The organism is Spiroplasma kunkelii CR2-3x (assembly GCF_001274875.1).
GTDB lineage: Bacteria > Bacillota_I > Bacilli_A > Mycoplasmatales > Mycoplasmataceae > Spiroplasma > Spiroplasma kunkelii.
This window is the reverse complement of sequence record NZ_CP010899.1, coordinates 346028-403698: the sequence shown is the minus strand read 5'-3', so window position 1 is coordinate 403698 and position 57671 is coordinate 346028. Positions and strand designations below refer to the sequence as shown.

55 protein-coding genes, 1 other RNA gene and 10 pseudogenes (1 of these 66 cut by a window edge) are annotated in these 57671 nt (G+C 24.9%); 9 read left to right on the top strand and 57 right to left on the bottom strand.

Features of this window, described 5'->3' with window-relative positions; genetic code table 4:
• Positions 1-84 precede the first annotated feature (84 nt).
• Positions 85-441: pseudogene (locus SKUN_RS11730) on the bottom strand (transposase); the annotation flags it as partial.
• Between the two features lie 30 nt (positions 442-471).
• Positions 472-723, bottom strand: a pseudogene (locus SKUN_RS11725) (IS30 family transposase); the annotation flags it as partial.
• Positions 724-770: 47 nt separating this feature from the next.
• Between SKUN_RS11725 and SKUN_RS02140 the strand changes: the two are divergent.
• Positions 771-1211 (top strand): UPF0236 family transposase-like protein, encoded by a 441-nt coding sequence (locus SKUN_RS02140; protein WP_053390670.1) that lies wholly within the window; start codon positions 771-773, stop codon positions 1209-1211.
• Positions 1195-1776, top strand: a pseudogene (locus tag SKUN_RS02135) (spiroplasma phage ORF1-like family protein); the annotation flags it as partial. The gene SKUN_RS02140 and the pseudogene SKUN_RS02135, both read left to right, overlap by 17 nt.
• A 240-nt stretch (positions 1777-2016) precedes the next feature.
• Here the strand turns inward: SKUN_RS02135 and SKUN_RS02130 are convergent.
• The 5 genes from SKUN_RS02130 to SKUN_RS02115 all read right to left on the bottom strand — a co-directional run bounded on the left by SKUN_RS02130 (position 2017) and on the right by SKUN_RS02115 (position 10352).
• The gene (locus SKUN_RS02130) at positions 2017-6369 is read right to left on the bottom strand and encodes an ABC transporter permease (protein WP_158500742.1); all 4353 of its coding nucleotides are present in this window, start codon (positions 6367-6369) and stop codon (positions 2017-2019) included.
• A gap of 34 nt (positions 6370-6403) precedes the next feature.
• A complete protein-coding gene (locus tag SKUN_RS02125) occupies positions 6404-8596 on the bottom strand; it encodes a hypothetical protein (protein ID WP_053390667.1) in 2193 nt (730 codons plus the stop codon).
• Positions 8597-8682: 86 nt separating this feature from the next.
• Positions 8683-9585: a hypothetical protein gene (locus SKUN_RS02120; protein WP_053390666.1), complete on the bottom strand. Its 903-nt coding sequence runs from the start codon at positions 9583-9585 to the stop codon at positions 8683-8685.
• 117 nt (positions 9586-9702) lie between these two features.
• Positions 9703-9858, bottom strand: a complete 156-nt coding sequence (locus SKUN_RS08225; RefSeq protein WP_235511283.1) for a hypothetical protein — start codon at positions 9856-9858, stop codon at positions 9703-9705.
• 98 nt (positions 9859-9956) lie between these two features.
• On the bottom strand, positions 9957-10352 hold the full coding sequence (locus SKUN_RS02115) for a hypothetical protein (protein ID WP_053390665.1): 396 nt from the start codon (positions 10350-10352) through the stop codon (positions 9957-9959).
• A 292-nt stretch (positions 10353-10644) separates the two neighbouring features.
• On the opposite strand from SKUN_RS02115, the gene SKUN_RS02110 reads away from it, so the two are divergent.
• Positions 10645-11163 carry a lipoprotein gene (locus tag SKUN_RS02110; protein WP_053390664.1) on the top strand — a complete coding sequence of 173 codons (519 nt, stop codon included), beginning with the start codon at positions 10645-10647 and terminating at the stop codon, positions 11161-11163.
• Positions 11164-11190: 27 nt separating this feature from the next.
• Here the strand turns inward: SKUN_RS02110 and SKUN_RS02105 are convergent, their stop codons facing one another.
• Complete coding sequence (locus tag SKUN_RS02105; RefSeq protein WP_053390663.1) at positions 11191-13392, bottom strand: hypothetical protein; 2202 nt, start codon at positions 13390-13392, stop codon at positions 11191-11193.
• Between the two features lie 114 nt (positions 13393-13506).
• Positions 13507-14844: a hypothetical protein gene (locus SKUN_RS02100; RefSeq protein ID WP_053390662.1), complete on the bottom strand. Its 1338-nt coding sequence runs from the start codon at positions 14842-14844 to the stop codon at positions 13507-13509.
• A gap of 315 nt (positions 14845-15159) precedes the next feature.
• Between SKUN_RS02100 and SKUN_RS02095 the strand changes: the two are divergent.
• Positions 15160-16144: pseudogene (locus SKUN_RS02095) on the top strand (IS30 family transposase).
• Between the two features lie 252 nt (positions 16145-16396).
• Here SKUN_RS02095 and SKUN_RS02090 read toward each other — a convergent pair.
• From SKUN_RS02090 to SKUN_RS02080, 4 genes are all read right to left on the bottom strand, one after another.
• Complete coding sequence (locus SKUN_RS02090) at positions 16397-18304, bottom strand: ABC transporter ATP-binding protein (RefSeq protein ID WP_053390661.1); 1908 nt, start codon at positions 18302-18304, stop codon at positions 16397-16399.
• Between the two features lie 102 nt (positions 18305-18406).
• Entirely contained in the window at positions 18407-19333 is a 927-nt protein-coding gene (locus SKUN_RS02085; protein ID WP_053390660.1) for a hypothetical protein, read from the bottom strand.
• A 145-nt stretch (positions 19334-19478) separates the two neighbouring features.
• Positions 19479-19847, bottom strand: an RNA gene (rnpB, locus tag SKUN_RS08220) — RNase P RNA component class B.
• A gap of 48 nt (positions 19848-19895) precedes the next feature.
• Positions 19896-20222, bottom strand: a complete 327-nt coding sequence (locus SKUN_RS02080) for a DivIVA domain-containing protein (protein WP_053390659.1) — start codon at positions 20220-20222, stop codon at positions 19896-19898.
• Between the two features lie 69 nt (positions 20223-20291).
• On the opposite strand from SKUN_RS02080, the pseudogene SKUN_RS02075 reads away from it, so the two are divergent.
• Positions 20292-20789 (top strand): annotated as a pseudogene (locus tag SKUN_RS02075) (Holliday junction resolvase RecU).
• On the opposite strand, the gene SKUN_RS02070 reads toward SKUN_RS02075, so the two are convergent.
• From SKUN_RS02070 to SKUN_RS02005, 15 genes and pseudogenes are all read right to left on the bottom strand, one after another.
• Positions 20764-21324: a DnaD family protein gene (locus SKUN_RS02070; RefSeq protein ID WP_053390658.1), complete on the bottom strand. Its 561-nt coding sequence runs from the start codon at positions 21322-21324 to the stop codon at positions 20764-20766. The pseudogene SKUN_RS02075 and the gene SKUN_RS02070 overlap by 26 nt on opposite strands.
• A gap of 23 nt (positions 21325-21347) precedes the next feature.
• Entirely contained in the window at positions 21348-21632 is a 285-nt protein-coding gene (locus SKUN_RS02065) for an HU family DNA-binding protein (protein ID WP_053390657.1), read from the bottom strand.
• A 783-nt stretch (positions 21633-22415) separates the two neighbouring features.
• Positions 22416-22901: a hypothetical protein gene (locus tag SKUN_RS02060; protein WP_053390656.1), complete on the bottom strand. Its 486-nt coding sequence runs from the start codon at positions 22899-22901 to the stop codon at positions 22416-22418.
• Between the two features lie 327 nt (positions 22902-23228).
• A complete protein-coding gene (locus SKUN_RS02055) occupies positions 23229-23453 on the bottom strand; it encodes a hypothetical protein (protein WP_053390655.1) in 225 nt (74 codons plus the stop codon).
• Positions 23454-23536: 83 nt separating this feature from the next.
• Positions 23537-23830 carry a hypothetical protein gene (locus SKUN_RS02050; protein WP_053390654.1) on the bottom strand — a complete coding sequence of 98 codons (294 nt, stop codon included), beginning with the start codon at positions 23828-23830 and terminating at the stop codon, positions 23537-23539.
• A gap of 1 nt (position 23831) precedes the next feature.
• Entirely contained in the window at positions 23832-24077 is a 246-nt protein-coding gene (locus SKUN_RS02045; RefSeq protein WP_053390653.1) for a hypothetical protein, read from the bottom strand.
• Positions 24078-24082: 5 nt separating this feature from the next.
• Positions 24083-24256, bottom strand: a complete 174-nt coding sequence (locus SKUN_RS09105) for a hypothetical protein (protein WP_158500741.1) — start codon at positions 24254-24256, stop codon at positions 24083-24085.
• Between the two features lie 13 nt (positions 24257-24269).
• Complete coding sequence (locus tag SKUN_RS09100) at positions 24270-24413, bottom strand: hypothetical protein (RefSeq protein ID WP_158500740.1); 144 nt, start codon at positions 24411-24413, stop codon at positions 24270-24272.
• A gap of 649 nt (positions 24414-25062) precedes the next feature.
• Positions 25063-25632 (bottom strand): hypothetical protein, encoded by a 570-nt coding sequence (locus SKUN_RS02040; protein WP_053390652.1) that lies wholly within the window; start codon positions 25630-25632, stop codon positions 25063-25065.
• Positions 25610-26365 carry an RsmE family RNA methyltransferase gene (locus SKUN_RS02035; protein WP_053390651.1) on the bottom strand — a complete coding sequence of 252 codons (756 nt, stop codon included), beginning with the start codon at positions 26363-26365 and terminating at the stop codon, positions 25610-25612. The genes SKUN_RS02040 and SKUN_RS02035 overlap by 23 nt, the downstream gene beginning before the upstream one ends.
• Positions 26365-26940: a dephospho-CoA kinase gene (gene coaE / locus SKUN_RS02030; RefSeq protein WP_053390650.1), complete on the bottom strand. Its 576-nt coding sequence runs from the start codon at positions 26938-26940 to the stop codon at positions 26365-26367. Before coaE ends, SKUN_RS02035 begins: the two co-directional genes overlap by 1 nt.
• A gap of 133 nt (positions 26941-27073) precedes the next feature.
• Positions 27074-27445 carry an SGNH/GDSL hydrolase family protein gene (locus SKUN_RS10280; protein WP_235511282.1) on the bottom strand — a complete coding sequence of 124 codons (372 nt, stop codon included), beginning with the start codon at positions 27443-27445 and terminating at the stop codon, positions 27074-27076.
• 696 nt (positions 27446-28141) lie between these two features.
• Entirely contained in the window at positions 28142-28798 is a 657-nt protein-coding gene (locus tag SKUN_RS02020; RefSeq protein WP_053390649.1) for a hypothetical protein, read from the bottom strand.
• A 38-nt stretch (positions 28799-28836) separates the two neighbouring features.
• On the bottom strand, positions 28837-29424 hold the full coding sequence (hpt, locus tag SKUN_RS02015; protein ID WP_053390648.1) for a hypoxanthine phosphoribosyltransferase: 588 nt from the start codon (positions 29422-29424) through the stop codon (positions 28837-28839).
• Between the two features lie 476 nt (positions 29425-29900).
• A pseudogene (locus tag SKUN_RS02005) lies at positions 29901-30692 on the bottom strand (transposase).
• 119 nt (positions 30693-30811) lie between these two features.
• Here SKUN_RS02005 and SKUN_RS02000 point away from each other — a divergent pair.
• The gene (locus tag SKUN_RS02000; RefSeq protein ID WP_053390645.1) at positions 30812-31243 is read left to right on the top strand and encodes a lipoprotein; all 432 of its coding nucleotides are present in this window, start codon (positions 30812-30814) and stop codon (positions 31241-31243) included.
• A gap of 29 nt (positions 31244-31272) precedes the next feature.
• Here the strand turns inward: SKUN_RS02000 and SKUN_RS01995 are convergent.
• Together SKUN_RS01995 and eno are read right to left on the bottom strand one after the other, a co-directional pair.
• Positions 31273-32179 (bottom strand): annotated as a pseudogene (locus SKUN_RS01995) (spiroplasma phage ORF1-like family protein); the annotation flags it as partial.
• A gap of 610 nt (positions 32180-32789) precedes the next feature.
• Positions 32790-34166 (bottom strand): phosphopyruvate hydratase, encoded by a 1377-nt coding sequence (gene eno / locus SKUN_RS01990; RefSeq protein ID WP_053390644.1) that lies wholly within the window; start codon positions 34164-34166, stop codon positions 32790-32792.
• Positions 34167-34348: 182 nt separating this feature from the next.
• On the opposite strand from eno, the gene trpS reads away from it, so the two are divergent.
• Positions 34349-35371 carry a tryptophan--tRNA ligase gene (gene trpS / locus SKUN_RS01985; protein WP_053390643.1) on the top strand — a complete coding sequence of 341 codons (1023 nt, stop codon included), beginning with the start codon at positions 34349-34351 and terminating at the stop codon, positions 35369-35371.
• A gap of 215 nt (positions 35372-35586) precedes the next feature.
• Here trpS and SKUN_RS01980 read toward each other — a convergent pair whose 3' ends face one another.
• The 5 genes and pseudogenes from SKUN_RS01980 to SKUN_RS01970 form a co-directional block, all read right to left on the bottom strand.
• Positions 35587-35853 (bottom strand): hypothetical protein, encoded by a 267-nt coding sequence (locus tag SKUN_RS01980; protein WP_053390642.1) that lies wholly within the window; start codon positions 35851-35853, stop codon positions 35587-35589.
• A gap of 75 nt (positions 35854-35928) precedes the next feature.
• Positions 35929-36087, bottom strand: a complete 159-nt coding sequence (locus SKUN_RS09095) for a hypothetical protein (protein ID WP_158500739.1) — start codon at positions 36085-36087, stop codon at positions 35929-35931.
• A gap of 52 nt (positions 36088-36139) precedes the next feature.
• Positions 36140-36271 (bottom strand): hypothetical protein, encoded by a 132-nt coding sequence (locus SKUN_RS11210; RefSeq protein ID WP_268794860.1) that lies wholly within the window; start codon positions 36269-36271, stop codon positions 36140-36142.
• A 95-nt stretch (positions 36272-36366) separates the two neighbouring features.
• A pseudogene (locus SKUN_RS11555) lies at positions 36367-36735 on the bottom strand (aldo/keto reductase).
• A 412-nt stretch (positions 36736-37147) separates the two neighbouring features.
• A complete protein-coding gene (locus SKUN_RS01970) occupies positions 37148-38236 on the bottom strand; it encodes an IS481 family transposase (protein ID WP_053390640.1) in 1089 nt (362 codons plus the stop codon).
• 117 nt (positions 38237-38353) lie between these two features.
• On the opposite strand from SKUN_RS01970, the gene SKUN_RS01965 reads away from it, so the two are divergent.
• The gene (locus tag SKUN_RS01965) at positions 38354-38770 is read left to right on the top strand and encodes a lipoprotein (protein WP_053390639.1); all 417 of its coding nucleotides are present in this window, start codon (positions 38354-38356) and stop codon (positions 38768-38770) included.
• 11 nt (positions 38771-38781) lie between these two features.
• Here the strand turns inward: SKUN_RS01965 and SKUN_RS01960 are convergent, their stop codons facing one another.
• The 13 genes and pseudogenes from SKUN_RS01960 to SKUN_RS01910 form a co-directional block, all read right to left on the bottom strand.
• Positions 38782-40896, bottom strand: a complete 2115-nt coding sequence (locus SKUN_RS01960) for a spiroplasma phage ORF1-like family protein (RefSeq protein WP_053390638.1) — start codon at positions 40894-40896, stop codon at positions 38782-38784.
• 11 nt (positions 40897-40907) lie between these two features.
• Positions 40908-41144 carry a hypothetical protein gene (locus SKUN_RS01955; RefSeq protein ID WP_053390637.1) on the bottom strand — a complete coding sequence of 79 codons (237 nt, stop codon included), beginning with the start codon at positions 41142-41144 and terminating at the stop codon, positions 40908-40910.
• Complete coding sequence (locus SKUN_RS01950) at positions 41144-41548, bottom strand: hypothetical protein (protein WP_053390636.1); 405 nt, start codon at positions 41546-41548, stop codon at positions 41144-41146. The genes SKUN_RS01955 and SKUN_RS01950 overlap by 1 nt, the downstream gene beginning before the upstream one ends.
• Positions 41541-42554 carry a hypothetical protein gene (locus SKUN_RS01945; protein ID WP_053390635.1) on the bottom strand — a complete coding sequence of 338 codons (1014 nt, stop codon included), beginning with the start codon at positions 42552-42554 and terminating at the stop codon, positions 41541-41543. The genes SKUN_RS01950 and SKUN_RS01945 overlap by 8 nt, the downstream gene beginning before the upstream one ends.
• Before the next feature lie 349 nt (positions 42555-42903).
• The gene (locus tag SKUN_RS01940) at positions 42904-43107 is read right to left on the bottom strand and encodes a DUF2649 family protein (RefSeq protein WP_015988088.1); all 204 of its coding nucleotides are present in this window, start codon (positions 43105-43107) and stop codon (positions 42904-42906) included.
• A 2-nt stretch (positions 43108-43109) separates the two neighbouring features.
• The gene (locus SKUN_RS09090) at positions 43110-43259 is read right to left on the bottom strand and encodes a hypothetical protein (protein ID WP_015967972.1); all 150 of its coding nucleotides are present in this window, start codon (positions 43257-43259) and stop codon (positions 43110-43112) included.
• Complete coding sequence (locus SKUN_RS01935; RefSeq protein WP_083436085.1) at positions 43260-43700, bottom strand: DUF3627 domain-containing protein; 441 nt, start codon at positions 43698-43700, stop codon at positions 43260-43262.
• Positions 43701-44354: 654 nt separating this feature from the next.
• A complete protein-coding gene (locus SKUN_RS01925) occupies positions 44355-44603 on the bottom strand; it encodes a hypothetical protein (RefSeq protein WP_053390632.1) in 249 nt (82 codons plus the stop codon).
• The gene (locus tag SKUN_RS08205) at positions 44603-44752 is read right to left on the bottom strand and encodes a hypothetical protein (RefSeq protein WP_083436084.1); all 150 of its coding nucleotides are present in this window, start codon (positions 44750-44752) and stop codon (positions 44603-44605) included. The genes SKUN_RS01925 and SKUN_RS08205 overlap by 1 nt, the downstream gene beginning before the upstream one ends.
• 331 nt (positions 44753-45083) lie before the next feature.
• Positions 45084-45296: pseudogene (locus SKUN_RS09085) on the bottom strand (aldo/keto reductase); the annotation flags it as partial.
• 159 nt (positions 45297-45455) lie between these two features.
• Entirely contained in the window at positions 45456-46619 is a 1164-nt protein-coding gene (locus SKUN_RS01920; protein WP_053390631.1) for a DNA recombination protein RmuC, read from the bottom strand.
• Positions 46620-46729: 110 nt separating this feature from the next.
• On the bottom strand, positions 46730-47869 hold the full coding sequence (locus SKUN_RS01915) for a hypothetical protein (RefSeq protein ID WP_053390630.1): 1140 nt from the start codon (positions 47867-47869) through the stop codon (positions 46730-46732).
• A 77-nt stretch (positions 47870-47946) separates the two neighbouring features.
• Complete coding sequence (locus SKUN_RS01910) at positions 47947-48687, bottom strand: hypothetical protein (protein WP_053390629.1); 741 nt, start codon at positions 48685-48687, stop codon at positions 47947-47949.
• Positions 48688-48903: 216 nt separating this feature from the next.
• Here SKUN_RS01910 and SKUN_RS01905 point away from each other — a divergent pair, with 216 nt between their 5' ends.
• A complete protein-coding gene (locus tag SKUN_RS01905) occupies positions 48904-50034 on the top strand; it encodes a phosphatase PAP2 family protein (protein ID WP_053390628.1) in 1131 nt (376 codons plus the stop codon).
• 89 nt (positions 50035-50123) lie between these two features.
• Here the strand turns inward: SKUN_RS01905 and SKUN_RS01900 are convergent, their stop codons facing one another.
• The 9 genes and pseudogenes from SKUN_RS01900 to SKUN_RS01870 form a co-directional block, all read right to left on the bottom strand.
• Positions 50124-51314: an acetate kinase gene (locus tag SKUN_RS01900; protein WP_053390627.1), complete on the bottom strand. Its 1191-nt coding sequence runs from the start codon at positions 51312-51314 to the stop codon at positions 50124-50126.
• A gap of 170 nt (positions 51315-51484) precedes the next feature.
• A complete protein-coding gene (locus tag SKUN_RS11205; protein WP_268794884.1) occupies positions 51485-51634 on the bottom strand; it encodes a phosphate acyltransferase in 150 nt (49 codons plus the stop codon).
• Positions 51570-52246, bottom strand: a pseudogene (locus SKUN_RS11200) (phosphate acyltransferase). The gene SKUN_RS11205 and the pseudogene SKUN_RS11200 overlap by 65 nt, the downstream one beginning before the upstream one ends.
• 67 nt (positions 52247-52313) lie before the next feature.
• Positions 52314-52505 (bottom strand): hypothetical protein, encoded by a 192-nt coding sequence (locus tag SKUN_RS10270; protein WP_235511280.1) that lies wholly within the window; start codon positions 52503-52505, stop codon positions 52314-52316.
• Between the two features lie 45 nt (positions 52506-52550).
• Positions 52551-52952, bottom strand: coding sequence for a copper homeostasis protein CutC (locus SKUN_RS10265; RefSeq protein ID WP_268794883.1), 402 nt, complete (start codon positions 52950-52952; stop codon positions 52551-52553).
• Positions 52953-52969: 17 nt separating this feature from the next.
• On the bottom strand, positions 52970-56014 hold the full coding sequence (locus SKUN_RS01885; RefSeq protein WP_235511279.1) for a DNA polymerase III subunit alpha: 3045 nt from the start codon (positions 56012-56014) through the stop codon (positions 52970-52972).
• Between the two features lie 88 nt (positions 56015-56102).
• Positions 56103-56291, bottom strand: coding sequence for a hypothetical protein (locus SKUN_RS01880; RefSeq protein WP_053390625.1), 189 nt, complete (start codon positions 56289-56291; stop codon positions 56103-56105).
• Positions 56275-57474: a tRNA uracil 4-sulfurtransferase ThiI gene (gene thiI / locus SKUN_RS01875; RefSeq protein WP_053390624.1), complete on the bottom strand. Its 1200-nt coding sequence runs from the start codon at positions 57472-57474 to the stop codon at positions 56275-56277. Before thiI ends, SKUN_RS01880 begins: the two co-directional genes overlap by 17 nt.
• A 15-nt stretch (positions 57475-57489) precedes the next feature.
• A protein-coding gene (locus tag SKUN_RS01870) for a septation ring formation regulator EzrA (protein WP_053390623.1) crosses the window boundary here: on the bottom strand, positions 57490-57671 show its final stretch. Its footprint extends 1534 nt past the window's final position; only the last 182 of its 1716 coding nucleotides appear in the window; its start codon lies off the right edge, out of view; it ends in the stop codon at positions 57490-57492.

Below are 57671 nucleotides of genomic sequence, written 5' to 3'. Positions count from 1 at the left end.
TTAATGACATATTTAATAATTTATCAAATTGTAATTTATCATTAATGTTCTCACTCAATAAAATATTATTAAAGTTTTGTAATTTTAACGCAAAAAAATTTCTTTAGCACTTATTCAAGTTAAACACGGTCGGAGTTTATCATTTATAACATTAACTACTTAATTTATTTTTTGTTAACTAACATTATTAAAATCAGTTCCAGAAGGAAATCATTTTCTAAATTCACGGTTAATTCTTTCAATTAATGGTTTTTGTTGTGGTGAACCAGCATCACAAAAATATATTTGTGTTTCAACAAATATTTCCATTTATCGTCATTTGCTAAATTCTTTCCCTCTATCTGTTATTATTCCTTTTATTTTTGCAATTAAATTATTATTTATAACAATATCTTTAAAATTTTCAAAAACTTTATTAGCAGTATGATTTTCTAATTTTAATCCCAATTCACCCAAACAAATTCATTTATACAATGTTTTAACAGAAACCGGAAATTTAACTCCAAATTTCAAAAAATAACGATAAATTAATTGCTCAGGTATATCACATCAGGTATATCACAATATTTATTAAGTCTAATTTTCATAAAATTAATCTGTTCTTCCGTAAATTTACATCTTTTATTATTCTTTTTTTCTTTTCTTATAATACATTTTATATGACTTATAAGCACTATATTCTTTAATAGTTTTAAATCTCTTAATTTCTCGTAAATAAGTATTATTAATATTATATTAAAAATATTTTTTAAAGATAGGGAAAAAAGAAAATGGAGTTAAACCAAAATTTGTTAGGAAATTATAAAGAAAATAAAAAATTAGAAACAAAAAATAAAATTACAAATTTATTAATTGAAAAATATAATGATATATTTAGATTATATCAACAAGGGAAAATATTACAAGAATATAAGGTAGTAACAAAATTACCCAAAACAATTAAAACAGAATACGGAGATATTCCTATAAAAAGAAGATTATATGTTAAATATGATAAAAATAAAAAAGAAAATATTAATTATTACCCATTAGATGAAGAATTGGGTTTAAAAAAATATGAAATAATTGAAAAAAATTTAAAAGATAAATGTATATCTTTTATGGGTGATGGAAAAAGATATAGAGATATTTTGCATACAACAGAAAATGCTAACATTAGTGAAAAAACAATATCTAATATTTTTAAAAATGCTGATACAATTAGATATTAAATTATATTCAGCATTTAAAAATCGTTTTTATACCATTAATAATTATGGTAGTGTTTTTAATTATGATTTTTCGGTTTCTAATGATTATAATATTAAGTTAAATTCTGGTTATGTTTTTGGTGGTGATTTACAAAATAAATATGGTTTGCAATATAAAAAAATTGAAGAACAAAAAATCGGTTATAATGTTTTTGAATTGCAAGCTCAAAAAGAGAATGATATGTACCGATATTATGATTTTAATTTTGGGATTTATAATTGACAAGAGATAAATAGTGGTGGTTTATTCCCTGATAAGCAATGATGACAAGTACAATATGTAACGCCTGAGGGTTGATGAGATTTTGGTGCTCATATTAAAAATGCCGTAATTTGAATTGTTAATACTATTCCGGGAGTTAAACAAGTTAACGAGTTAGCGAGTGGTGTTGGTAGGGTTTTTGAGACAGTATATAGTTTTTTTAGTCAAATATTCGAAGTATGAAAATTTAATCCCGCATTGTATAGTACAATAACAAATATCTTTTTATTAATTATTTTTATGAAATTTGTGCGATTAATATAAAAAAGGAACTGTTATTTAGTTCCTTTTTGTTCTTTTCAGTCAGTAATTTCACCAGTGTTTTTGTTGATTGTTGGTGTTTCAGGTTCACCATTACCATACGCGACGTTCTCCTTTAAAAATAAATTATCTTATCTAAAATAAATCATTACTATTAACTATACGCTATTTTTACTGTTTTTAAATCCTATTAATGAATTAAAATAAAACTATGGTTCTAAACCATAGTTTTATTAAATCCTGTTAACTTTCCATCATAATAATTTCTTGAATATTTAATTGATTAATTTTTTTCATTGAAATAAAATACGAGATAACATATAAAATAATAATTCCTCCTAAGATAATTGGTAATGTAATTAGTCCTGTTCCAATTGGAACATAGAAATTAAAGAACATTAAAATCCGATAGGTAATTGTCCATGCTAAACCTCAAGTGATAAAATATCCCAGTAATCAACCAACAACAGCAAAGGAAATAAAAATTCCTAATGTTAAATTATTAATTTCTCAACGACTATAACCTTGTACTTTCATTGTTGCAATAATTTTAATAAACTTTTTAATAAAGAGATCAATTGCAAAATATAATGTAATAACAGAAACCATAATGATAATGACAATAAAAATTAAAGCAACTGATAGGGCAACAATAATAACCCGACTCATAATTTTGGCTTTAATACCAACATAATCAGCTGTCAAAACAGATGAGTTATAGGAAGTCGTAAAATTATTTAATGATAAATCACCATTTGTTGATGATAACGCATAACGATTAATTTGATCAGATGGTTGTAATTCGGTTGTATATTTTCCATTGTATCATTGCATTATATTTAAATTATTATCAATTTTATTTATTGGAAATGAATTAATTTTATTAGCATCAATGATGCTAATAAACAAGCGTGGTGTATCATAAGTTGAAATGCTTTTAACAATTTTAACTTTAACTGGCTTTTGTGTTAAAGATGGTGCTGCTTTAATAAAATTATTATCAACAGCAGCTTGGTATCATGTTGTTGGAATTCCATCAATAAAATCGCCACTATATGTTTCACCAAAACTAAAATTATATGGTTTAATAACTCAGTACTCTTTATTATCAACTCGTTCTTTTCGAATAATTTTATTTCCGTCAACTGTTAATTCTTTTAATAAAATCCGTTGAAGACCATTACTTAATGTAATTATTTTTTTACTTCAAATTGCTTCCATAGCAGAATTCGTTGGAATCCATAATTCAACATTATTTAAATTATGATATTCACTCTTCGGATCAGCAGTAACATAATATTTTGTTTGTGAACTTGTATTATAAGTAAAATAACTTTTATCTAATGAATACAAACTTTGATAATTATTTACATTTCATCCAACAGCATTACCACTTAAATTATATTTTCAATTTTGATATTTTAAATCTGTATTATTGTTAGTAAATTCTGCTCATTCATGTTGACCAGTATTATATTGCAATGTTGTTACTTCAGGAGTTAATTCAATTTCCTCTCCAACATTAAGATTTAAACTATGTAATGCAGTAACATTCGCAATTGTATTAATTACGATACCATTATTATTTTCTAAAATAGCACGATCAACGGATGATAATTTTAACATTTTTGTATTTGGATTAATTCCATAAATAGGAAATTGCTTATCATTATATGTTCCATCAAAACTAGTAAAAACATCATCAGTTTCTGGATTATAACTCATTGTTCCAATTCCTAATGCAAAATTATTTGCTCGATCCGGATTTTTATTTCAATCTTCTTTAACTGCAGCCGGGATAATCCCATTTGTTGCTTTACTAAAACATGTTCTTCATAACCCAGGATAATGTTCCTTATCAGTAAATGGTGGGTATGGAATTGCCCCAATGCCTAATGCTTTTGGTAATACGGTACATAAAATTTCTGATACTAAAGTTCGAACACTATCACCAGTTGAAGAATTTTTTACTAAATTATTTAAATAATTAAAAATTCCTAATGATAAATTAGTTCCTGATAAAGTAACAAAATTATAAGATAACATATCTTTTAAAATCCCAGCTACAGTTGGCTCTTGTTTCACCGCTTTTAATGGTTTAATTATTGCTCCTCCATCAATACTATAGTAATTTGCTAGTGGTGTTATCCCACCAATGGGATATAAATCTTGTTCAATTAAATCAGTTGACTTAGGAACATTATCAATTCCATTTCATGCATAAGTTTTATAATAAGAAAACGGATTATTACTTATGACATTACTGTATTTAACTTCACTACCATATTTAATGTTTTTATAATAATTTGTATTAAAATTTTTTGCATAGACTGGTGCTAATAATGAGACAGTCAAAGTAAATGTCACTAAGGCAAAAATTCCTAAATAAGTAAATGCTTGTTTTAGTGAAGTTGATAAAAGAACCATCCGTAAACTACCCACAAAAGTTTTAAAATGGAAACTACGTACAGTACGAGCCAAACTATTATTAACTTTTAAATCACGCATTGGATGAATTAAACTTAAAACTTCTTTTTTATTAATTGAAAAATAACAAGTAATAAAAGTAATTAATGATAATAAAATAACAAAGAACCCAATTAGGAAAAGTAAAATCATTCAGTTTCAAGTAAAACTCCAATTAATTATAAAAAACATATTAAATAATTTTACAATAAATAATTGGACGGTAATTCCAACTAATCAACCGGTTGGTACTGCAATTAAAATACTAACCATTAAAATGCTTCAATAGGAAAGTGCAATTTCATGTAAATAATAGCCAGCAGCTTTTAACATTCCAATTTGTGGTGACTCACGTTTAATCATTTCTTTAATAATAATATATGAAACAACAAATAATGTTATGGCAAAAATAATAATGAAGAATAAGCCAATATAAATGTAAACATTAATTGTTTTTGCTAATAAATCATAGCGTAGTGTTAATGAACTTGTTACTTCTTTTGGTTCAAAAGCACCAATTGAAGGATCATTGCCGAGTGGTGTTGAATTCTTGGTTAGCATTTGAACATAAAAATCTAATTGATTAGGATTATTTGCATAATATTTTTTAAAAATTTCTAAATTTTCGGTTGGTCTATTTGTTAAACTTTTTAAGAATACTCGCGAATTATCCTTTAAACTAATTAAACCTTTATTATTATCTTCTGCTAATAAAGACATTCCATAAGACGATAGATAAATGACAACATCCGTTTTAAAATCAGGAATAAAATCAGTTTCATAAATAGTTGGATAAATATTTAAAGTATCACCAGCACTTGCCCCAATTGTAAATGTTCGTTCGCCAATTTGGATATTATCACGCAAATTTTTATGATGTGCTTTTAGATAATTAGGACTAACAACAGCATAATAATTGCTAATTGTCGATTCATTTAATGATGGTCCTGACCACTCATTAACTTTATCAAAAAGCTTTAATTGTTCTTCTTTTAATAAATCATATAAACCAATTACTTTATATTTTAAATTATTAGCAATATCCCAAGTTGTAACTTCTTGTCGAATTGCAATATCAAAATTGCTAACAACGCCCAGCATTGTATAATAAGTCTGTACAAAATTAAGAAAAGAACTTCGTTCACTATAATTACCAAAAAAATTAACTTTATTAAATAAATCACCAATAACCATTCGGGCTTCATTAATTCCTGTTTGATTTAATTTATCAATATATTGCCACGGTGATTGTGCTAAATATTGAATTCGTGTTTCCTTGTTTCCACTTGTATCAATTACATTAAAACGAGTAGCAACGCCAAAACTACCACGAAGTCCTTTTTCAAATAAAGTATTTTCTGAAATATTAGTTACCACTGTTTTATTATCTTGTTTTCCCAATGTTAAAGTAATATCAGGAATATCAAATTTAGTAAAATCATTATCAACTGTTTTTAAATTATAATCTCATCGTTTAATTGCTCGTTGTTCGGAAGTTGCTTTTCCATTAATAAAATTAGCAATACTTACTTTAATTTCTTCATTCGTTGCATTACTTTGCTTTTTTAAAAAACTAGTATTAATATAGTCCGTAATAATTTCTAAAAAGTTCTTATATATTTGCGTTGTATAAAATAGTTTAAAATATTGGTCAGCTAAAAAATTATAACCCATTGCTCGTAATTTTGCTATTAATGAGTTTTGATAATTTGGCGCAGTTGTTCGTAATGTTAAATTTAATGTTAAATTACTAATTTTATCATTTGTTAATTTAAAATTAATATCAGATGGTTTTAATTCAGTAAAAACATCTGTCGCTGCTGCACCAATTGTAATTTTTGGATATGTTAATTTATTATCATTGTTTTCTACTAAAACATATTCTGTATCAAAAGCAAAACTTGGAGTAATTGTTTGCATATTTGAATTTTCAAAATCCATTGCTGAATAATGAAATGAATAATTATAATCAAAACTACCATAACCCATTTGTCGATTTGCTGATTGTAAACTAGTGACCGTTGTAAATAGACAAGAAGTAATAATTGAACAAATAAAAATCAAAATAAGCAATGAAATGAATTGCCCTTTTGCTTTAATTATTCCTAAAATCCCTTGCTTCATTAACAATATTTTTTTCATGTTTAGCCCTTATATTCGACTTTTAATCATTTTCAATTGCATCATAATAACGTTTTCATTGCCCGCTACTATCTTTTGCAAATCATTGAATATTAGAAATTACTCAATATTGATGACTATCATCACCAGGATTAATATTCATTCAAGTTACTTTATATTTATAATGCACTTTTTGGTAATTATTTCCTAGCCCATCATATTTCATAAATCAATCCAAATCATGATTACCTAATGCATTTAAATAAGCTGCATTTAAATCTTGATAAGTCTTAATGCCTGCTTTTGAAACATATCATTTTTGATGTAATTCTAAATTAGCAGCAACATCAGCATCACCTGTTCCTTGATATTCAATATCATACGATAATTTATTTTCTTCTAATTTACCATTGCTAATATTTCAATTTGCTCCTAATAATAAAGTATTTGAATAGTCATATAAAGCATTATTAATTGCTAAGAAATCTTTTCGTGTTTCTGAATTTGGATCAAAATATAATTTGTTTAATAATGCCCTTACTGGTTGCGCACTATCATTAAACCATGTAAATGCTAAATCCATAAATGAACCCTTTGCTGGTATCGATGGGTCATCACTACCTGTTAATAATTGTGCAATTTTTGTTTGATTTTGTTCTTGGTCACTTGCTTCTGATCATGGCAACTTGCTAACTTCTGTTAATGCATTAGCATTTTGTAAGATTCCTTTTGATAAAACAACAAAAAAACGATTAATATCATTAACACTTAAGGTTCCTAAACCACCTTTTGATTTTGATAACATCATTTTTGACATTGACTGTAATACTACTTTAAATCCAGGAGTAACTTTATTAGCAGCAAGTGTTAAAAAACTACTAATTGAATTATTTGCTTCTTCTTGGCGTTCTAAATCTGCTTTAGTATATAAATCATCAAGATATTTTCCAAAATCAATAAATAATTCAGCCAAAGATTTTGTTGAATCATCTTTTTTAAACAATAAATCAGCTAATTTTAAGTTTGGTGTTTTACCATTTCAAATTGCATTACGATTTTTATATTGATCTTCTGGATTAGCTAAGTTCAGTTCCGGTTTCATTGGTTTTACTGCTAATAAATCACTAAAAACTTGTGATTGTTTAGTGAAAAAATCATCAATTTTTTGTTGAAATGCTTGTCTTTCAGTATTATCTTTACATAAAAGTTGCAACGCTTTTGTTACCCCAAATTTTGCAAAAAGATAATTTTCATTTTTTTTTGTTGGGTCATTAGGTAATTTAGGAGAAGCAAAAATCTGATAATAAATAGCTCCTAAAATACTTCCCATAAATGTTCCATCACTATCTTTTGATAAAGCTAAAAATTTGTTCAATTGATTAATATATGCTTTTGATTGTGAACGGTCTGTAAACATATCCGCCATTGAAATTAACTGTAAAATTATTGCTAATTTATCTTGCTCTTCTGATTTTTGAGCTGTTTTAAATGGGCCTCCTGTCGCAAATTTTTGATTATTAATAAGGAAGCTTTGATTTGTACTTGTATCAAATGTAATATCTTTTGTTGCCAATGGATTATAATCCAATTTTAAATTATAAAAATAAGTTGCACGTGACATCTCAAACATTGCTTTATTACATGCATCAATAATGTTTTGATTAATTCTTTTATCATCACATTTAGTTGGTAAAATTTCCTTTGCAGTTGAATAACTTGACATTGGTCCGCCATCAAATCAATAATTTAACATATTACTATTTTCTGCTAAATTAGGAATTGTCGGTAACGGGTCTTTATCAGAATAATCAGGAATTTTTTTATTAGTTTGTTTTTCTGTATTATATAATTCATTATCTAATAAATTCATATAATCATAATTTGATGATAAAGTTTTTAACGGCATTCCATCATTTTTATTTAAATATTTACCCCGATAGTAATCAATATCAACAATATTACAATCCTTATCTTTATATGAATCAGGTACTCGCATTAACATTTGTAACATTGAAGGTGTATATGTATTTAAATTTTCATGTCGATTCGCAATTGTTAGTTTTGTAAATAATGTTGTTTGTAAAATTTTTGATTTTAATGGTCCATTAGGTAAATTTTCAACTGATGAATCTTTATATTTGTCTTCTACAACTTTTGTCTTAATTTTACAACTAGCAGTAAGAGCTGGCGTTGCTACTAACGTTGCTACTACTAAAATATTAAGTAACTTTCGCATTATTATTCCCTCTTTTCTTTTTATAATTAATAAATAATTAATAAATAACTAAATCATTGAATTAGTAAAATAAATTAATTCTTATTTTATTCTTGAAGGATTCATCTTCAACCATTAATTTCATTTCTTAAGAATTTATTTGGTAAATTTTCTAAACCATTTTTTTCACTAATATTAAAAAAACGAATATTATTTAACAATAATAAAAGTGAAACAAGTTGAATTGAATTATCATCATTAATTTGTCATAAATTTTTCATTGTTTTCTTGGCAGTTTTTATTAAGAAAAATAAATCTAATAAACATAAAACTTTAATTATTTTTAAAATAATTTTAAAAAACAATGAACGATCTAAAATTTTTAAGTCTGCTGAGCCATTTTCAAAATTACTAATTAAAATTAAGAAATTTAAAATTTGTGAAGCAAAATCATGTAAAAATGTTGTTTTTAAATCAAATAAATAAAAAAATGTAATAATAAAAACAATTGAAATATTTTTTATTAATCATAATGCTAAAATATGATTATTATTAATATGATAAAAACAATTTCACAATTTCTTTGTTATTAAAAATGAAAACAACAATGAGAACAAAACTAACATAACTAATTTTAAAGTATAGTTTAAAAATTGTTTATTTATTAAGAAAATAATTGCAATAAAAAATTGTATAACTAAAATAGTGCTAAGATAAATACTAGTATCTGTTTTACTTGCATAAATTTGTAAAAGAATGATTTGTAAAATTAAAATCACAATAAATTCACTAATAATAAAAGTTACATTAAAGAAATATTTTGCTGTTAAAGATTTTGCTTTATTTTTTATAGAGCGAATAGTAAAAAAATATTTTACAATCTTTAAAACAAGATAGAATAAAATAAAATTAGTAAGAAAAATTATTGCAATACGTTCCAATAACGGATTAAAGAAAAATGAAATTGAATTTAGGATATTAAAATTTGATCATTCATGTAATAAATTCATTTTTCTCTCCTCACAAATTTCAATATAATCCGATATTGCTTAATAACTATAATAAAGCAAAAAATAGAAAAAACAAGATACTGACTCTTGTTTTTTAAAAAAATAAGGTGCTTTTATTTAAATAAAAAGACTCTTATTATAAAAATTTAAAATATCTTGATAAATCTCCTTTTTAATTGGCTCATTCAAAATCTCATGACGAGCATTTAGATATAATTTAACTTTAACTTTTTTTCCTGCCTTTTTATATAAATTAACAGTCTTCATAACCATTTTTCCATATTTCCCAACTGGATCATCAGCACCTGCAATATAAACAATTTAAAAATTACATTAGTATAAAAAAAGTCTAGCATTTTTGCTAGACTTTTTTATTTAATTTCATAATTCTCATAAATTTTTATACATTCTTCTTTTGAAATAATTTTATTTTCCATTAAAATTGATAGCATTTCTGTTCTTTTTATATCATTTAAAGAATTAAAATAATTAGATTTAATATATTTATTTTTAAAATCCTCTCTTGTAATAGTTTTTGATACAAGAGGATAGTGAGATTTTCATAAATTCCATCATTGTGTCATAATTATATTTTGAAAACCATTAACATTATCATCTGTTAAAAAATATAATTCTTTTAAACTAATAAGTTTAGATTTAAGATAGTCCATACACTTAAAGCGTCATTGTGTTTTTCCATTAAGATATTCAATATATGTTTCATCTTTTTCTAATAAATTAATAAAGTCTTGTTTTAATTCATTCATTTTTCCACCCCTTTGATTAAATTAATAAAGAGGTAAAAACCTTATTATTCTTACTTGAAATTATTATTTATTGATATATAATTACTAATAAGAATGATGGGGGTCATTCTCTTTTTTTATTTAACTAAGATAATAATATCACATTATTTTACTAATACAATATATTTTGTATATAAATACTAAACTTAATATATTTCATTGCTAATATACCCCTTAAAACACGTAATAAAGGTATTTACAAACAAGTAAATTTATATATAATTTAACTAATAAATAAATAAGGAAACTACATATGAAAAGATTATTAAGTTTATTTGGTGCAATATCATTAGTGGGAGCAAGTACAACAAGTTTAGTTGCTTGTGATACACAATATACAGAAGATGAATTAAAACAATTAAAAGCAGAAAACCAAATAAATACTACTAACCAAGAAATTAAAGACAATTTAGAATGAATAGCACCACAAGAACAACCATTTAATGAAGTTGATAATAAATATTATTATGTTATTGCTAGAAATAGCATGAATAATAATTGAAAATTATTTAAATTAAAAAATTATGGTGAAAAAGGTAGCGGTTTAAAAACAGATTGAGGTGAAAGACCTGTTGGATTTATTTTTACTATAAATAATGACATTTTATTAGCAACTGGCAATTTATTAGATAATTCAACAGAATATATATGAGGTAAAGGAAAATATTATAAAAACTATATAAAATCAGTTTATCGTTGAAATGGTGAAGAACAAAATGTACCTGTTTTAGATATTGATGAAAATGGTAATATAAAAGTTAATGGTGAATAAAAAGAGATATAAAATCTCTTTTTATTTTTACCTTGGTTTAAATGTAATTTTAACAGGGTTATCACTTTTATTTCTAATACCCAAAACATTAGGATTAGATACATCTATCGTAATATTTTTATCATTACCAAGATATGTTAATTTTGAAGGTTTTAAGTCTTTACCTGATAATATTGCAAGTACTTTTTTTGAAAATCTAATTTTTAATTTTACATCATTTGTATAATATGCTTGTAAATATGTTTCTTTAATTTTATCACTAATATTATCAGATAATTTTGTTATTTGTAATAAAAATATAATATATGCTTCTTTATTATTAATTTTATATATATTTTGATAATTTCCACTTGGTAAGCCATTAGTTTCAGAAGTATCAAATGTTTGAATATCATAAGTTATATTATTTGTGTACAAAATTTTTGTATTTGGAAAATTAACATTATCAATTTGTGAACCACCACTTTCTTGTAAAGTAATATTTGCTAATGAACCTATGTTATGGTCACATTTTTGACCTTCTAATAAATTAACACTTCTATTAGGAATAAAATTCTCTATATTTGGTTGTGCACATTTAACTTGTAAATTACCTAAATTACTTATTTCTATAGTTTTATAAGAACTTTTAAATTTTTCAATACTTTGAATTGTTGGGTCAATTTGTCTTAAATCAATTTCAGTTTCATAATAAGCATATTCAAAATCACCAGAAAATAAAGTTGGTGGATATTCAATTAAATTTTTGCATTGTGCTGGTGCTGTTATTTTAGTTTTTAATGGTAGTATTACATCAGAAGGCATAATATTTTTGGTATAAACTTGATACTTATATGGTACTGGTGGTAATACATATTGTGGGTAATTAAAAGTTGGTAGTTCATAATCATGGGGTAATAAAAAACTAGTTTTATAATTAGTTGTCATATCACGTAAATAATTATTTAAAACACTTTTTGTTTTACCTCTAAAACTTCATACTGATAATCTTAAAAAATCTTCTTCATTATTAGTATAAGGATTATCAGCATAAAAGATAATTTCAAAATTACCTTTATATAATGCTTGAATTGAAAACATATCAATTATATAACTACAATTTGCACCATCAGGTGTTTGTAAGAATTCACAATCATTATCTTTTTCACTATCACTAACTGCTGTTTGTGCATCAACTGCTTTAGTTTGTTCATTAATTAAATAAACTCTATTAGTTTTTTTATTTAATTGTTTTAAATTATAAGTTGAATAAATTAATTCACTAGTTGGTGTACCATCTTTATTTAAAACAGTACCTTTTAATTTATCAGTTAATAAAGTTGTAAAACTAAAACTAGTAGCATTAGCACCAATCAAAGCACCAACTTTATCATTACCTTGTTCTCTAAATATTTCAAAAGGTAAATAACCAGCAGCAGCAGATTTAGACCCTCAAAAAGCATCATTATAAAAACTATAAACATTAGCACTCATAAACCCATTAAGTCATGGAAAATTAGGTCATTTATCATCTTGAGTAATTGTTAAATTACCAATTCAATCTCATGGAATACCAAAAGAAACAAAATTTAAGAATTTACCAACAGCAGGAATAGTAAAAGGATTAAATACTAATTTTTGTGTATAGTTTAATGGTAATGTAGTAATTTGTCGATTAATAAAATTATTCATATTTAAAATATCTCAAATATTACATGAACCCATTTTATTATATTCAATTTGAACTTGACCAATAGTATTACCAAATTCATCTTTTCTTCTAAAATAAGATGATGCTTGTGTACTAATAATATTATCAACACTACCACTATTTACTTTTACTTTTGCTGGGGGTGTTATTTTTCAATGCTTAGACCAATAGGGTTTAGAATTTGCACCTTCTTCATTAATAGTTGTTCCAACAGTTGGATTAGTTGCGGTTGATGTTGTTTTATCAGTTATTACCATACCTTCATTATTTTTTTCAATTCAAAAATCAGACATTGATTGAATATGTTCTTTTCAATCTTTATAACCAGTAATAATTGTTGGTTGTATACCTTGAATATTATATCAACTTACTTCGGGTGATGCATAAGTATTTATTTTATCAGGTGGAGCAGGATACATGTTATACATTAATAAATCACGAGAATTCATTACTTTTTTATTAAATTCACCTTTAATAATTGGTCGCCCAATAACAGGCATATCAAATAAAATAGGATTACCATAAAATTTAACTGCCATTGCTCTAACACCAGCATCTTTTAATAAGATATCATCTAATTCAACAATGCCTTTATTTAGTTTTTCATCATAAGTTATTTTAGGAAAACAATAACCTTCACCTGGGGCACTGGTTTATATAAATTGTCTTACTGATAAACCACTATGACTAATTTTGTCATTAATACTTGAAAATGTAATTTCTTGTCATAAGAAACTGCCATCATAAGGTGAATAATAATTAATAACATTTGATAGATATAATCATTGTCTATCTTGGGGTGCAGAATTAATATCACCACCACCAATATTTAAACCACGGTCATTAAATACAGTATAAAAATTATAATAATCATTAATATTTAATTTTTGAGCATCTTCATCTAAAATTAATAAAGTATATTGTCTTTCTGTTGATTGCTGAGTAAATACTTGTTCAAATTTGGCTTCACCAAACTGAATTGAACTTCTATCATCAACCATATAAGCATCTCAATATTTACCAACTTTAACCTCTTTTGTATAAAAATTATCTGCTTTATTATCATTATTAATAAAATAACTTAATTTATATTGCTTTAAATATTCTAACATTCTATTAATATCATAAATATTTTCACCATCAATTAATTTTCAATATATATTTTCATTTTCATCTTTTAATTTTATAGCAAATGGTGTTTCATTATTTGCTCATATGGTTGAATTAATAGGTTGCTTTTTAAAATCATCAATCATTAATATATTAATTTCTTTACCTTTATATTTTTGGACTATTTTTAAACTACCTTGTCATTGTGCAATAGTACTTTCCATATTATCAAATATACGAGTATAAGTCCCATAATCACTAGGTTTAGCATTATTAGGTTTTCAACCTGTTTCTGTATCAGGAATATATGAACTATAAACATTAAAAGGAAATACCATTCAATGCCTATTATCTCGTATATTTTCTCTTATATCTATTAAAGTATCATGGGCTTGTCTTCTTAATTCATTCATAGCACCTAGTACTACTTGTAAATATTGAGATGATGTTCCATCTGCTGCTGTTTGATCCGATTGAATAAAAATATCACTAAATACATCTTGTAATACTTTTTTATTACCATTATTATAAGCAGTCATTAAATTATCATCTAATTGACCATATCAGTGTGTACGATTTGCATATCTTTCTTTTGATTTAATATTAAAACTATCTTCTAAATCAAATTGTAATTTATAACAATTTGCCATTGTAGGTCATGAATTTAATGTAGTTGATGTTGATAAAAATAATAGATTAGGTTCATTTATCATTTCTCAAAAAGGAATAATACCTAATTTATTTTTAAATTCTTGTACTAAAATAGGTTTAACATCATCTTTAATTTGTGATTTATGAATTAACCCATTTAACTTTACTTCAAGAGTAAGTAAAATAAATGAAATTGAACAAGGTGCTGATATTTGATTAAATTCTTTCATTTTTTACTCCTTTTTGCATATTAAAATTGCTATTATTTAATGATTATGATTAAATAAAAGAGTAATAACAGACTTATCAAGAACTCAAAACTTAGCAAAATGTATTAAAGAACTTAATATTATTTTTATTATGTTTATTTTACATCAAAAAAAAGAAAGTAAAATTAATTACTTTCTTTTTTTTGATATAAACAGTTTTAAAAGACAGAATTTACTACCTGTTTACTACCTAGTTATATAATTTTAAAAATAATTGTCAATAATTTTTTAAAAATAGTGTATAAATAACTTTAAAAAGATTGGAGACAGAAAAAAGTGAAAAAATATATACACGTAAATTTTGATGGGCGATATTTATTTGAAGATTTATTATTTTATAATGCTTGTAAAAAGAAAAATTGAGCAATTAATATGTCATAAATAGCAAAAAAAAATAAATCGGAGTGTAGATACTGTTAAAAGAGAAATTAAGAGATTTAAAAAAATAGAAGATTATACAGCAATTGAAGCACATAAAGATTATTATAAAAAACGAAAAAAATGTATTAAAAAACTACCTGAATTTACAGAAGAACAATTAAATTTTATTCAAGTTAGATTTAATAAATACCGTGATAAACCCCGGCAATTAATTTACCGTTATTTTTTAAAGTTTGGTGTTAAATTTCCGGTTTGTGTTAAAACCTTTTATAAGTGAATTTGTTTAGGTGAATTTGGATTAAAAAAAGAAAATTTACGTCATCGTGGTAGAAAATATAAAACAAAAGGAAAAAAAGATAATCGTGGTAAATTAACTAATTTTAAGTCAATTTGAAATATTGAAAATAAACTTTCTAATGTTGGATGATTTAAAATGAATACTGTGATTGGTAAAAACCATCAATCTTCTCTTTTATTTTTAGTATAACAATCAAGTAGAAAATATTTTGCAATAAAATTAGAAAATCATACTGCTAATGATGTTTTTTAAAAGTTTAAAGAATTAGTTAAAGTAAATAATTTAATGGGTAAAATAAAAAGAATAATAACAGATCGAGGAAGAGAATTTTATAAATGAAGAAAAATGGAAATCTTTGTTGAAACACAAGTATATTTTTGTGATGCTGGTAAACCTCGTCAAAAACCTTTAATTGAATATATGAATAGTGAATTAAGACACTGATTTCATAAGGGAACTGATTTTAATAAAGTTAGTCAGAAACGATTAAATTGAGTAGTTAATGATGTAATTAATGAAAAAATACGGCCCTGTTTAAATTGAATAAGTGCAAAAGAAATATTTTTACAGAATATTAAATAAATTTATTAAAATTCTTAATAAATTCTTTTTAGTGTGCTTAAATATGATTAAATTAAGTTATATTTATAAAATATTTTAATTTTTTCAGAAAATAGTTGCATTTATTTTAAATGATGTTATTATCATATTAACAAGAGACAGAATTTGATGCTTAAATATACTTGATGAATTTTTATAAAACATAAGATTTTTTTCTTATTACCAATAAATTTATGATTTGCAAATAAAAAAGTGTTTATTTTAAACACTTTTTTATTTGCCTTGATTACCAGCACGATGAAGGTCGCGGAATGGACCATCAACTGCAATTAGCTCATCATACTTACCATTTTGAATAATTCCTTGCCCTTTTCCTAAAACAAAAATTTGATCAACATTTTTAATTGTACTTAATCGGTGCGCAATTGAAATTGTTGTTTTACCAACCATAATTTTTTCTAACTCAGCTTGAATTTCTTTTTCCACAATATTATCTAAAGCACTTGTTGCTTCATCTAAGATTAAAATTTGTGGGTTCTTTAAAATCATTCGGGCAATAACTAGGCGTTGCTTTTGTCCGCCTGATAACATAAACCCTCGTTCTCCTAAAATAGTATTATAACCATCTTTTCAACCCATTACTAAATCATGCAGGTTAGCTTTTTTACAAGCTTCAACTACTTCTTCATCTGTTGCATTAAACATTCCGTATTTAACATTATAAATTACATCCCCAAATAAAATTTTTGGTTCTTGTTCAACATAACCAACATGTGTTAAATAACTTGCTAAATTTAATTTTTTTAGATTAGTGTTATTAACAATAACTTCCCCACTCGTTGGATCATAGAAACGTAATAATAATTTTGAAATTGTTGATTTACCACTTCCAGTTTCTCCAACGAAAGCATAACTTTTTCCTTTTTCAAATGTAACTGTTGTTTTAGGCAAAATAATAACACCTGGTTTTTCAGGGTATTCAAAAAAAATATCTTTTAAAATAATATCACCTTTAACTTCTTGTATCTCGGGCGAATTACGGTTCGGATCAATGGTTGTATCAACACGAATTAATTGAATAATTCGTTTTGTTGAAGCTGTTGCACGTGCTAATCCTGGAACTAATCCAGTTAAAGTTCAAATTGGAAATGCCAAAGTATTAACCCCTGTAATAAAGGCTGGCAAAATTTTCATAATACGATTAGTATGTTCTGCTCCTTTATTACCATATAAAATAATACTTGCTAAAACAACAATAACTGTTAAAGTTAATGCACATAAAATAATAATTGTTGTCATTTGTGCTTGAATACGATTTAAACGACGATTAACACGGTAATATTCTTTATGAATTTGTTCAAAACGAACACGTTCATATTCTTCTGTACCTGTTGCTTTAATTAGCGCAATTGATGCAATTCGATCGGTCACATCTCCATTAACATCTGTAATTTTAGCACGAACATTTTCTGTTTCTGATGCTTGTGAACGGAAAGTTACTGCGACAGCAACCATAAATAATGATGTTGTTCCTAAACAAATCAATGCTAATTTTCAATCAATATTTAATAATGAAATTGCACTACCAATAAATATAATTGGAATACTAATTAAGTTAGCTGGGGTTAATTGTGATTCATCCCCAATAACTTGTGTATCATTAATTAATTTAGTCATTGTTTCTCCAATTTTTTTATCAGAATAATAACCAATGTTTAAATTAACTAAATTATTTAATACCGCATTACGAACATCAATTTCAATATTCCTCCCTAGCATTCCACCTACTCTTTCACGAATATTTGTTGTAATTACGGCAATTAATAAATCAACACCAATGATAATTAATCATATATATCATAGTAAGCCTGTTGTGACTGAACTTGGATCATCTCCAAATTCAAATAAAATTTCATTCATTAATTGGTTAATTAAAAAAGTCATTATAACAATTGAAGTTGAACTTACTACTAATGCAAATAAAATTGTAAATGAACGTAATAAATAACGACGGTAATAAATTGCAACTAACTTAAAAAAACTAATTCGAGGTGCCTTGATTCGTTTCATCATTTCTAATGGCGTTTCTTGTTTACGAGCTTGATTTTTTTCATGTAATTCATTGTAATCTAAATTCTTTTCAATTTTATTAATATCAATTAATTCTTTAATTTTTCTCATAACCTCATCTCATTTCTTAAAAAATGCGAGCTTAATATTTGCTCTCTTATCAATGTATTATAACAAAAAAAATAAAACTTTTTTAAAATTTTAAAAAAGTTTTTATACATATATTCCATATCGATCAACTAATTGTCTTGTTTGTTGTTCTAATAATAAAAATAAAGTAGCGTTTATAATATATTTAGCGGTAAAAATTCCAAAGAAAATTCCGATAAAAATTAAATTATGTTGTCATGACTCAAAAATAGATGCCATCCCACTATTATATTGGTCATGATCATGGCCAGCATGCGCAACAGTAACTTGATTAGACCAATAAATCGGATTACTTATTATATTTCCTGTCGGTTCTAATATCTTCAAGCTATCGTGTAGAACATGAGCATGATCAGCATCCGGATGCGTATGACCCATATTAACTAAAATCTTTGCAACAATTAAAAATGAAATTGCTTCAATTAAAGCACATATTGGTACTATAATAGTAAATGCCAAGAATTTTTTCCCTCATTTAATATTAACAATTTTATGATGATGGTCATGCGTTTTTTTAACATAATGATATTCATGAATAGTATGGTCAGCAACATTTTCTGGAACAGTAATTTTATGACAAGCATTAAATAAAATATAGTAAACAAATCAAGTTACGAACACAACTAAGATATTAGAAATCATAAAGAATGCCATTTCAAGTCAAGTATGGTGCCCATCAATTAAATTATGAATTCAAGGTAATGCAATTACTTCTAATAAAGCAAATCCTAATCCAACAATTGCAATTAAATAAATAATTACTAAAGTATCAAAAAATCGTAAACCAAATGTTGCCCCCCAAGGAGTTGGAACACTAAAAACCTCTAGTAAACTTAATCCAACGGCCATCGCTAAAAAAATCGCAGAAGCAGCAATTTTAAACGTAATTGACCTCTGATTATATAATTCCTTATGAAAAACTGACTTTTTAATCCGCGTTCAAATATTATCATTTTGCACTGTTAAAACATCGTTAGTATTTTTTTTCATTTCTTTTTTCCTTTCTTATTTATAAAAATTATAATTTATTTTTATAAAAAGTCAAGTTAAATTATTAGTTTTATAAAAATAAATTATAACTAACTAAACAAAAATAAAAATAGATATTAATCTATTTTTATTAGTAAAGTTACAACATAATAACCCACGTTCTGTTTTTTATTTTCTGAAATAAAATACTAGTTATTTATCTATCAATTATTAAATTGATCCCCTTGTTTTTTCTGATTCAAAACAAGAAGTTCCCTTACCAAAATTTAGGTTTCTCGCTTGTGGGGTTTACCCGTTCCATTTTTTAAATTTCTTTAAAAACTCGTTTCTGTGGCACTTTTATAGAAAAAAATCCATATTATTTAATAATAACGTAGGATTTTTTTCAGCCGTCATAAGTAATCTTATGCCTAATTTTATGAATTAAATTAGCACAAACACTACAATCATCACAGATTGTGCGAGCGTGGAGTTTCCTCTATTAACAGGATGTTAATAGCAACTAGTTCTGTTATAACTCATGTATATTATACACTATATCTTAGAAATTAATTAAATAAATCTAATCGTTATTTATTTTTCCTTCTAAGTTATGAATACGCTTTATTAAATCCGCTTTTGAAAAACCTTCTTCTTCTAAGCGGGCTTTTTGAGCTTTTGTTTCATCAAGCTGAGCTCTTAAAACATCATTTTTATCTTGCAAATCATTTAATTGTTGATTCAAGTACTTGATTTTCTTATTAAAGTCATTTGTAATTCCTTCAAAAACTCGATAATCTGTCGCAACCATATCTAAGAATGTATCAACTTCATTTGGATCATAGCCTTGATAATCAACTTGGAATTCCTTATTAATAATATCCGTTGCTCGTAATTTAATTGTTTTCATTTTTTACACCTCATTTGCAAGGAACAAACTTCCTTTTTTGATAATTAATTATTGAAGGAGGAAACAAAAATGTATCTACCCAATAATCGTGGTATGTTTTTAGATTATACTATTCAAAAATATTTTGATAATAATATTGGTCTTTTTTTTAAAAGACCAATAAATATTACCCCGTTTGAAAAACAACAGCATTTAATCAAAAAAAGTTATTTTAAAACAAAAACTGGATGTGATTATTATGGACTTTATCAAGGTTATTATATTGAATTTGAAGCAAAAAAAAGTATTCAACAAAAATTTAATTTAAACAATCTTAAGACCCATCAATTACAATAATTAGCACCAGCTCATAATCATCATGGCATTAGTTTTATTATTATTTACTTTCATTATTATGATCCTTATTTTATTTTATCATCTCAAAAATTAATAGAGTGAATAAAATTAATGCCAACAAAACAAATACCACTTTCATATTTTATTGAAAATGGCCATGAATTTTTTTTAGTTTTTCCTAATTTTCTTGATTTAAAACCAATTCTTAATCAATTAATCAATTATATTTAGTTAATGATTTTGGTTTATTTTTAAGATAATTATCAATAAACTTCAGTAATTCTTTAAAAGTTAGTTTTGCATTTTGATGATTATTAATAATTATGGTTAATTGAAAATCAGAAATTTTATTTTCTAAATAAGTATTTAAAGTTGCTTTTTCGTGTTCATTTAAAGTATGCTGTAAAATTTGATTTACTTGTTCAAATAAAATTTTTTTTTCAACATTTAATTCTAGGTTTTCAATTGCAATAATGATCTTATTAAAAATTGGTGATAAATCCATTTCTAAAACACCTTTTTTCATTTTAATATCAATAAAACCAGCTTGTTTCAAATGATCTAACATCTTTTTTGCTTGATCCTCACTAAAATTAGAATGATTTGCAATTTCTAATGGCGTAATAAACCTTTTACCAGAAGAAGAACAGTTCATAATCAACATGATTAATACTAACTGTTCTTCTGACAAATTTATTAATTTATAATGGCTTAACAAAAAACGTCACTTATTAATACTTCCTTTATTAAATAAACTATTTAACATAACAATTAAATCTTTCCTAATTGTTAATTATTGTTTAAATTAGTTATTAATTGTTTACCTGCTTTAAATTTAGCTGATTTAGAAGCTGAGATTCTAATTTTTTCTCCTGTTGTTGGATTTCTTCTATCTCTTTCTGGTTTTTCAATTACATAAAATTTCCCAAATCCTGAAATTGAAACTTTTTTTCCGGCAACTAAAGCATTTTTAATATTATCAAAAACAAAATTTGTAATTTCTTTTGCATGTGTTTTTGATAACACATCAGTAAATTTTTCGGCAATTTGCTCTGCTAGTTCTTTTTTTGACATAATTACACCTCTTCTAATAAACCTTGTATAAATTTAGGTTTATATTATCTTACCGAATTTTTATAAAAATGTATACATTTTTAAACAAAAACATTATTTTAATAAAGTTTTCTGCTTTGATAAAGTATTTTTTAAAATAATCAATGCTACAATATTGCTACAATATTATAGTAGTAATGCAGGATATTAAATTACTACAAAAAAATAAAAAACAAGGAGAAATAGTTATCAATAATTTTAAAAATAAAATTAGCTTGAAAGCAAATTTATAAACTATTTTTTGCAATAGTTGGCCTTGCTATTTTAGGACTTGCTATTTTAGGATGAGCGTTCATTAATGGAATTTTAAATCAAAATGATATTATTAACCATTATAATGCCGATTACACCATATATACATTAGATTTTTTTTACAACTTTTACATACTTATCAAACCTAGGAATCTTATTCTGATTCTTAATAATTAGTGGAATTCGTCATCATCAAGAAAATAAAAATAAAATTCAATCATACCCAGTTGCACTAGCAGCAGCTTGTTATATTACAATTACTTTTTATTATTTACAATTGTTTATTACTGCCAACACAACCTTTACCATGCAGCGCGATAGGATGAATTACAATAGTTATTGACCATATGATAAATCCAATTGCATTTGTTATTTACATCAGGGTAAAAGTAAGGAGGAACAGTTAATATTAAATTAATTATTAAATCAATACTTTTATCGGGTATTTTTTTTAATATTTCCAATGGATTACCAAGTATTAATTTTCCTAAATTATTTTTCATAATTAGCAATAATAATTGCATCTCGTAAATGATGAGATATTTTTCTCATTATTATATTTTCAACCTTTACCATATTATTATAAGTTAAATTAGTATATTTTTCATATTTTCATTTACAACTATCATTATATTTACTTAAGTTTTCTATATTTTTAACAACAGATTTAGTGTGGCGTGGAGATACTCAATTAATATTATATCAAAATTGTTTTTCAACAACACCTAATAATCTTAATAAATCATCGCGGTCTTTTGAACCATTATTATTTGTATATAAACAATTTTCAATATTTATAATTTCATTTTGATATAAATATTCTCAAATAATTTCAATAATATAATTAGCATGACATTTTCAATCTTTATTATCATACAATTCTTTTATAATAAGTTTATTATCTTTGTAAACAACAATACCAGTAGTACCAGTTCCTGATGGATCAATCCCCATTTTATCATGCATATACATTATCATTATTATTAACTACTGGTTTTACATTTGAGATATCATCTTCTTTAACTACATTATCAGCTATTTCTGGATAATATAAGGTAAATTATTTTATATTATTTGATAAGGGTTTATCGCTAATTTGCCCCTTATTTTTGGCGACATCAATATCTTTAAATGAAATATATTCAAAATTACCATCTTCTTTAATTTATTTTTCATTTAAATCAATATCAGATATATCAAGCCCTATCTCTAATGCTAATTTACGATATAATTTTGCTTCCAACATTTCTTTTGATCATTTATTTCAAGGTGAATATTCACTATTTCCACTCGGACTACTATTTTTTAATCGTTCAATATCTGTTTTTTAATAAAATACCTTGATAATTTCCAACCTTGATAATTTCCATTTTTATCTTTTGCAAAAGCATATGCACCAATAATTTCATTAAAATCACTCGTATTTGCATTAAAATTAATTTCATGTATTTTAGGACAAGAATTTATTGCATCTCATTTAAACTTTCCACCTTTAAATATAATAAATTTTCGTGGACTATATATAAGCACTCTCTTCTGAATGACATTCTTCTAATGCTTCATTAAATAAAACTTCTTCAGTATAAATATTTCCATTTTCATCTTTATACATATTATTCATTCCCTTCTTTACAAGATTCTTGATTTCTTTTTCTTCTTTCACAATCTTTACAAATTTCGGTTTTTTCTCAATTTTTACGATTATTATCATAATCTTCAATTAACTGTTTAAATTCATCAATATTATATTTATCAAGATGTAATTCTTTAAAATTTAATGATCAATCATTTTCAACATAATAATGACCTGCGGTAAAATCATATTTAGAATAATTTTCATCTTCTTTGGTTTGATATTTTTCATAAAATTCATCAATACTAAATCTTATAATATTATTTTTACTCATATTATTTTTCTTCCTTTAATATAAGTTCTAATAATTTAATTCTTTTTTTATAATCTTCTAGGCGATTATTTTCTGATACAGAGTCATCCCTTTTATTTATTGTGATTATTAATTCCATTTTTTTATTAAAAATTTTAATTGTTTCATCATATGCATAAGTATAAATTTCATAGCAGTATTCATCATCTAATTTATTAATAACTTGTTTTTGAAATGCTGATAATTGTAAATTTCTAATTTCTTTCATATTATTTATTCTTCTTCTCCTTGTCATTCAATATTTTCATCTTCTAAATCAATAATAGTTGTTAATCATTCTTGTTGATTTTCAACTTTATCAGTTATTTTTGCCTCTTTTAATGTATAAAATGATTTAGTTATAACTTCATTTTCATATTTCATTACTAATAAGTATCTTTTTTCCATAATTTAATTCCTCCTAATTCTTTTTAGTATTTAATGCTCAATGTTCGTGGGTAATTTCATCTTGTCCAAGTGTGTATTTAATCAATCTATTTTCAATTTCTTCTTCATTTTCTTTATTACATGTAAAGCAATAACCCCAATATCTTTTTTTAAACAAAGTTTCTTTTTCATAGTCATTTTTAAATTCTCCTTTTTACAATTAACTACAAAGTACTACAATGTTCTACATTTTGTAGTTACTTGTAGTATTAAGTACCTCCTCATCAAGTCCCCACTAGTAGATTAATTAAGAAATCCTTACCCAGTTCTTAAAAGTTATTTAACCTCTACGCACACGATTTTATTTTTGTCCTTGCAATTAATAGTTATGAATGCACCACTACGCGTCTATCTTAATCAAAGTCATTAATTTACAAAATCGCAAAAAAACAAGTTAACAGCTCTAATGGTTTCATGCCGGCGGAAATGCCTTGTTGGGGAACCTTCCCTAAAAAATATGTAATTTTAAATTAAACACTTGTAGAGCCAATATATTTAATTTTTAAAGTTGTTTTATAAAATTTAAGGTTTTAAAAAAACAAAATTTTAATATTCAGTGTAATAAAAATCTTCAAATCATTCTGTTTTTTCACGATGGTTAACTGTATGAAACTGCTTTGGTGTTCCACATTTACTACATTTAATAAAAGTATTTTTAGACATATTTTTTTTCATCTCCTTTTTATGGTTGTTTTTAAATAAAAAAACCAACCCAATAAGGGTCGGTTTTTTTGTCCTACTTCATCCTTTATTCTACAAATTATAAACTAATTATTATTTTTATCATCATCAAAGAAAGGATTTTCGCTCTTTTTTGCTTGTTGCTGATTTGTTAAAACAGTATTATTTTTTTCCTGTTCTTTTGCTCATTGTTCTGAATCTTGTCAATTTTTTTTAACAATAAAAATTTGTTCCTCAACACGAACAATTGATTCCAAGATTGAACAAGCAATTGTACAAACAAAGACTGTTGGAAATCATACATATCAAAAAATACAAATTTGGGCTGGATTTAAAACTTTTGTATTAGCTAAAATTAAAAAAAATAAACTAATCACAAAAATCAAATATTGACCAATATAAAAAAATTTCATAAAAATAATATGTTTATGTAATAATTGAAATGGTGTCTTTTTTAACTCATGAATACGAACTAAATGATAAATAATAAAAATAATAATAGCAAAACCAATTAAAACATAGCCAATTTTGTAGCCAGTTACTGCTGCAATATCTCATTTTTGTAATCCTAAAATTAGAAAAATTAGTACTAAAGCTGTATATAATATTATATTTGCAACACTAACTAGTGCTTTAATCGATACTACTTTTGTCATCTTTGCCTTCTCCTATTAATTCTTTTTCATACATAATCATTGCTAAAAGTGCAATTGGTGCTGTTTCAGCTCGTAAAATTCGTTGTCCTAATGAAACGGGGTAATATTGATATGAAGATAAAACCGCAATTTCATGTGGAGTAAATCCACCTTCAGGGCCAATTACAACTGTAATTGTTTTAAAATCTTGTTGTAAAAACTGTTTTATTGATAATGTTTCTGCAACGTTTTCATAGCAAACAAGATTAACATCACTTTGATATTGTTGTAACACTTTTAAATCACTTTCAACATCATGTACTAATGGTACTTGATTACGGTAAGATTGTTCTGCTGCTTCCTTACAAATTTTTTTTCAACGTTCAATCTTTTTAAAATTATTTTCACCTTTTAATTGTACCACACAACGACTAAACTGAAAGGGAGTGATTTCATTAACTCCTAATTCTGTTGCTTTTTGTAATAAATAATCTCATTTTGCATTCCGAATTAGACCTGCAATTAATCGTACTTTAATTGGACTTTCATGATTTTGCTGTAATTTTTTAATTAATTTAAATAAGTACTTTTGTGGTGTTTGTACTTCTAATATCGTTAAATAATGTACACCATTATAAATGCAAATAATTTGTGTTTGGTGTCTTAAACGCAAAACTTTTTTAATTTGTTTAACATCATCTTCAGCTAAAATAAAGTAATTATTTTCTAATTGATTGGCAACAAAACGGTGCATTATTGTTCATCTCCTAATATGTCTTCCATTATCTTATCTAATTCTTGGTACAGTTCTAACAGTGATTTTTTAGTGGTTACTTTATAATCGGGTTTTATCTGTTTAAAAAAATTTGCTTGAATTTTTAATAACTGTTCTATTTGTTCTGATGATTGTTGATCACGAGCATTAATTCGCGTAATAATGTTCTTTTTATTAGCAGTAATAAATATTTTTGTTGTAAAAGAAAGCGCTAATGTGCTTAAACCAATTGCTTCAATTAAAAATTTTTGGTTTGGATTATTATTAATAATTGTAATAATTTGTTGATTAACTTTTGGTCATAAATAATTATTCAACTTATTATTAGCAAGAGGATTAGTAAAAATAATTTTTCGTAAACGCTCACGATTAAGAACACCATTAATAACTATTCCCGGAAAAGTTTGCTCTAAAAAAAGCAAAACGGTTGGCTCTTGCATAATTTCTTTTGCAATTTTATCCGCATTTAAATAAGTAAAATGATATTTATTTTGTAAGTATTCACAGGTACTTGTTTTTCCTGCTCCAATATAACCATAAACACCAATAATCATTTATGTTTAATTCCTTTCTAATTGCTTTTTACTAAAATTAATTTAAATTTAATAAATTTTTTGCAACAATAACATCAAAAATGGTTTGGGCAACAAGCATTGTTTCCATTGGTGTATAATGAATACCATCATATTAATTTTGATCTTCGGGATGTGGATTTGCTGATAATTGTAAATTAACAACAGGAATATTTAATTTTGCACAATATTTTTTATAAGCTTCTGGTAAGGATGTCAACAATTCACCATCATGCAATGTTAATACTTTTGGTGGGCAAACTACTAAAACATGATAATTCACTTCTTCTTTATTATCTTTATGCAATACTTTCATTTTATTAATCAATTCCCCTAATGAATCAACAATTTTTGTTTCAATTGGATAATCTGAGATTTCTTTTAATTTTGCATAAGCATCATAACCAAAATAATCATTTGTTCCTAAAAAAATCATGAATAAATCAATTGGATGTGTTTTTTTATATAAAACTGATAAATTGTCCATTCCATTATCTTGGAGAAAATCAAAATCAATTAATAGCTTAATAATTGTTCGTCCTGGTTGGGCATCAGTTTGAATTTCAATTTCTCCTGTTTGATAATATTTTATTAATAAATTTTCTAATTTTAGTGGTTAATTATCAGCATCTGCCATTTTTCCAGTTCCCATCGGTAAATAACCAAAAGTTAGTGAATCTCTTAAAATTGAAATTTTCTTTTTCATCCAAACCTTCCTCTCTGTTATACCATTTATTTTATCTTACTTCATTATAATTAAGATTTAATTTTTAAAACTTTCTGAAAAAATAAAATAATCCATGTTAAACCAAATAAAGAACTTAACGCATTAGGCAATGTTTGATAAATTCGTAAGTATTGCGCTAAAGAATAAAATAAAAATGCAATAATAAATGAACAAAAAATTAATAACAAAATAATTACAATAATATTTAGTCATTCATTATTATTATTTTATAATTGCGATGTAAACTAATTTGATGAACGAAAGCGATTAAAAAATAAGCTAATGGTTATGATAATAGATATCAAAAATATCAAATTGGAGATAATAACAAAAATAAAATAATTTTTATAAAAATAAGGTCTGTTGATTGTTTTACTGTTTTTTTGCTTCTTTCTTTTTTAATTTTATAATTTTCTATTAAATAATGCAATTCAAACTGAAAGTGAACTCAATATATTAATTATTATCATAAAGTTTTTTTAATGCATATGCAACTGGTGGAAAAATAGCAACCGCTAACAACATTTCTGGTAAATAATTTGTTGCTAAAATAATTCAAGTAAAAGTGTGAAAAAAGCGTTGTTGATCTGAGTCAGTATAAATTAAAGGACCAATAAAATAAATAAAAACTAAAACAAAAATAGTATTTAACGTAGCTGCAGTAAAAGCAATAATAATATTATAAATTTTTAAATAATGTCGTTGGTATCAAGTCAATTCTGTAATTTGATTAGTATAAATTTTTGTTTCAATTTTAACCGAAGTTTTTGTTAAAAAATAAGCTAAAATACCAACATAAAATCCCATTAAAACCCGTGGCACAACAGAAAACAATGGATTAAGAAAAATAAAACTAGTTAGACCTGGTGAAATTAATGTTTGAATTAATGAGGATAAACCAAAAATAAAACCATAAATTAAACATGCTCAAATTAAATTTAAATTCATTGTAATATATAAAGCATACATTCCTATTAAAAATAAAATATGCATTAAGGTTAAACTAACTGGACCAATCGTAATATATTCTAATGATGGAACTAAAGCAAAAAATAAAAAAATTGAAATAATAATACTATTAATTGTAATCATTCTTGTCGTTACTTTTTTCATTTATTCCTCCAATGATAACTAAATCATTTAATTATCTATTAGTCCTTTATGTCTCATTTTCATGTTGCTAATTTTTTCTGATCAGCAATCGCAATATATGGCAAATTACGTAAACATTCTTGATAATCTAAACCAAAGCCAATTAAAAAAGCAGGTGGAACATCAAATCCATATCAATCAGCAGCTAAATCTACTTTCTGAGCAGCTTTTTTAACTAATAAAGTAACAACTTTCACACTACGTGCTCCTTTTAGATATAAATAGTTTTTAATCATTTTAATTGTTTTACCACTATCAATAATATCTTCGACTAATAAAATGTCGCGATTTGTTATTGGGATTGGTAAATCAAGTAAAATTTGGGGGGTATCTTTACTCTTAATATCACCAAAATAAGATGAAACAACCATATATTCCGTTTCACATTCAATACCAACTAAATGAGAAATTAATTTTGCCATAAAAGGAATACATCCTTTTAATAATCCTAAGCATAAAATCGTATTATCTTTTGTTGGATATTCATTAAGATAATAATGACTAATTTGTTGTCCTAATTCAAAACATTTTTTATCAATTTCTTTAGTAGTAATTAAAATTTCTTTTACAAGGGGGTGTATCTTCATTTTTCTGCCTCACTAAATATTAATAATTTATTTTAATAATATATTTAATAATATAATTATAATATATTATAATACAATTAATGCTTAATTAAAATATAATTAATCTTAAAAAAATGTGGAAACCATATAGATTTAAGACCAGTTCTATCGTTAGATTAAGTACACCGCTTTTTTATTAATTTTCAAATAAATTAAATCTAAAAAACGACAAAGTACATTAAAATGCATTAATAAATAGCATCCAATTTATTTCAGCCAGGACGTTCGTTTCTAATATTAGTTTTTTCGTAATTAAGACATTTATAATGAAACGTGTAAAATGAAGTGCAACAAATCTTTATTAATTAAATGATATTATAAAAATTAAAAAAATCAACCATAAATTTAAAAAAATCAAAAATATTTTTAATTTTTATTTATATTTTAAATATATTTACACACTAAAAATAATTTATTAAGTTTTTTTATTAATAAATTTATTTAATATTATGTAAAAATACTTCTTTTGCACTTATTCAATTTAAACACGGTCGAAGTTTTTCATTAATTACATCATTAACTACCCAATCTAATCGTTTCTGAGTAACATTACTAAAATCAGTTCCCTTAGAAAATCATTTTCTTAATTCACTATTCATATATTCAATTAAAGGTTTTTGTTGTGGTTTAACCAGCGTCACAAAAATACACTTGTGTTTCAGCAAAGATTTCCATTTCTCGTCATTTGCTAAATTCTTTTCCTCTGTCAGTTATTACGCCTTTAATTTTCCCAATTAAATTTCAAATTGACTTAAAATTAGTTAATTTACCACGATTATCTTTTTTTCCTTTTGTTTTAAATTTTTTACCATGATATCGTAAATTTTGTTTTAAAAATCCATAAAAACCTAAACAAATTCATTTATACAATGTTTTAACAAAAACCGAAAATTTAACACCAAATTTTAAAAAATAACGATAAATAAATTCTTTCGGAGAATCACAATATTTATTAAGTCTAATTTTCATAAAATTAATCTGTTCTTCTGTAAAATTACATATTTTATTATTCTTTTTTCTTTTCTCATAATACATTTTATCTGACTTATAAGCACTATATTCATTAATAGTTTTAAATCTCTTAATTTCTCGTAAAATAGTACTACGATGTCTATTTAAACATTTAGCAATTGCAGAAATATTCTGTTTACCATTCTTTTTTAAAAACATTTTTAATAAAAAAAATGTTCTAATTTAATTTTATCTATAAAACTTAAATGACTATACATAACATTTATATACCTTTCATTAACTTATAAAATTTTTAATATTTAATACGAATAATTTATATATAATTGATATATGATAAAATCAATTATATATAAAACAATAAAAAGGAGTAATCTATATGAAAAAATGACTTAGCATAATAGGAGTAATCGGATTAACAGCAACAAGCACAACCACATTAATTAGTTGTGAAAAACCAAATAACAATGAAAACGGTAGAAGGAATAATAAACCAGAACTACCAGATAATCAACAACAACCACCAAAAGATAGTAATTGAAAATTAATTGAAAATAATAATAGAGAAAGTGAGTTTTCAAAACCAAATAATAAATGATATTTTTATATTCGAATTACTGATATTCAAATTATTGATAAATATATTTGCGAAAAAGTTTATTTTGATAGTAATTTTATAAAAAATCACTATACATACTGACAACATTTAAAATATGGAATTAATTTTCCTGTTTATCGTTGAGATAGCGTTGGTGAACCACAATTACCAACCATTAACAAAAACACCGGTGAAATTATTGACTGAAAATAACAAAAAGGAACTAAATAACAGTTCCTTTTTTATATTAATCGTACAAATTTCATAAATATAATTAATAAAAAAATATTTGTTATTGTACTATACAATGCTGGATTAAATTTTCATACCTCAAATATTTGACTAAAAAAACTATATACTATCTCAAAAACCTTGCCAACACCACTCGCTAACTCGTTAACTTGTTTAACTCCCGGAATAGTATTAACAATCCAAATCACCGCATTTTTAATATGAGCACCAAAATCTCATCAACCTTTAGGAGTTATATATTGAACTTGTCATCATTGTTTATCGGGGAACAACCCACCGTTATTAATTTCTTGTCAGTTATAAATACCAAAATTAAAATCATAATATCGGTACATATCATTATCTTTTTGTGCTTGCAATTCAAAAACATTATAACCGATTTTTTGTTCTTCAATTTTTTTATATTGCAAACCATATTTATTTTGTAAATCACCACCAAAAACATAACCCGAATTTAACCTAATATTATAATTATTAGCAACTGAAAAATCATAATTAAAAACACTACCATAATTATTAATGGTATAAAACCGATTTTTAAATGCTGAATTATAATTTAATATCTAATTTCTTATATTTATCTGAAAAATAAAAATATCGTGGATAAATTTTAAAACCATTATTTACTAATAAACCATATTTTTTATTATAACCTTGCACATAAGTATTATTTTCTAAATCAAAAATCGTGCGTAAATAATTAGTATAAAATTTCTGTGAAATCTTAAACATACTATTTAATAATTTATCAAATTGTAATTTATCGTTAATATTTTTACTCAACAAAATATTATTAAAATTTTGCAATTTCAACGCAAAAAAGTTAACTAAAACAGTATTATACTGTAAATTATCAATATATCCATTTTCAATAAACGAACTACGATTTTGAAACACCTATTATGCTAAGTCATTTTTTCATATAGATTACTCCTTTTTATTGTTTTATATATAATTGATTTTATCATATATCAATTATATATAAATTATTCGTATTAAATATTAAAAATTTTATAAGTTAATGAAAGGTATATAAATGTTATGTAATACCATTTGTTCTTTTCTTAAATTTAATTCAATTTCATCATCTTTATAACAAAGCTCTGGAATAATTTCTTTTGATGTTTTAATATTTTGCCCCGGAAAATTTGAATTATCATATTAAATAAACGATACATATATTCTTCAGTATCTAAGATAACTGTATCTAAAGGTATGACTTTATCAAGTTCAAAAAACCATACTCCCCTACTGGTGTAGAAACCACACACATTTTGTATTTTTGGTTTTTACAGTTTTGGAAAGTAAATTTTTTTTTAATATTTTTAATTAAGGAATTAAAATTATGCAAACAAAGCATTATTTTCAATAAAAAATCAACTCCTTTCAAAATTGATTTGTTGCACTTCGATTATACGATGCCAATTTCAAATATTTAGTATTGTTACGTTCTTTTATCACCATAAATATTTATATAATCATAATAAAAAAATAAACTTTTATAAAGTTATTTTTTTAAATCAGCAACATGTTTTTTTAAATTATAAAATGTTTTAATTCCATCATATTCAGCTACTGTTCCTAACTCTTCTTCAATTGCTAATAAACGATTATATTTTGCAATTCTATCACTTCGTGACATACTTCCTGTTTTAATTTGACCAGTATTTAAAGCGACTGCTAAATCAGCAATTGTTGAATCTTCTGTTTCTCCTGAACGATGTGAAACAACTGTTGTTCAACCTGCTTTTTGTGCTAATTGAATTGTATCAATTGTTTCAGTAACTGTTCCAATTTGATTTAATTTAATTAAAACAGAATTTGCAGCGTTACGAGCAATCCCTTCTGCTGTAATTTTTGGATTTGTAACAAATAAGTCATCACCAACAATTTGAATTTTATGCCCCATTGTTTTTACTTGTAATTCAAAACCAGCTCAATCACCTTCTGCTAAACCATCTTCAATTGAAATAATTGGGTATTTATCAACTAATTTGTCTAAATATTTAATTAATTCTTCTGTTGTCATGGCATATTCTTTACCAGTAACTTTTTCAATTTTCTTAAAGTGATATTTTTTATCATCAAAATATAATTCTGATGAAGCACAATCCATTGCAATCATAACACCTTCTTTGCCTGGTTTATATCCTGCTTTTTCAATTGCTTCAACAATTAAATCTAAGGCAACCTCAGCTGGTGTTTTTGTTTGAAATGAAACTAAAGTTTGATCTTTATATGCTCAATTAAAATTCGGAGCAAAACCACCTTCATCGCCAACAGCAGTAATGTCACCTTTATCATGTAAGATTTTTTTTAAAGTATGGAAAATTTCTGATGATCATCTTAAAGATTCTTTAAAAGTTTCAGCTCCAACTGGCATAATCATAAATTCTTGGAAATCAATTGCACTATCAGCATGTTCTCCTCCATTAATAATATTTAACATTGGAACAGGTAATTTTTTCCCATTTACACCACCTAAATATTTGTATAATGGCATTTCTAATTCCGAAGCAGCTGCTTTTGCAACAGCCATTGATACTCCCAGCAGTGCATTAGCACCTAAATTCTTTTTAAAATCAGTTCCATCTAAAGTAATCATGGCATGATCAATTTCAACTTGGTTTGTTACTTCCATTCCAACCAGTTGTTCGGCAATTTTTGTATTAACATTCCCAACTGCTTTTAAAACACCTTTCCCTTGGTAACGTCCTTTATCACTATCTCTTAATTCTAATGCTTCACGACTTCCAGTTGAAGCTCCTGATGGTACCATTGCTGAACCATATCCGCCAAATTCTGTTCAAATTTCAACTTGAACAGTTGGATTTCCTCGTGAATCAATTACTTCACGAGCATTAATTTTCTCAATTCTCGACATAATTTTTTACTCTCCTTTTAAGTGTATAATGTTATTATATTATTTGTTCAAAAAATAGTAAACAAAATCGGTTGAAATTCCAAAAAAATACTACCTTTTATTGTTTTTCTTTTGGAAAGACTAAAATATTTGCTATGATATTACTAAATATGTTATTAAATTTGGACAAGAAGGGAGAACATATGGAACAAAAAAAACCAACAATCGTTTCAGGCATTACTGCTACAGGGCAATTAACTTTAGGAAATTATATTGGGGCAATAAAAAATTTTATTGAATTACAAAAAGATAATAATTTAATTATTTTTGTGGCAAACTTACATGCAATTACAATTCCAATTAGCAAAGAAGAATTACGAAATAACATTAAAAATATGGTTGCATTATATTATGCATGTGGTTTGGACCCACAAAAAGCAATTATTTTTGTTCAATCAGATGTTTTAGAAGTTACCTTATTAGCACATATTTTATTGTGCAATACAACTATTGGTGAATTGTCACGAATGACACAATTTAAAGACAAATCAATAAAAATTAAAGCAGAAAATGGAACTGAATTTATTCCAACCGGATTATTAACTTACCCAACTTTAATGGTCGCGGATATTTTATTATATGATGCTGATTTAGTTCCAGTTGGAAAAGACCAAAAACAACACATTGAATTAACACGAAATATTGCCGAACGAATGAATAATCGTTATCAACAAGATTTATTTAAAATTCCGACCGACTTTATTGCACCAATTGGTGGTAAAATTATGGATTTACAAAATCCAACTAAAAAAATGAGTAAGTCTTCCAATGATCCTAAGTCTTTTATAGGATTATTAGATGCACCTGAAGTAATTCTAAAAAAAATCCGTAGCGCCGTAACTGATTCAGAAGGAAAAATTGCTTATAATCCTGAGCAAAAACCAGGCGTAAGTAATCTTTTAACAATTTATGCTGTTTTAAAAAAAGTAACAATTGAAGCAGCTGTTAAGGAATTTGTTCAACACAATTATGGCCAATTAAAAGAACAAGTTGCCAATACGATTATTGAAGTTTTAGAACCAATTCAAAAAAAATACCACAAATTAATGCAAGATCAAACAATTGATGAATTAATTGATTTAGGAGCAACAAAAGCACGAGCAATTGCTAATAAAAAAATAACAAAAGTTAAAAATGTTGTTGGATTAAATTATAAAAAAAAGTAGCCTTTAAATAAAAAATATACACATAAATTTTATACTTTATGTGTCTATTTTTGTTATATTTAGTTTTGAATTTGGTATTTTAATTCATTTATTTCTCACATATAATTACCATTTTGGTCAGTTACTTTAAAATTAAATTTTCCATTTTAATTAATTTTATTATTATCTAACTGATCAAAATGAAAAGTAATTTTATTTTTTAAATAACAATATAATTAATCAATATTTTCAATTGTCTTAATATTACTAATTTTAAAATTATTTGAATAACTATAAACATTTGTTAGCCATAATTTAACAATTTCTGCTGTTGTCATATTTTGTTTAAAAATAAACCTTGGATGATTCTGAATATAATTAATTAAATATTCTTGTAAATCTTTATTAATTTCATAACTTCAAAAAACATTTGAATTTAAATTAATTGTTAAATAATAAATCGTTGTTGGAAAATGGCTACCATCTAAAGTATATTCTTCCATTATTGTTTGTCCCGTCGTATAAGTATACTCCGTTGTATTAGGAATTAACAGAAACAAAATAAAATCACGATATAATTAGTTAGCTGTTGGCAAATGGGTTGGCATACTTGCGATATATGTTTTAAATAAAACATTAGTTGTTGGTAACTCAAATGCTGGAACATTTGAAAAATTATTAAAATTATAATTAATAATTGGTCATAAAATATGAGATTCTCTTTCTTTTGAAAACATTGTGAAAATTGTATTATCATCTTGATTTTTTACTCAATATTCATCTTAATCATTAATGGGTTGTAACATAAAATGTGTTAAAAAATTGCCAACGGGCTAGCTGCAATGTTGCATCTTGGGTTGAAATATAATAATATTCTGGATAAATACAACTAATCATTAAAATACTTGGAGTTTTAAACATTATAATTATTCCAAAAAAACTAAGCAATTTTTTCATCGAATCATTTTTTTTTTTTTTTGATAAACTATCTTTTAAATTATAACAAAAAATAGTGATTAAAAATTAAAATTATTTGGATCAGCTCCTAATCTTACCTGTGGTAAAGCAAATAATGCTGCCATATCTTCATCATCTAACATAAAATCATCTAGTTCACTATTAGCAATAATACGTTCATTATGGGTTGATTTTGGAATAACAACAATATTTTGTTGTATTGCTAATTTTAAACAAATTTGGCCAGGACTTTTCTGGTGTTTTTCTGCAATTTTAAGAACAGTTGAATTTGTCATACATTGTCCTTACATTAAAGTTGCTCATGATTCAATAATAATGTTGTTTGCTTGACAAAATTTAACAACATCAGTATTATTTAAACCAGGATGAAGTTCAACTTGATTAACCATTGGTTTAATTTCACTAATTACGATTAACTCTTGTAAATGGCTAACTTCAAAATTGCTGGCTCCAATTTCACGATTTTTTTTGCTTTATACACTGTCTCTAACACACGAAAACATTCATTTTAATCGGCAGTGGGCCAATGAACTAAACATAAATCTAAATAATCCGTATCTAACCGTGTTAGTATGTTATCTACTTCCTGTAATTCCACATCGTACTTATGATTAGCATTTAAAATCTTACTTGTTAAAAAGATTTATTTTCTTGGAACACCTGTAGTATACCACATACATTTTAAAGATTACAAGAAAATAACAAAAATAATAAAAATATTTATTTATAATATAAAAATATCATAAAATAAATAAATAAAAAATATAAAATTAAACAAACTAAAAATTAGTTTAAATACAAAAACTTAATAATTTAAAATTATTTAATTAAACTATTCAAAAAGTTAAATGGTGTCTGAAAATTTAAAGACTTATGAACTCTTTCAAAATTATAAAAATAATAATAATCATTTAATTTATTCTGTAAACTAACGACATTTAATATTTTTTCTTCAAATACAAATAATTTAGTATAATTTTGATGAAATCTTTCAATCTTACCATTTGACTGTGGAGAACGAACCGGTGTTGTCTGATGAAAAATATTTTTATCTTTTAAAAATTGAGTAAAATTAGTTTCTTTAACAGTATTTTTTTGATTATTCCGATAATTATTAATAAATTCAGAACCGTTATCAGTTCTAATCCGTGTTATTTTAACACCAAATATATTTTTAAAATCACTAATTGCTTTTTTAACAGAATCAATAGCATTATCAATGCTTAATTTATCATAAACATATCCTAATGCTAATCTTGTTTTTTCATCAATAAAATCATAAACATAATACTTTTTATCAACTGGAAATTTACTTGGTACAAAATATTTAGCGTCCATCTGTAATAAACCTATTTCTTTAACTTCATATCTTGGATGTTGTTTTTTAATTTCTTTAATTTTATTTTTTATTTTTAATCATCTTTCATCTTTTTTAAGTCAACGAAAAAATGTTTTTAAATTTTTTGGTGCTTTATTTTTTAATTCTTCTCCATGAATCCCTTTTTTTAAATTATAAAACAAAGATAAAACACCACCAGCACACTTATCACAATATTCAAAATATAAATCACAAATATTTTGACGAACATCTTTACTATATTGATAATTAATATTATTAGGAATTGTTGACTTTAATAACAATTTATCAAAATCATTATTTTTATATGCAATTAAAATTTTATTCGCTCAATAATAAAAAGTTGAAAACTTATTTTTAAAATATTTTTTAATTAAATCTTTCAACAAAAATTTATCATTATTAATATAATAATCATTACACAAATTAATATATGAAAATATTTTTTGTTTTATTTTTTTATAATATTTATTTTTATAATTTTTACTTAAAAAATTTTTTAATTTTGCTTGTAAATCAAACAAATTAAAATTATTAATAATATATTTCATTAATTTACACCTACCATCAAAAATATATAAGATTAATATTTAATACAAAATAATTAATATATAATTGATATATAATAAAATCAATTATATATAAAACAATAAAAAGGAACAATATATATGAAAAAATGAATAAGTATTTTAGGAACAATCGGATTAACCGCAACAAGTACAACAACATTAATCAGTTGTAATAAAGAAAATAATAATGAAAACGAGGCAAGTAATAAACCAAAACCATCACCAAAACCATCACCAAAACCATCATATAACACACAACAACCACCAGAAAATAGTAATTGAAAATTAGCTAATGATTTTATTGATGAAAAAAATAATGATAATAAAAATTATATTGGTATTATTAAAATTGAAAATGATTTTAAAATTATAAAATGAATTGGAAAATATATAGATTGAAAATATCAATATATTAACATTTATCGTTGAGATGGCGTTGGTGAACCTGAAATACCAACAATCAACGAAAACACTGGTGAAATTACTGACTGAAAAGAACAAAAAGGAACTAAATAACAGTTCCTTTTTTATATTAATCGTACAAATTTCATAAAGATAATTAATAAAAAAATATTTGTTATTGTACTATACAATGCAGGATTAAATTTTCATACCTCGAATATTTGACTAAAAAAACTATATACTGTCTCAAAAACCTTGCCAACACCACTCGCCAACTCGTTAACTTGCTTAACTCCCGGAATAGTATTAACAATCCAAATCACCGCATTTTTAATATGTGCTTCAAAATCTCATCAACCCTTAGGAGTTATATATTGCACTTGAAATCATTGTTTATCAGGGAATAAACCACCACTATTAATTTCTTGTCAGTTATAAATCCCAAAATTAAAATCATAATAACGATACATATCATTTTCTTTTTGTGCTTGCAATTCAAAAACATTATAACCGATTTTTTGTTCTTCAATTTTTTTATATTGCAAACCATATTTATTTTGTAAATCACCACCAAAAACATAACCAGAATTTAACTTAATATCATAATTATTAACAACCGAAAAATCATAATTAAAAACACTACCATAATTATTAATGGTATAAAACCGATTTTTAAATGCTGAATATAATTTAATATCTAATTGCTTATATTTATCTGAAAAATAAAAATATCGTGGATAAATTTTAAAACCATTATTTACTAATAAACCATATTTTTTATTATATCCTTGTACATAAGTATTATTTTCTAAATCAAAAATCGTGCGTAAATAATTAGTATAAAATTTCTGTGAAATCTTAAACATACTATTTAATAATTTATCAAATTGCAATTTATCATTAATATTTTCACTCAATAAAATATTATTAAAATTTTGTAATTTTAACGCAAAAAAGTTAACTAAAACAGTATCATATTGTAAATTATCAATATAACCATTTTCTATAAATGAACTACGATTTTGAAACACTGGCACCAATGCACTTGCAAAAAACGACTGTAAAAACTTAAATAAATCAAATTGACCGTTAAACTGTTGATAATATCTTAAATCTTTATTATTTAATGATGAATAAATTGAACCATTAAAACTAAAAACTTGACCCATTCCTGTTCGCATAAAATTAAAATTAAAACTTAAATCATCACTATTAACATTATTTAACTCTAAACTACCTGAAATAATTGTATTTGCTTCATCAACAGTTAAAATCATCCGATAAATTGCTTTTTTAATATTTTTAACATCTAATTCATCAACCGTCTCAAAATCAAAAATTATCCGCTTTGTTCCAACCATATTCGGATTTTCATAATCAGCACTACCACCTTGTTGAACTCTAATATTTTCTTGCAAAACAGCAGTTAAAGAATAATCAATAAATTGTTTTACAAAATTTTGTTGATAACTATTTCAATCAGTAATTTCACCAGTACTAGAATTTATTTCCGGTAAATTTGGTTCACCAACGCCATCTCAACGATAAATGTTAATATATTGATATTTTCAATCTATATATTTTCCAATTCATTTTATAATTTTAAAATCATTTTCAATTTTAATAATACCAATATAATTTTTATTATCATTATTTTTTTCATCAATAAAATCATTAGCTAATTTTCAATTATCTTGTTTTAACTTAACTCTTGGATAACGATTTTCTTTATAGCGGTCAACATTGTCGACAATTTTTTTAGATACATCATACATATTATATTTAACTGCAAAAGCATAAATAAAATCAGTTAAATCATTCAAAAAATTCTCCTTTTTAACATCATAAAATTTTTCGACCATATATGTTTTTTTTCAAGTATCTCACATTTGATAAAAACTAAAAAAAGATGAACTTGGTTTATCATAAACAACTCCCGTTGAATAACTATCTTGTAAAAAATCCAAATACCATTTATCATTAAAAGATAATTTCTTTGATGTTTTCAAAGTTGGATTAATAAAATAATTTGTTTCTGACCAATTTTCAAAAAAACTACTGCGTAAAAACATTGTATTAATAAAATCAGTTTCATTAATACCTTTATTAATACTATTCTCTTGTTTAAACGTATAATGCTTCTCATTTAACGGTCTAAACGCCGTTAAAGTAATAAATGGAATAACCAAACCTAAAAAACTTAAAATAAATATGGCAAATAAAGATAACGATTTTTTCATAAATTCAACTCCTAACTATACAATGTTTTTGAAACAATAAACCCAACAATATATAAACTTGATATTGTTAACATTAACGGATGACTAAACAAAATTGCCATTCTGCCAAATAATCAAATCAACCAAGTATCAGAATTATATAAATCCATAATAATATTTTTTGCTGATGTAAATTGATTAATAATAACAGTAATAAAACCAGTTCCAAATATAGCGATTGCCGCCACCAATAAAACTAATTTAATCATTATTTATACACTCTCCTATATCCTTGTTCTCTTGTTTTTGCTTGTTTTGCTAAACTTGATAATTGTTTTTTATTACGATTAATTTTAAATTGTTTACGCTCTTTAATATGTTTTTGCATACCTTGTTTAGTATCAGAAACACCGCGAGCAGTAGCAGAATAAATATTTGACACCCCCATTTGTACTGTTGAACCTAAATTATTATACTGTGTTGATGTGCCGTGAATTGCGTAAATTGATAACTTAATAACCATAAAAAAGATTAAAAAATAAGCAATCGACGTATTTGTCATCGGTAATTTTGTATTTCAAATTACATCAAAAATAAACAAAAATATATCAAAAACAAAACTAAAAATCTTGTCTCAATTACTATTATTATTTTCAACTAATAAATTAACCATCTTTCCTATTTCCTTTCTCTTTTTTAGGTTTTAAATTCTTTTTCAAAATATCAATATCAAATAACTCCAATCGTTTTTTAACACTTAATTTTGTAATTTCCGACCAATAATATTCTTTTTTATTAACAATTTCATCATTTTTTAAATCACGCACAAATTTTAATCATTGACTATCATACTTATTGGCAAATTCAAGCGGAATAATTATTTTAAAAAACCGAATTCCTAATCCAACATCCGACTTATGTTTTACTCGTTTACCTTCTGCTGTTCGTTCTACTGATTTTGTTTTTCAAATTTCATAATCGGTTATATCTTGGAAAATTCCAATTCGCATAATAAAGAAACGATTAAAAAAATTAAATCCTTTTTTAGCAACAGGTTTTTTTAATGAAATTGGAATAATAATTCCACTTGCTAACTGACGAATATTGTTTCAAATCATACCCTCACGCTGAGCAGTAAACAACGCACGATTACCAAAATGCCTCGCTAAAACAATTCACGGTATTTTACCACTATGAACTTTTTTCTCATCGTGAGGACTAGTTCCATCAATATACAAATAACTTTCATCAAATAAAATAACACTATCATCGGGTGGAACTGGTTTTGTTCTATCAGTAAAATCTAAATTTTTAAATGTTAAAACTTTAACTTTATCATCTTCTAACGGATAATTACTATAAATTTCATCTGTCAATAATTTCATAGTTTGCGATAAATAAGTTAAAAGTAATGTTTTACCAGTTCCTAATTTACCAATAATTACCGACAACGGATTATCTCAAATAAATTGAACTAACCGAAAAGCGTTTAACTGATAAAAAATATTTTTTCATAATCATCACACAAAATAAAGACACTGCAAAACAAACAATAATCAGAATACTAAACCAATATAATTTAACGAAATTATTCAAAGTAATAAATCAATTAAACTAAACAAAATCATTGAACCGCTAATATAACAATAATTTTTTAAGAAAAATATAAACTTTTTCATTTTACCTCCAATAGTTATTTATAATTAAACTAGTATTATTATGGTTTTCTCTCCCCACAAATCAAAAAGAAGAGCGATAAAAATTAAGAAAATTTTAAAAATAATTTCAATATTATTGCCTATTATTGGAATTATAAACTTTTTAATCAATCCTATCGGGAAATTAATTACTACAATTAATTTTGTAGAATGAATATTTAAAAATATTAGTCAAATAAATGCAAAAGAAATATTTTTTACAACATTATTTATATTAATAATTATTGCATTCATAATGAAAATATATATTACATTCAAAAAAAGATTTTAAAATTTTGTGGGGAGAGAAAACCATAATAATAAAATTTAATTATTTAAAATACCCAACTATCTTAAAAACCATTCACAAGAAAAACCAAGTTAAGAACAAAATAACAATTCAAATACCAACCATCAAAGTTAAATATTCATTTTGTGTTAAATTTCACATTGTAATAGTTTCAACATTTGTTTTATCTATAAACAAAAATATATGAATAAAAAACTCTTTTAATTTAATTCAATCATTTTGCATATTTAAAAACTCCACATTTTTTGAATAAGTTTAAAGAACATTCCAAAAAACAAAACAATAAATAACACAAACGATATAACATATAAAAACTCAGGGGCATTTGCACCAATAATATAACTAACAAATTGAACTCAATAATCATATAAACTCATTTAATTTAAATCTTCCAAATCTTTAATTAATTGTTGCTCTTTTTCAACAGTTCAATTTATTAAATTATTATTTTTATTATTTGCTTTTACTTTTTTAGGTTCACTTAAAAATAATGCTTCTTTCATTTTAGTAAAATAATTTTGTTTATATTGATTATATAAATTGATTAATTCTGTTCCAGTTAAATATTTTCAAATATTTCGCTTTAAATTTTCATCATACTTTATAATAGGATAAGAATTATCATAAATCAAACCGATTGCTACTTGCTCTGAATGTTTTTCACTCGAATAAATAAACTTATTACTCAACCAAAACCCAATATGACGATTATGATTGGGTAAATTAATAAAACTTGCTTTATCTGTTTTAAAAGGGATAAATTCCTTACTAATAAAATAATTTTCTACATTCTGATTTTTCTTAACAAAATTACTCAATTTTATCAACTCCTTCAATTTGTCAATATTGAATTAATTTTTCTTTTTCAACATCAAAATCCACCTTAATTTCAAAAATATATTTTATATACATAATAATCAGAAAAATGATAAATATAAAAAGAAATACAGATATAATAATTGCAAGTACAAAGCATGGAAAATTTTTATCATTTCAACACAATATTGAAAAATAAATAAATAAACTTAAACAAACAGAAACCAACAATATACCAAAAAAAAGAATTAAACTCAATAAAAAAATATCTTTAATAAAATCTCTCTTTATTTTTTTATATTCCTTAGTTGTTTTAAATATCGTATCCATAATATAATCTCCTAACTAAAATATTTGTTTAATAAACAATGTTATAAATAATGTTTATATAATGTTTATTTATTGTAATAAACACTGATTATTAACAATGTTATAAATAATGCTAATATATTGTTTATTTAATGTTTAATAAACACTGTTAATAAACATTGTTAAATATATAAAATAATAAAAATTGGCACACTGAAAATAACTATTAATAACTTTAATAGTAAATATAATAAGTTCATTTTTCTATTTAATAAATTCATTTTTTACATCAAATCACATATAAAAACTAGTGTGCCACAGTTAAAATATATGATAAATAATAAATACTAAAATCCTTTAACCATAACACGGAAAAAATTTAATACTTTAATAATCAAAAAAATTGCAAACGGAATTAAAATAATTCACGCATCGCCTAAAAAAACCATTATCTCAGGTAAAATATTTGTTATACCTTCTTTAACTTTTCATAATGCACTAGTTAAACCAGTTCAAATACCAGTCATCCCCTCAGTCATAGTTTTAGGTGTATTTGCTAAAAAATTAACCGCCGTTGTTAAATACATACCTAACATTATTTATTACTCTCCTTTCTTTCAATTTCTTTTTTTTCTTTTTTCTTTCCTCGAATTTGTTTAATTTTTTGATAAATTGATAAACCAATTCAAGCAAAAATCCCTAATATAATAACAACACTAAATATTGTTGTTAATCAAGTTGGCATAATATGACTCCCTTCTAAAAATTAAAAAATTGAAATTTGCAAACTCGCTCCGCTCGTTGTCGCTTCGCTCCATTAAAAAACATTATTGAATAAATTATCCGCTAATAAATTACGCGGGATAATTTATTCTTTTACTTTTTAATTTCAATATCTTTTGCAATCTTATTAGCAATATTAATAACATTATCTTTACCATACTTTTTCACTAGCGACCGCAAAATAAAATATTGCTTTGTTTGCATAATTTCAACTCCTTAATTAAAAATATTAAAAAAAATTTACTTTCCAAAACTGTAAAAACCAAAAATACAAAATGTGTGTGGTTTCTATATTTTCTTGGAACACCACTATCTTTGATTGCTTTGCTAATTAATTCTTCATTTCCATAGATTTAAGCAGTGTCAATATAACAATAACCATTTTGTAATGCGGTAATAACAGCTCGATAAACTTCATGCTCATCAGTCATTTTATATGTACCTAACACAATTAATGGGATTTCAACACCATTAAAAAGTTTTAATTTCATTGTTAGTGTTTTCATTTTTATTCTTACTTTCCGTGTGTTGGCCTTTACATAATTAAAATTTTAATTAAAATCAATAACAAGGAAAACAAAATTAAAGTTCTATTAACAATTAATTTCAAAAATTATTAAAAAATATCTTACTTCTAAGATATTTTTCTTTTATCGTCATTCATTTTAATCTGTTGGTTGTTCTAACTGTTGCTCATTTAAAATTTTTTGATATTGACTATGAATTTTATTATGTGTGGTATTTAATTGTTCAATATTAGTATTAAATTTTCCAAAATTTTTCGTAAACTCTTGTCAACGCTCAACTCAACGATCAAATTCTCCTTTTATTTTTAATAAATTAGTTTTAATAACTTCAATATTTTGATTAAAAGCAACTTCACGCATATGTTTTTCTAAAACAAATAAAATTGCTGATAATGTTGTTGGTGAAGTAACTCACACCCGTTTTTTAAATGCAAAAGTAATAATATCATCTGGAAATTGGCCATAAATAAATGCGAATAAATCTTCGGAAGGAACAAACATAATTGCACTTGAAATTTCATTTTCAAGATTAATATACTTAGCAACTTCATTAATTCGATCTTTTAAATCTTGTTTAAAAAGATTTAAATATTTATTTTTAATTGCGGTATCACTTGTTTCTAAATATTTATTATAATTTGTTAATGGAAATTTCGCATCAATAGCAATGTTTTCTTTTGCTCCACCAGTTTTAACTAATGCATCAATAACAGTTCCTGTAGGCAATTTATATTGGCGGTCTCATCCTTGATTACCTTCACCATACATATCACTTAAAACTTTTTCTAATAAATATTCACCTAAATTACCTCGTTTTTTATTATTTAAAAAAATATCATTTAAAGTTTTAACTTTTTCTTCAACTTCTTTTAATGTTGTAGTTGATTCTTTTAAAACTTTTAAATTTGATAAAACATCAGTAAATGATTTGGAAATAATTTCACCTTGATGGTTTAAATTATTTTTTAAGTCAGTATCTTGCTTTGACAAGTTATTTTGAAAATTACTTAATCCTTCATTTAAAATTGTTAAGTTTTGATTAAATTTAGTATCATTTTTAACTGAATTTGTTTGAAATTCACTAATTAAAGTTAATAATTCTCTTTTTTGTTCAGAAAGTTGATTTTGTAATCCTAATCATTGTTTCTCTAATAATTCTTTTGATGCTTGAATATCTTTCTGTAATAATGCAGAATCATTATTTACAAGCGATTTTTTATGTGTTTTTACTAAATAAATTATTAGAAAAGTAACTAAAATAACTAAAATAATTACTAATAAAACATATGAAATTGTTGTCATTGTATTCCCCCTAAATATTTTAATGTTTTATTGTGTTCCGCAATAATTTTAATTATAGCCTGTTCAAATAAAAAAATAAACTCATTAATCTTATGAGTTTATTTTTCTTTTTATTCAAATGTAATATTTAATTTATAAGCTGGAATTTTTGTCATTAAAGAAGCTAAAGTATCAGAAGCTGCTAAAATTTTTGAGCCTGGTTTAGCCTCAATAGTTGCGCCTTTACCATCCTCATTAAAAGTTAATCAAATTTCATTATATCAAATCTCCTGATATTGATCAGCAAATTGTTTTCCTAATAGCTTTGTAACAAGATCATAACGAAGTTCGTTTTCAGTTTCTTTTGTATAAATCTTATCTAATTTAACAGGGATTAATTTTTCTGTTGGTTTAACATTATCTTGCGTTAAAAACTTACGTGGTGTTGTCTTGACTGTAAAATTAGCAGTTAGTGTTGAATGATTAATAACATGCTCAACTTCCGTTGTAACTTTTAAAGTCCCTTTCCCATTATCTTGATTAATTGATATTTCAATTCCACCTTCTAAAGCTCCCATCATTGCTTTTAACATTGCATCTTTATATAAACTTGCGAAACGATTTCGGTCCCCAACAAACTCCATAATTCCTGCTGCTATATTCATTGTTGTACCTTCAGGGTCTTTTTTATAATCTTCTCAGACTGCATCAGCGATATAAATATCACCAATATTTTTTAATGGAAATGCTTGCGAAAATGTAATTGGTTCATTAACAATTACAACTGCTGAACCAGTAAAATTACCACCTGGTTTTGGCGTAATTACTCATTGACTAATTTCTTGATCAAGATTTATTTCAATATCAGAAAAAGTAAAATTTGTTCCATTTAAACTATTAACAACAGTTAACACTTCATCGACGGTTAATTTTCTACCAGAACCATTATCATATGGCAATGATGTAAAAGTAATAATTTTACTAATATCATTTGTTGTTCATTTTAAATCAACTTTTTTTGTTAAAAATGGGCGATTTGGAACATCTGGTATAAAACGAATAATTGCTGTTTTCATTCCTGGCGCTAAATCAACTTCTAAGTTATCAACATCATAACCTGCTTTTTTTAAATTTACTTTAATAGTACCAACAGTTGGTATTCCTGTTGTATTAATTTCACCCCCAGTTTTAAGACTATGACATGAAATTGCTGTCCCAACAATTGGGCTTGATAGTGATACTGATGCTAAAATCATCATTAATTTTTTCATTATTTTATTCTCCTTTGTTTTTCAATAATTTTTATTACATAGTTAATATTAAAATTAGTTTATTAATTTTAAAAAGATTATTTTGTTAAAATTTTGGTAATAATACTTCCCTGTTGTGGTGGGGTTGTTTCCTTTTTAAAAAGAATTAATCGATATGTTTTAATAATATTTGCAATAATAAATGAAATAATAATTATTTTTTTTAATAAAAAAATAACTAATATATTAATTCGATACCGCATAAAAAGATACGATTCCAAAATATTTAAAAATAATGTTAGATTAAAAAACGGATTAAAATAAATTAAATCATTAATTTTATACCAATAAATTAAATAAATACGTAATAATATGACTAAAGAAATAAAAAAGGTAATAATAAATAAAGCATAAAAGAAATAAAACGAAATTAAAATTGATTGATAAAGTTGAAAATAAAACTGCGTAAAAAAACTAAGTAATCATGTTATCGTAATATTTCAATAAATAGTGTATGATAATCAAAAAATATTCGCTAATCATAATAAAATTACAATAACATTAACTTTTAAAATATTATATCATTGTAAGATGATCCGTTTATAATGTTTAAAATCACTTAAAATTTGGATTAAAACAGCTAACAAAAAGAAAAAAGCACCCGTTATTAAAACAATATAAGTTAAATTTAATAAAATACTAACAAATGCTCAATTTGTAAAATGTGGAACAAAACAAGGTAAAAATAACGAAATTCCAAAATATAAACTAAACAAAATAAAATATATATTAAAAAATACTTGAAAATACTTTTTGAAATCTGTTCTCATTTTAATCACCCACACATATTTCCTTTTATTTTAAATTATATCTTTCGTTATATTTAATTAAAAATCTTATTGTGAACCAATAATTAAAATAATTATACCGTGAAAAGTTTTAAAATTAAAATTAAAATTTTATTTTTTAACATATAATTAAAAAGAGAAAAGCTTATATTTTTTACTAAATTCCTATTTAATTAACAACAATGAAATAAAAAGCGAGGAAACTATATGCAACAAAAAAATAACATCTTTTTTATTAAAAAAAAATGAAATATTTATTTTTTTGCAATTCCATTATTCATAATTTCTCTTATTAGTTTAGGAGTTCTCATTGCAACGGGATGATATCAAATTGAATATAAAATTGCTGTTGAACTTGCAAAACCTTTATCAAATGAATTTGTTAAATATTGAGTCCGTTTTTATGATCAATTAGGAAATACTGAAATCGTTATTATAATTATCATTTATCTAACAATATTATTAGAAACATGGTTTTTGCTTAAAATAAAACAAGAAAAGCAAAAATTTATAAAAAATTATTGGATTACTGTAATCTATTATTTCCTAGCCATAGGAGCATGACTTATTGGTAATATTGTTAATTTAGCCTTAATTCCAAGTCTTGACGAAGGCTTTGGACCTGGAATTGACTATCTTCTATTTGATAATTATAAGTATAAATTAACAAGTGCTATTTTAGTTTTTATTTACCAATCATTCTTATTAGGAATTGGTCTTTATTATGTTCGCTATCGGTTAGTTTTAACTAACCGTTTGTTAACAGAACAGACATGAATAAAAGCAACTAAAGGATTAAGTTTTTTAATTAGTACATATATTATTATTGTGATTTTAAAAGGTGTAACACATCGAATCTATTATTATAATGCTATTTTTGGTGATTTAATTGATGCCCATCCTGAATTCTTAGCTGCTTATCTTAAATCGGGTTTTCATTTTGGATATAACTTAGGTAACGGTTATTTTAATAATATTCCATCAGAATGACAATATCCTTGGTGGAAACCGCCAATTAGTTTATTTAGTAATGTTAATATGCCAACATTTAAAACCCCATGAGAATATGCTTTCCCAAGTGGTCATATTAATGCTACATATTGTACTGGCTCAATTATTCTTTTATTTTTAAAAAATAAACAGAACAATAAAATTAACTGAAAAATAAAATTATGTTTTATTATTTGATTAATTCATGTTTTAGCAATGAATTTTGCTGTTGTAATGGAAAGATTCCACTGGATTTCTGACACTGCATTTACCTTTATTTTTTCAACTGTCATGATATTAGTTGTTCATTTTAGTATTAATAAAATTTTTACAAAACACTTAATTTAAAAAATGGACTAAAATGAAAAGGTTTAGATGCTAATAGCATCTAAACCTTTTCATCGTGAAGAATTATATTTTAAATAATAACAATTATCTTATGAATTAATTAAATGATAAGTATCTTCACAAATCATTACTTCTTCATTTGTTCGCATTGCATAAACAAGAACATCTGCTTTTGGAGTTGAAATTAGATTTTCCGTTTCATATGACCTTTGATTTGCTGACAAAGATAATTCTAAGTTTAATAAAGTAACTTCATTAACAACTAATTGGCGCATTTCATCAGAATTTTCGCCAATTCCAGCGGTAAAAACAATTGCATCTGGTTTTGTTTTTAAATCATTAGAATAACTAACAATATATTTTGCAATTTTTTTTGCACTCATTAACAATGCTAATTTACTACGTTGATTATTCGTGCTACTTTTAAAAACATCACGTAAATCAGATGATACTCCCGAAATTCCTAATAAATCAGATTCTTTATTTAAAGTATTAGTTATTTCATCTAATGTTGCACCAATTTGATTTGCAATAAATTGGTGGATTGAGGGGCCAATATCGCCACTTAGTGTCCCCATAATTAATCCTTCTAATGGGGTTAAACCCATTGAAATATTAAAACTTTTACCATTTTTAACTGCACAAATTGAAGCACCATTGCCTAAATGACAAATAATTGCATTAACTTCAGTAAATGGTTTTTGTAAAATTTCAGCTAATCGTTTTGTAATATAACGATAAGAAATGCCATGAAAACCATAACGACGGAGTTGATAATTACTATATCATTCATAAGGAACTGAATATAAATAATTTTCTTCAGGAATTATTGTATGAAATGAGGTATCAAATACTGCAACATTTGGAACATCAACAATCTTACTAAAAGCTTCAATAGCAGCAATTGCTGGTGGATTATGCAGCGGAGCTAATGTTACCATTCGTTTAATTTCTGCAAATACTTCATCGTTAATAATTATTAATTGTGTAAACTTTTCACCACCATGCACAATTCGATGTCCAATTCCTTGAATATCAGTAAAATCTTGAATAATATAATGTTCTTTTAATTTAGCGATTAAAATTTTCGCTGCTGCTTTATGGTCTGGAAAATATTCTTTTGTTTGAAACTCCTGACCATTAAATTTAAGGGTAAAAATTGCATCAATGTTAATTCGTTCAACTAATCCTTTGCAAATTACTTCATAATTTTTTGCTGAATCAACTTTATATAATTGAAATTTCATCGAACTACTACCCGCATTGATTAATAAAATCATTTTTTTTCCTTTCTAATCATTTGATTTATATATACATAAATATGGTGTCACTAAAACAGTATTGTAAATATCATTAATAGTAGCACCAAGTGATAAATCATTAACTGGGGGGGTCTAATCCAATAACAATTGGACCAATTTCTTCAAATCTCCTTAATCGTTGAGAAATTTTAATGTCCAATGTTTACCGCATCCAAATTTGGAAAAACAAAAATATCAACAGGTGCTTTTAAGACTAATGACGGCGCTTTTTTATTACGAATAGCATCATCTCACGCGGTATCAAATTGAAACTCACCATCAACAGAACAATTTTTTAAATTCTTTGCTTGGACAAGTTCATAAAGGAGTACGGACTTTATCAACAGAAGTCCCATGCCCTGAACCTTTTGCTGAAAAAGATAATAATGCCATGTTTGGCTTTTGAAAATCAAAAAAATGACTAGATTCATATTCTAAATAAGCAATATCTGCTAATTCCTCAGCCGGTGGTTCAAAATTCAAAGCACAATCAGTAAAAATATAACGTTCATTATTCCGAACCATTAAAAAAACGATGAAACTAATTTTACACTTGGTTTTGCTTTAATAATTCGCAATGCTGGACCAATAATATCTTTTGTATCATAAATAATTTCACCAACCATTCCATCAGCAAGACCTTTTTTAACTCATAAAATTGCTAAATAATTACATTCACGAACTAATTATTTAGCTTCTGATAATAAAATTTTTCCTTTTCGTAATTTAACAAAATATTCTGCTAATTCTGTTTCATTTTGCTCTTCAGAAACAATAACTTCCTTTTGTAATTCATTAATTGTTGTAGGAACTTCTGCTCGTGTTGCAAAAACAAGAATTGGCGTAATATTTGTACTAATTAATTGTTTCGCTACTGTTTGAATTCGTTCAGAATTTTCTTCTGGAAAAATAATTTTTATTTTGTGAGAAAAGATATTAATTTTTTCAAGTATGTTTTTTAATTAATTAAAAATTTTCCTATTTTAATTGTTGAAGTTTTACTATATCAAGGACAGTATTTCAAGTCCCGTCATAATGCACAGCACTGCCAAGATGAAACGCATCACAATAATGACTAATTTCGCGATAATTAATCAAATTAATACTACTACCTCCTTGAATTTGAACACCATAATTCCGAAGACTTTGTAAAGTTACTAAATTTTTCATAATTGGAGTTATTCCACCTTGGGTTAAAACTATGATAATTCCTAATTAAACTAATTGTTGAATAGCAGTAATTTTATCTTCAATTAAATCAAAAGCTCTGTGAAAAATAATTGATAATGGATATGCTAAGGAAATTAATTCTTTCATTCGTAATAAATCAATTTGATGCGTAGGTGTTAAAATACCGACCACAATACCTTCTGCCTTTGTTATTTTAATATAAGAAATATATTTTTTAAGTTGAAAATATTCATTAGCCGAACAATAAAAATCAGCATCACGGTGACGAACCATTACCCGAATAGAAACTTTAATTCGTTCAGTACATTCTTGAATAACTGCATAAGATGGTGTTAACCCTCCGCGCGATAAATCAGCACATAATTCAATTCGGTCAATATTTCCAGCTTGTTCAATAATTTGGCATTCTTCGTATTTTCTTGCAATAACTTCAATAAAATTTATTATTGTTCCCCACTAATAAATTTAATGCGATTAATAATTCCATTAATTTTATTATTATATGTTCCTAACTTAATATTTAATAATAAGACATTATTAGTTTTTAACAAATTAGCATAATCTTTATAAATACCAGAAAAAACAGTAATACTAATTTCGTCACTTTCATCATAACAATCTAAGAATGCCATTTTATTGTTGTTTTTATCAGTAATTACTTTTACTCGCTTCACGAGAACTAAAATATTTGTTGATCCTAAACTTAAACGCAAATTACTAATTAATGTTGTTTTATCTTGGTACCCTGCTTTTTCACGAATATATTTTAATGGATGATTAGATAAATAAAATCCTAAAAATCCATATTCTTTTTCTAGACATATAACTTCATCGTTTGGTTCTATTACTAGTTTTGGTTTTTCAGCTAATGAAAAATCAACAATTAAATTTTCATTCTCTTCTTGCGTTTTAATCAACTCAATATAAGTAAGAATCCGGTGGTAATTATTAAATAAGGTAATCCGGTTCAGCTTAAAAACATCTAATGCTCCAGAAAAACATAATGCCTCATAAGTTTTTCTATTTAAGCCTTTCTTATATAAACGAATAAACAAATCATATAAATCCATAAACATCCCATTAGTTTGATACTCTTGGGCAATTTTATTAAAAAAAGCAAAACCAATTTGTTTAATAATTAATAATGGAACACAAATTTGATTATCAATTGTATGATACTGTCGATATGGAGCATTAATATTTGGTGGCACAATTGTTAAATGATTCTTTTTTGCTAAAGCAATATAATCATTTGTTTTATGTTCATCCCCAATAACATGTGTCAATAAACTAGCTAAAAACTGGGAAGGATAATTTGCTTTTAAATAGGCCATTTGATAACCTAACAATGAATATGCAACTGCATGGCTCCGATTAAACCCATAGGAAGCAAATTTATAAATTAATTCTCAAATTTCTTGTGCTATTTTTTCAAAATAATGATTTTTAACAGCATCTTCAATAAATTCAGTTTTCATTTGGCTCATAATTGATGCATCTTTTTTCCCCATTGCACGACGAAGCACATCAGCTTTAGCTAGTGAAAAATTAGCAACTTTTTGAGCAATTAGCATAACTTGCTCTTGATAAACAATAATACCATAAGTTGGTGCTAAAATTTCAGCTAGACGTTCATCAATATAGGTAACTTTTGCCAATTTTTTTTTTCGTTTAATAAACAAAGGAATATTATCTTGTGGACCAGGACGATATAACGAAGAGGTTGCAACAATATCTTCTAATTGGTTTGGAACCATATCAACTAAAACCTTTGTCATCCCTGGTGATTCTAATTGAAAAATCCCTTTTGTATCCCCTTGCGCTAATAATTGATAAGTTTTTTGGTCATTTAATGGTAAGGTGTAAACATCTAATTTTACTTTTGTTTCTTGGTAAATATTATCAATCACATCATGTAAAATTGTTAAATTTCGTAATCCTAATAAATCCATTTTTATAATTCCCAATTCTTCTAAATAATTCATTGAATATTGTGTTTGATAAATTCGATTATAGCCTTCTTTAATTGGAATAATTGTTTGTAAGCGTTGTTGTGTTAAAACAACACCTGCTGCATGGGTCCCTGTTTGACGTGGTAAACCAATAATTTTTTTTAAATGCAAAAACACTTGGGGGTATTTCTTCTGATAAATTTCAAAAATAATATTAGCATTAATTGCTTCTTCATAATGATAATTATATTCTAATTGAACTGCTTTGCTCATTTTATCTGCTTCTTCAATTGAGATATCAAAAATTCGACAAATATCTCGAATTGCCATTTTCATCCCAATTGTCTGGAAAGTAATAATATGAGCAACATGTTCACTACCATATTTTTCAAATAAATATTCAATAACCATTTCTCGTTTATCATCTTCAAAATCAATATCAATATCTGGTAAACTTTTTCTCTCTGGATTTAAAAATCGCTCAAAAAGTAAATTATAAGCAATTGGATCAATTGTTGTAATATTTAATAAATAACTGACAAGACTACCAGCAGCACTACCGCGGCCAGGACCAACAAAAATATTTTGTTGTTTTGCATAACGAACATAATCTCATACAATTAAAAAATAATCATTAAAACCCATTTTATTAATCACCGTTAATTCATAAGTTAATCGTTGCAGATATGTTGTTTTAGAACCATTAATTTTTTTTTGTTTTAAGGCTGTTTGACAAATTTCTTGTAAAAAATGTTGTGCGGTCTTCCCTTCTGGGGTTGGATAACGTAATAAATTATCAAAAATAGTACCTTTATGCAAGGGAAAAACATCAATTGTCGTAATAAATGTTTTAATATTGTCAAAATATTGTTGATAAAGGGGTGGGGGGGGAACTCAACCATATAAATCTTTCATCTTACTTTCTTTAAATAAAGTTTGTGTTTTAATTGTATCAACAACTTTATAAGCAGTAAAATCTTCACTTGTAAAATATTGTACTTTATTATTTCAAATAATTTGTTCATTTGCAACTAATGCTTGCAACGATTCTAACAACAATAAATTCCCATTATTAATACCTAAATATAAATCCGTTCCAACTTTTAAAATTTTTCTTAGCGTTTGATATAACTCAGGTTGATAATTATCTGTTGTATAATTAATAATAATCTTAACATCTGTTGTTAAAAAATTACTAATTTCCTCTAATGTTACATTTTGCTTATTTTCAGTATTAATCATTATTAAAGATGAAATTTCAACTAAATTAAAATAACCATTTTGATTACGAGCAAATAAATTCATATTATAAGGAATATCATTCAATAAAATAATAACATTTAAGCCAATAATTGGTTTAATTTTATTTTTTTGACAAAGCTGACAAAATTCATAAACGCCAAACATATTATTATCACAAATTGCCAATGATGATAAATTAGTTGTCATAGCATAATTAAAATATTTATCAAAAGTAATTAAAGATGATAATAAACTATAACTTGTTCGAACATTTAAATGGGGAATTGTCATCATTGCTACCTCACTCTTCTATCATTGTAGCGAAAAAAAATAAAAACCACAATTATGGCCTAATTTTATAATTTAATTGCAATAATAATAATTATAATTCATATATTATTTTAATATTTTCATCTTTAACATCACGAATAATTGAAAATTCTTCATCAATTAATATTGTTTCTTCTAATAAGTTTGTTTGTGATTGTTCTGCTTTTTGTAATTCAAATTCATTAACTAATTGTTTTGCTACTTCTTTCTTTTTTTGAAAAAAACTAGTTTTCTTCTTCATAAATCACATCCTTACCAACCACATATGTTGTTATATTTTTTTTAATTATAACATCAATAATTTCTGTTCACATTAAATTATTTTCTTGAAATTCTGCTTGTTTTAAACGTGGTTTTGTAACAGGATTCATTGGAACAAATAAACTACAACAATCTTCAAACGGTAAAATTGATGTTTGATAAGTATCAATTTGTTTTGCAATATCAATAATTTCATTTTTATCAAAACACAATACTGGCCGCAAAATCGGCAATGTAGAAACATCATTGATTGTATTAATACTTTCAATTGTTTGAGAAGCAACTTGTCCTAATGATTCTCCAGTAATAATTGCCTGACATTTTAAATCTTTAGCTAATAAATTAGCAATACGATAAAACATTCTTCGCATAATAATAATTCGATAACTATCATCAGGAATATGTATTAATTCATGTTGTAACATTGAAAAATTAACCACATGCAATCGTTGCTGATTTTGAATAGCATAATAATTTAATTTTTGAACTAAAGTTTTAACCTTTTGTAATGCTTCTTCTGTCGTATGTGGCGGTGTTGCAAAATGTAAATATTCAATATTCATTCCCCGTTTCATTGTTAAAAAAGCTGCAACTGGTGAATCAATTCCTCCTGATAACATTACTAATCCTCGTCCAGATATTCCAAATGGTAAACCACCAATTGTTTTAATTTTATTAACAAAAACATATGTAAATGTTCGGCGTACTTCAACATCAATTTGCAAAACTGGTTGATGAACATCAACTTTAACCTTTGTTTGTTGTAATATTTTTGGTGCTAATTGTTGCTTAATTTCCGTTGATGTCAGTGGAAAAGTCTTATCATTTCGGCGCACTTCTAATTTAAAAGTTGATGGTTGATAATAATTTACAATATTAATTGCACAATTAGCAATCTCTGATAAATCACAAGCAACTTTTTTGGCTAATGATAACGATGATGAACCAAAAACATTTTTAACAATGTTAACAATTTCCATACTAAGCGTTGCATCTAATAGTTCAATAAATAAACGATCAAATTCTTTTTTAATTTGATATTGATTTTCATATCCTGTTAATTTTATTTTAATATTATTAACTAAAACTCTTGTAAAATTATTACGGTTTTTCCCTTTGGTTGTTAATTCTCCATAACGAATTAATATTACATCAAAATTCATTTTATACTCCATTTTCTATATTTTTCCTTGTTCTTCATTAATAATTTTTAACGCTAAAAATAATGAGCCATCATAATCACCATCGCGATAAGCAATCTGAGCATTACGTAACTGGTCATCAACATCATCATTTGTTAAAATAAATTTTTGTGCATAAACTAATGTTTCTTGTGATAATAAATCTAATAAAATATTAT